General features: G+C 67.8%; 46 protein-coding genes, 3 tRNA genes and 1 pseudogene (2 of these 50 only partly in view). 20 read left to right on the top strand and 30 right to left on the bottom strand.

Translation table 11 applies throughout. The features are described from left to right. The 20 genes from lpxB to ACVOJ1_RS03835 form a co-directional block, all read right to left on the bottom strand. On the bottom strand, positions 1-1,234 hold the 5' portion of the coding sequence (lpxB, locus tag ACVOJ1_RS03930) for a lipid-A-disaccharide synthase (protein WP_053519895.1). The gene continues 26 nt to the left of window position 1, outside the view; the window shows 1,234 of its 1,260 coding nt (coding positions 1-1,234); its start codon is at positions 1,232-1,234; its stop codon lies off the left edge, out of view. Further along, positions 1,231-2,022, bottom strand: a complete 792-nt coding sequence (gene lpxA, locus ACVOJ1_RS03925) for an acyl-ACP--UDP-N-acetylglucosamine O-acyltransferase (RefSeq protein WP_053519894.1) — start codon at positions 2,020-2,022, stop codon at positions 1,231-1,233. The genes lpxB and lpxA overlap by 4 nt, the downstream gene beginning before the upstream one ends. An 18-nt stretch (positions 2,023-2,040) precedes the next feature. Next, on the bottom strand, positions 2,041-2,499 hold the full coding sequence (fabZ, locus tag ACVOJ1_RS03920) for a 3-hydroxyacyl-ACP dehydratase FabZ (RefSeq protein ID WP_053519893.1): 459 nt from the start codon (positions 2,497-2,499) through the stop codon (positions 2,041-2,043). Next, entirely contained in the window at positions 2,496-3,518 is a 1,023-nt protein-coding gene (gene lpxD / locus ACVOJ1_RS03915; RefSeq protein ID WP_053519892.1) for a UDP-3-O-(3-hydroxymyristoyl)glucosamine N-acyltransferase, read from the bottom strand. The genes fabZ and lpxD overlap by 4 nt, the downstream gene beginning before the upstream one ends. 441 nt (positions 3,519-3,959) lie before the next feature. Next, positions 3,960-6,380, bottom strand: coding sequence for an outer membrane protein assembly factor BamA (bamA, locus tag ACVOJ1_RS03910; protein ID WP_065174695.1), 2,421 nt, complete (start codon positions 6,378-6,380; stop codon positions 3,960-3,962). A gap of 74 nt (positions 6,381-6,454) precedes the next feature. Then, entirely contained in the window at positions 6,455-7,813 is a 1,359-nt protein-coding gene (rseP, locus tag ACVOJ1_RS03905; protein WP_053518305.1) for an RIP metalloprotease RseP, read from the bottom strand. Positions 7,814-7,873: 60 nt separating this feature from the next. Next, positions 7,874-9,064, bottom strand: a complete 1,191-nt coding sequence (gene dxr / locus ACVOJ1_RS03900; RefSeq protein ID WP_065174697.1) for a 1-deoxy-D-xylulose-5-phosphate reductoisomerase — start codon at positions 9,062-9,064, stop codon at positions 7,874-7,876. A 2-nt stretch (positions 9,065-9,066) separates the two neighbouring features. Continuing rightward, positions 9,067-9,903 (bottom strand): phosphatidate cytidylyltransferase, encoded by an 837-nt coding sequence (locus ACVOJ1_RS03895; RefSeq protein ID WP_053518308.1) that lies wholly within the window; start codon positions 9,901-9,903, stop codon positions 9,067-9,069. Beyond that, positions 9,900-10,667: a polyprenyl diphosphate synthase gene (gene uppS / locus ACVOJ1_RS03890; protein WP_065174698.1), complete on the bottom strand. Its 768-nt coding sequence runs from the start codon at positions 10,665-10,667 to the stop codon at positions 9,900-9,902. Before uppS ends, ACVOJ1_RS03895 begins: the two co-directional genes overlap by 4 nt. Positions 10,668-10,672: 5 nt before the next feature. Then, on the bottom strand, positions 10,673-11,227 hold the full coding sequence (gene frr / locus ACVOJ1_RS03885) for a ribosome recycling factor (protein WP_053518312.1): 555 nt from the start codon (positions 11,225-11,227) through the stop codon (positions 10,673-10,675). A 97-nt stretch (positions 11,228-11,324) separates the two neighbouring features. Further along, entirely contained in the window at positions 11,325-12,053 is a 729-nt protein-coding gene (gene pyrH, locus ACVOJ1_RS03880; protein ID WP_053518314.1) for a UMP kinase, read from the bottom strand. Positions 12,054-12,173: 120 nt separating this feature from the next. Further along, a complete protein-coding gene (locus ACVOJ1_RS03875; protein WP_111185787.1) occupies positions 12,174-13,709 on the bottom strand; it encodes a sensor domain-containing diguanylate cyclase in 1,536 nt (511 codons plus the stop codon). Positions 13,710-13,912: 203 nt separating this feature from the next. Further along, positions 13,913-14,791, bottom strand: a complete 879-nt coding sequence (gene tsf, locus ACVOJ1_RS03870) for a translation elongation factor Ts (protein WP_053518318.1) — start codon at positions 14,789-14,791, stop codon at positions 13,913-13,915. Positions 14,792-14,916: 125 nt separating this feature from the next. Beyond that, positions 14,917-15,723 carry a 30S ribosomal protein S2 gene (rpsB, locus tag ACVOJ1_RS03865; RefSeq protein ID WP_053518321.1) on the bottom strand — a complete coding sequence of 269 codons (807 nt, stop codon included), beginning with the start codon at positions 15,721-15,723 and terminating at the stop codon, positions 14,917-14,919. A 220-nt stretch (positions 15,724-15,943) separates the two neighbouring features. After that, positions 15,944-16,642, bottom strand: coding sequence for a fimbrial biogenesis chaperone (locus ACVOJ1_RS03860; protein ID WP_346480038.1), 699 nt, complete (start codon positions 16,640-16,642; stop codon positions 15,944-15,946). Between the two features lie 5 nt (positions 16,643-16,647). Next, positions 16,648-16,896, bottom strand: a complete 249-nt coding sequence (locus ACVOJ1_RS03855) for a hypothetical protein (RefSeq protein WP_346480037.1) — start codon at positions 16,894-16,896, stop codon at positions 16,648-16,650. A gap of 84 nt (positions 16,897-16,980) precedes the next feature. Then, positions 16,981-18,027 carry a Csu type fimbrial protein gene (locus ACVOJ1_RS03850; protein ID WP_065174699.1) on the bottom strand — a complete coding sequence of 349 codons (1,047 nt, stop codon included), beginning with the start codon at positions 18,025-18,027 and terminating at the stop codon, positions 16,981-16,983. Continuing rightward, on the bottom strand, positions 18,024-20,378 hold the full coding sequence (locus ACVOJ1_RS03845) for a fimbria/pilus outer membrane usher protein (protein WP_164150838.1): 2,355 nt from the start codon (positions 20,376-20,378) through the stop codon (positions 18,024-18,026). The genes ACVOJ1_RS03850 and ACVOJ1_RS03845 overlap by 4 nt, the downstream gene beginning before the upstream one ends. Before the next feature lie 7 nt (positions 20,379-20,385). Next, positions 20,386-21,138 carry a fimbrial biogenesis chaperone gene (locus ACVOJ1_RS03840; protein ID WP_346480036.1) on the bottom strand — a complete coding sequence of 251 codons (753 nt, stop codon included), beginning with the start codon at positions 21,136-21,138 and terminating at the stop codon, positions 20,386-20,388. Continuing rightward, positions 21,138-21,668: a Csu type fimbrial protein gene (locus ACVOJ1_RS03835; RefSeq protein WP_053518329.1), complete on the bottom strand. Its 531-nt coding sequence runs from the start codon at positions 21,666-21,668 to the stop codon at positions 21,138-21,140. The genes ACVOJ1_RS03840 and ACVOJ1_RS03835 overlap by 1 nt, the downstream gene beginning before the upstream one ends. Positions 21,669-21,908: 240 nt before the next feature. Here ACVOJ1_RS03835 and map point away from each other — a divergent pair, with 240 nt between their 5' ends. The 8 genes from map (at position 21,909) to ACVOJ1_RS03795 (ending at position 32,293) form a co-directional block, all read left to right on the top strand. Then, positions 21,909-22,685, top strand: a complete 777-nt coding sequence (map, locus tag ACVOJ1_RS03830) for a type I methionyl aminopeptidase (RefSeq protein WP_111185881.1) — start codon at positions 21,909-21,911, stop codon at positions 22,683-22,685. 20 nt (positions 22,686-22,705) lie between these two features. Beyond that, entirely contained in the window at positions 22,706-25,318 is a 2,613-nt protein-coding gene (locus ACVOJ1_RS03825; RefSeq protein WP_481558693.1) for a [protein-PII] uridylyltransferase, read from the top strand. Continuing rightward, positions 25,318-26,367: a 2,3,4,5-tetrahydropyridine-2,6-dicarboxylate N-succinyltransferase gene (dapD, locus tag ACVOJ1_RS03820; RefSeq protein WP_346480034.1), complete on the top strand. Its 1,050-nt coding sequence runs from the start codon at positions 25,318-25,320 to the stop codon at positions 26,365-26,367. The genes ACVOJ1_RS03825 and dapD overlap by 1 nt, the downstream gene beginning before the upstream one ends. 2 nt (positions 26,368-26,369) lie before the next feature. Beyond that, positions 26,370-27,236, top strand: coding sequence for a hypothetical protein (locus ACVOJ1_RS03815; protein WP_346480033.1), 867 nt, complete (start codon positions 26,370-26,372; stop codon positions 27,234-27,236). A gap of 31 nt (positions 27,237-27,267) precedes the next feature. Further along, positions 27,268-27,639 (top strand): arsenate reductase, encoded by a 372-nt coding sequence (locus tag ACVOJ1_RS03810; protein ID WP_180875666.1) that lies wholly within the window; start codon positions 27,268-27,270, stop codon positions 27,637-27,639. Beyond that, complete coding sequence (dapE, locus tag ACVOJ1_RS03805) at positions 27,636-28,763, top strand: succinyl-diaminopimelate desuccinylase (RefSeq protein ID WP_346480032.1); 1,128 nt, start codon at positions 27,636-27,638, stop codon at positions 28,761-28,763. The genes ACVOJ1_RS03810 and dapE overlap by 4 nt, the downstream gene beginning before the upstream one ends. 367 nt (positions 28,764-29,130) lie before the next feature. Then, positions 29,131-30,822, top strand: a complete 1,692-nt coding sequence (gene asnB, locus ACVOJ1_RS03800) for an asparagine synthase B (protein ID WP_111185775.1) — start codon at positions 29,131-29,133, stop codon at positions 30,820-30,822. Positions 30,823-30,904: 82 nt separating this feature from the next. Further along, the gene (locus tag ACVOJ1_RS03795) at positions 30,905-32,293 is read left to right on the top strand and encodes a cation:proton antiporter domain-containing protein (RefSeq protein ID WP_053518340.1); all 1,389 of its coding nucleotides are present in this window, start codon (positions 30,905-30,907) and stop codon (positions 32,291-32,293) included. Between the two features lie 82 nt (positions 32,294-32,375). On the opposite strand, the gene ACVOJ1_RS03790 is transcribed toward ACVOJ1_RS03795, so the two are convergent. Beyond that, positions 32,376-34,703, bottom strand: a complete 2,328-nt coding sequence (locus ACVOJ1_RS03790; RefSeq protein WP_111185773.1) for a penicillin acylase family protein — start codon at positions 34,701-34,703, stop codon at positions 32,376-32,378. Between the two features lie 123 nt (positions 34,704-34,826). On the opposite strand from ACVOJ1_RS03790, the gene bfr reads away from it, so the two are divergent. Further along, on the top strand, positions 34,827-35,315 hold the full coding sequence (gene bfr, locus ACVOJ1_RS03785) for a bacterioferritin (RefSeq protein ID WP_053518345.1): 489 nt from the start codon (positions 34,827-34,829) through the stop codon (positions 35,313-35,315). Between the two features lie 210 nt (positions 35,316-35,525). Here bfr and parC read toward each other — a convergent pair whose 3' ends face one another. Together parC and ACVOJ1_RS03775 are read right to left on the bottom strand one after the other, a co-directional pair. Continuing rightward, on the bottom strand, positions 35,526-37,769 hold the full coding sequence (gene parC / locus ACVOJ1_RS03780; RefSeq protein ID WP_053518348.1) for a DNA topoisomerase IV subunit A: 2,244 nt from the start codon (positions 37,767-37,769) through the stop codon (positions 35,526-35,528). 59 nt (positions 37,770-37,828) lie between these two features. Then, positions 37,829-38,737 (bottom strand): helix-turn-helix domain-containing protein, encoded by a 909-nt coding sequence (locus tag ACVOJ1_RS03775; RefSeq protein WP_346480031.1) that lies wholly within the window; start codon positions 38,735-38,737, stop codon positions 37,829-37,831. Between the two features lie 145 nt (positions 38,738-38,882). Between ACVOJ1_RS03775 and emrR the strand changes: the two genes are divergently transcribed. The 4 genes from emrR to emrB are packed head-to-tail and all read left to right on the top strand — an operon-like array spanning position 38,883 to position 43,600. Beyond that, positions 38,883-39,326, top strand: a complete 444-nt coding sequence (gene emrR / locus ACVOJ1_RS03770; protein ID WP_180875662.1) for a multidrug efflux system transcriptional regulator EmrR — start codon at positions 38,883-38,885, stop codon at positions 39,324-39,326. Then, a complete protein-coding gene (gene emrC, locus ACVOJ1_RS03765; protein WP_346480030.1) occupies positions 39,323-40,816 on the top strand; it encodes a multidrug efflux transporter outer membrane subunit EmrC in 1,494 nt (497 codons plus the stop codon). Before emrR ends, emrC begins: the two co-directional genes overlap by 4 nt. Positions 40,817-40,827: 11 nt before the next feature. After that, a complete protein-coding gene (gene emrA / locus ACVOJ1_RS03760) occupies positions 40,828-42,006 on the top strand; it encodes a multidrug efflux MFS transporter periplasmic adaptor subunit EmrA (protein ID WP_053518354.1) in 1,179 nt (392 codons plus the stop codon). 7 nt (positions 42,007-42,013) lie between these two features. Next, positions 42,014-43,600 (top strand): multidrug efflux MFS transporter permease subunit EmrB, encoded by a 1,587-nt coding sequence (gene emrB / locus ACVOJ1_RS03755; RefSeq protein ID WP_053518356.1) that lies wholly within the window; start codon positions 42,014-42,016, stop codon positions 43,598-43,600. A gap of 176 nt (positions 43,601-43,776) precedes the next feature. On the opposite strand, the gene ACVOJ1_RS03750 is transcribed toward emrB, so the two are convergent. Continuing rightward, positions 43,777-43,861: transfer RNA gene (locus ACVOJ1_RS03750), tRNA-Leu, on the bottom strand. A gap of 50 nt (positions 43,862-43,911) precedes the next feature. Beyond that, the gene (locus ACVOJ1_RS03745; RefSeq protein ID WP_053520458.1) at positions 43,912-44,811 is read right to left on the bottom strand and encodes a LysR family transcriptional regulator; all 900 of its coding nucleotides are present in this window, start codon (positions 44,809-44,811) and stop codon (positions 43,912-43,914) included. A 100-nt stretch (positions 44,812-44,911) separates the two neighbouring features. On the opposite strand from ACVOJ1_RS03745, the gene ACVOJ1_RS03740 reads away from it, so the two are divergent. Beyond that, the gene (locus ACVOJ1_RS03740) at positions 44,912-45,658 is read left to right on the top strand and encodes a sulfite exporter TauE/SafE family protein (RefSeq protein WP_346480029.1); all 747 of its coding nucleotides are present in this window, start codon (positions 44,912-44,914) and stop codon (positions 45,656-45,658) included. A 63-nt stretch (positions 45,659-45,721) separates the two neighbouring features. Here the strand turns inward: ACVOJ1_RS03740 and ACVOJ1_RS03735 are convergent. After that, positions 45,722-45,806: transfer RNA gene (locus ACVOJ1_RS03735), tRNA-Leu, on the bottom strand. Between the two features lie 130 nt (positions 45,807-45,936). Further along, positions 45,937-46,021 (bottom strand) — tRNA-Leu (locus ACVOJ1_RS03730). A gap of 359 nt (positions 46,022-46,380) precedes the next feature. Here ACVOJ1_RS03730 and rnr point away from each other — a divergent pair. From rnr to rlmB, 3 genes and pseudogenes are all read left to right on the top strand, one after another. After that, positions 46,381-48,609 (top strand): annotated as a pseudogene (rnr, locus tag ACVOJ1_RS03725) (ribonuclease R); the annotation flags it as partial. 30 nt (positions 48,610-48,639) lie between these two features. Further along, complete coding sequence (locus ACVOJ1_RS03720; RefSeq protein ID WP_164150823.1) at positions 48,640-49,134, top strand: GFA family protein; 495 nt, start codon at positions 48,640-48,642, stop codon at positions 49,132-49,134. Between the two features lie 91 nt (positions 49,135-49,225). Next, positions 49,226-49,969, top strand: a complete 744-nt coding sequence (gene rlmB, locus ACVOJ1_RS03715; protein WP_111185763.1) for a 23S rRNA (guanosine(2251)-2'-O)-methyltransferase RlmB — start codon at positions 49,226-49,228, stop codon at positions 49,967-49,969. Between the two features lie 93 nt (positions 49,970-50,062). Here the strand turns inward: rlmB and ACVOJ1_RS03710 are convergent, their stop codons facing one another. Genes ACVOJ1_RS03710 through ACVOJ1_RS03700 form a run of 3 tightly spaced genes read right to left on the bottom strand, consistent with a single transcriptional unit; the run spans position 50,063 to position 54,698 of the window. Continuing rightward, positions 50,063-51,502, bottom strand: coding sequence for an efflux transporter outer membrane subunit (locus ACVOJ1_RS03710; RefSeq protein ID WP_111185761.1), 1,440 nt, complete (start codon positions 51,500-51,502; stop codon positions 50,063-50,065). Beyond that, positions 51,499-53,457, bottom strand: coding sequence for a MacB family efflux pump subunit (locus ACVOJ1_RS03705; protein ID WP_193395582.1), 1,959 nt, complete (start codon positions 53,455-53,457; stop codon positions 51,499-51,501). Before ACVOJ1_RS03705 ends, ACVOJ1_RS03710 begins: the two co-directional genes overlap by 4 nt. Beyond that, positions 53,454-54,698, bottom strand: a complete 1,245-nt coding sequence (locus ACVOJ1_RS03700) for an efflux RND transporter periplasmic adaptor subunit (RefSeq protein ID WP_193395581.1) — start codon at positions 54,696-54,698, stop codon at positions 53,454-53,456. The genes ACVOJ1_RS03705 and ACVOJ1_RS03700 overlap by 4 nt, the downstream gene beginning before the upstream one ends. Positions 54,699-54,903: 205 nt before the next feature. Between ACVOJ1_RS03700 and ACVOJ1_RS03695 the strand changes: the two genes are divergently transcribed. The 3 genes from ACVOJ1_RS03695 to ACVOJ1_RS03685 all read left to right on the top strand — a co-directional run. Then, entirely contained in the window at positions 54,904-55,632 is a 729-nt protein-coding gene (locus tag ACVOJ1_RS03695; RefSeq protein ID WP_053518224.1) for a response regulator, read from the top strand. A gap of 6 nt (positions 55,633-55,638) precedes the next feature. Then, on the top strand, positions 55,639-57,048 hold the full coding sequence (locus ACVOJ1_RS03690) for an ATP-binding protein (protein WP_053518188.1): 1,410 nt from the start codon (positions 55,639-55,641) through the stop codon (positions 57,046-57,048). A gap of 213 nt (positions 57,049-57,261) precedes the next feature. Next, positions 57,262-57,671, top strand: the beginning of a protein-coding gene (locus ACVOJ1_RS03685) for a PAAR domain-containing protein (protein WP_346480028.1). 1,303 nt of this gene lie beyond the right edge of the window; only the first 410 of its 1,713 coding nucleotides appear in the window; it begins with the start codon at positions 57,262-57,264; the stop codon falls past the right edge of the window.

Genomic DNA, 57,671 nt, shown 5'->3' with positions numbered 1-57,671 from the left:
GCAGCTCGCCGACAGCGTCGGCGGCGCGTGCCGAGGCATTGCGGCGCAGGCGTTCATGCAGGCGCGAATAGGTTCCCTGCAGGTCGGCGGCCCGTTGCGGATGGTCGAACCACTGCTGGATGGCGGCGGCCAGCTTGTCCGGCGTGCAGTCGTGCTGCATCAGCTCCGGTGCCAGGTCCTGGCCGGCCAGGATGTTGGGCAGGGCGAAGCGGTCGACCTTGATCAGGCCCAGCGCCTTGACCAGGCGGTAGGTCAGTTCGTTGACGCGATAGCCGACCACCATCGGCCGCTTCACCAGCATGGCTTCCAGGGTCGCGGTACCGGAGGCGAGCACCACCACGTCGGCGGCGATCATGGCGTCGCGGGCCTGGCCATCAAGCACATGCGAGTAGGCGACCGGCAGCGCCGAACGCGACAGCTGTTCCTCGATCAGGCGACGGCAGGCGGCATTGGCGGCAGGCACCACGACGTGCAGCCCCGGAATCCGCTCGGAAACCTGCCACGCAGCCTCGAAGAACGGCTCGCCCAGGCGCGAGATCTCGCCCAGGCGGCTGCCCGGCAGCACCGCCAGCACCTTCGCCGTGGCCGGCAGGCCCAGCGCGGCACGGGCTTCGTCGCGGTTGCCCTGCAGCGGAATGTCATCGGCCATCGGATGACCGACAAAGCGCGCGTCGATTCCGTGCCGGGCGTAGATGGGGGGTTCCATCGGGAACAGGCACAGCACGAGGTCGGCACTGTTGCCGATCTTCTCGGCGCGCTTCTCGCGCCACGCCCAGACCGAAGGGCTGACGTAATGCACGGTGCGCACGCCACGCTGCTTCAGCCAGCGCTCGATGCCCAGGTTGAAGTCCGGCGCATCGATGCCGATGAACACGTCCGGCTGCCACTCGAGCGCGCGCTGGCGGAAGGCCGAGCGCAGCTTCAACAGGCGCGGCAGGTGGCGCAGGACTTCGGTCAGCCCCATCACCGCCAGTTCGCTGGCGTCGTGCCAGGTCTGGCAACCGGCATTGCGCATGGCATCGCCGCCGATGCCGGCGAACTCGGCGTTCGGGAAGCGGGCCTTCAACTCGCGCACCAGGCCGGCACCGAGCAGGTCGCCGGAGGCCTCACCGGCCACCAGTGCGATCCGCAGCGGCCGCTCGCTGAGCACCCGCTGTGCAGGCACGCTGCCGGCCAGGGAGGCCAGCGGAATGACAGCGGCGCCGGCCGGCGCCTGGCCGGACGTGCTGCTCATCGCAGCAGGGGCCTCTCTGCGTGTTCGATGAACTCCAGCATGGACTTCACGTCCTCGCTGTCGCGCGCCTGTTCCACCAGCTGCTGCTTGGCTTCGGCCAGCGGCAGGCCGGCCACGTACAGGGTCCGGTAGGCACGCTTGATGGCGGAGATGCGTTCGGCATCGAAACCGCGGCGCTTCAGGCCTTCACTGTTGATGCCGCGCGGACGGCCCAGCGAATCGGAGCCCACCATGGTGAACGGCGGAACATCGCCGTTGGTCAGCGCACCCATGCCGAGGAAGGCGTGGGCGCCGATGCGGCAGAACTGATGGGCACCGGCGAAGCCGCTGATGATCACGTAGTCGCCGACAGTAACGTGGCCGGCCAGCGTGGTGTTGTTGGAGAACACGCAGGCGTTGCCGACGTGGCAGTCGTGTGCCACATGCGTATAGGCCAGCATCCAGTTGTCGTCACCGATCGTGGTGATGCCACCGCCGCCGCCGGTACCGCGGTTGACGGTGACGAACTCGCGGAACACGTTGCGGTCGCCGATCACCAGTTCGGTGCGTTCACCGGCGAACTTCTTGTCCTGCGGCTCGCCGCCGATGGCTGCGTGGCCGATGAAGCGGTTGTCGCGGCCGATCCGGGTCGGTCCGAGAATGCTGCAGTGTGGGCCGACGACCGTGCCTGCGCCGATGTCCACATCGGCACCGATCAGGGTGAAGGCACCGACCTGCACATCGTCGGCCAGCCGGGCGGACGGGTCGATGACGGCGGTGGGGTGGATCCGTGGGGCGTTGTCAGTCATTCCTGGCTCCGTTATGGCTCAGCCCTTGGCACCGGCGCACATGACCTCGGCAGAGGCCACCACTTCGCCGTTGACCTTGGCTTCGCCGTAGTACCAGCCCATGTTGCGGATCAGCCGCTTCATCTGCACGTCCAGCAGCAGCACATCGCCCGGCACCACCTGCTTGTTGAAGCGGGCGTTCTCCACCTTGACCATGTAGAACAGCTTGGACTGCGCATCGCGGCCGAGCGAGAGCTGGGTCATCACACCGCCGGCCTGCGCCAGTGCCTCGATGATCAGCACGCCGGGCATGATCGGGCGGCCCGGGAAATGGCCCTGGAAGAACGGCTCGTTGATGCTCACGTTCTTCTGGGCAAGGATGCGCTTGGCGTCCACATCCAGCTCGAGGACCTTGTCCACCAGCAGGAACGGGTAGCGGTGCGGGATCAGCTCCTGGATCTGGAGGACATCGATCGGAAGCTGCAGCGTGTCGTTCATTCTTTCTCCTTGCTCACAGCCAGGATGCGCCGGGCCAGCGTATCGAGCTGCTTGAAGCGCGCGGCGTTCTTGCGCCACGTGCGGTTGTCGGTCAACGGGGTGCCGGACGAATACTCGCCCGGCTCATGGATGGAGTTGCGCACCACCGATTTGCCGGTGATCACGACCTTGTCGCAGATCTCCAGGTGGCCGACCACGCCTACGTGGCCGCCGAGCAGGCAGTAACGTCCGATCTTGGCGCTGCCGGCAATGCCGGTGCAGCCAGCGATGGCCGAGTGCGCGCCGATCTGCACGTTGTGTGCGATCTGCACCAGGTTGTCCAGGCGCACGTCTTCGTCCAGCACGGTGTCTTCCAGCGCGCCGCGGTCCACGCAGGTGTTGGCGCCGATTTCGCAGTCGTCGCCGATGCGCACGCCGCCAAGCTGCGGCACCTTGATCCACCTGCCCGCGTCCATCGCCAGGCCGAAGCCATCGGCGCCGAGCACGGCGCCGGGGTGGACGCGCACACGCTTGCCCAGCCGGACGCGGGTGACCAGGGTGACCCGCGCAATCAGTTCGCAGCCGTTGTCCAGGCTGCAATCCTCGCCGATCACGCTGCCGGTGCCGATGATGCAGTTCTCGCCGACCACGCTGCGGGCGCCGATGGACACGAACGGACCGATATGGGCGCTGGCTGCGACCTGGGCAGTGGGATCGATGACGGCGCTGGGATGGATGCCCGGCGGGCGCGTCGGTGCGATGTCGAACAGCGCGGCGATCTTGGCGAAGGTGGTGTACGGGTCCTTGGCCACGAGCGCGGCGCCGGGAGCCGCCTCGGCATCGTCGGCACGCAGTACCACCAGCGAGGCCTGGCTGTCGGCCAGCTGGGTGCGATAGCGCGGATTGGCGAGGAAGGTCAGCTGGCCTGGGCCGGCATGGGCGAGGGTGGCCACGCCATGGATGGCGGTGGCGGGGTCGCCATGGACCTGCAGGCCGAACTGCTCGGCGAGTTGCTGGGCGGTGTAGGAGGGAGTATTCACGGCGGGAGTTTAACGTGTGACGCCATTGCGGTCATGCGGGGGGCAGTTGTGCAGCCAACGGCGGGGCCCCTCGCGGCCGGCAGAGCCAGGCTCATGGGCTGGGTCGGACGGGTCGGGGCTGCGGGGGACGGCGCAAGTACGTCCCTGTAGCCTTGATCGCCGCATCCATGCGGCTCACACCCCCGCAGCCCCGACCCGCCCGACCTCTGACAGCGTGGCGCGAGTGCCAGCCGCGGAAAACAGAAAAGATCAAAAGCAGATCGTGCGCTTCAGCCATCCGGGTTAAACGAAAACGCCGGGCAGAGCCCGGCGCTTCGTACCCCGTCTGGTGGAGAGCCCCCCTTCTGTTAAGGGGGGCGCGCCAGCGGCGCGGGGGATAGGGGGTAGGTCGGGACCCACTGCTTGCGCAGCAAGCCGCGGCGCACCTTCGGTGGTCAGTTCTTAGAACTGCCCACCGAAGGTGAATTGCAGACGCTCGATCTTGTCGTCGTCTTCCTTCTTCAGCGGGAACGCATAGCTGATCGAGATCGGACCGACCGGGGCACGCCACAGCAGGGCCACACCGGTGGACACGCGCAGCTCGTTGGCCTTGAAGTTCTTGGTGCCGTTGTAGACGTTGCCGAAGTCGACGAAGGCCGACACGCGCGCCGAGGGGCTGTCGAACAGGCGCGGGAAGTAGGCTTCCACCGAGCCGACCGTCTTCACCGAGCCGCCCAGCGGCTGGCCGTCCGGGTACCCCGGGGTGATTTCGCGCGGGCCCAGCGTATTGTCCTCGAAGCCGCGCACCGAGTTGGTACCGCCGGCGTAGAAGTTCTCGTAGAACGGCAGGCCGCTGGCGGTCACCGTCTTCACGTAGTCCGGCGAGTTCGGGTTGCAGTTCACGGTCTGCACCGGGTTCGGGTTGGCCGCGGTCGGCTCGGTGTAGCAGAGATCACGCGAGGTGTCCTTGCCGTAGCTGTCGCCGTAGCCGATTTCCGCGCGCGTGTTGATCACCAGCGACGGCATGATCGGCCAGTACTTGGAGATCTGGTAGTTCAGCTTGTAGTACTCGACGGTCGAACCCGGCAGCGTGGTCTCCAGGCCGATGCGCTGGTAGGTACCGCGGGTCGGCATGAAGTAGTCGTTGCGCGAATCGCGTGCCCAGCCGAGCTCGGTGCGCCAGGCATGGAAGGTGCGGCGGCCGACGGCGTTGATGTAGTCGATGATCGATTGCGGCGTTGCGTTCTGGTACGTCGAGATCTGGTTGCTGTCGATGCCGAACATCAGCGAGACCGAGTCGGTTTCGGTCAGCGGCACGCCGAACACCACCTGCGCGGCACCGTTGGTGCTGTTGTACTGCGCGGTGTTGAAGTCGGAGTAGTCCAGTTCGCGCCAGGACAGGTTGTAGCCCAGCGACACGCCGTCATCGGTGAAGTACGGGTTGGTGTAGCTGAAGCCATAGCGCTGCAGGTAGCTGCTGCGCGAGGCTTCCACCGACACGCGGTTGCCGCCGCCGAGGAAGTTGTTCTGCGACAGCTGCACGGAGGTGGTCATGCCGTAGGACTGCGAGTAGCCCAGGCCGAACACGAAGCTGCCGGAAGTGGTTTCCTTGACGTTGTAGACGACGTCGACCTGGTCGTTGCTGCCGCTGACGGCCGGGGTTTCCACATCCACCGATTCGAAATAGCCCAGGCGCTGCAGGCGGATCTTGGAGCGGTCGATCGCGGCCTGCGAGTACCAGCTGTTCTCGAACTGGCGCATTTCGCGACGCATCACCTCGTCGGAGGTGCGGGTATTGCCGCGGAAGACGATACGACGCACCGACACGCGTGGGCCCGGCACCACCTGCATGTTGATGGCAACGGTCTGGTCAGCACGGTTGGTGGTCGGGATCGGGTTCACCTTGGCGAACGCGTAGCCGATGTTGGACAGCGAGTTGGTGATCGTGTCCGAGCTGAATTCCAGCAGCGCCCGCGAGAAGGTGTCGCCGGACTTCTGGATCACCATGCGCTCCACGTCCTCCTGCGGGAGGATGGTGTCGCCGCTGACCTTGATCTCGGAGATCTTGTACTGCTCACCCTCGGTCACGCCGGCGGTGAGGAACATGTCGCGCTTGTCGGGGCTGATCGACACCTGGGTGGAGTCGATGCTGAAGTCGACGTAGCCCCGGTCGAGGTACCACGAGTTCAGCTTTTCCAGGTCGCCGGACAGCTTTTCCTTGGAGTACTGGTCATCGCGGCGGTACCACGAGGCCCAGTTGTGCTCCTTGGATTCCCAGGTTTCCAGGATGTCCTTGCTGTCGTACTTCTCGGTGCCGACCAGGTTGACATGGCGGATCTTGGCCGCCTTGCCTTCCTTGATCGCGATGGCGATGTCCACACGGTTGCGGTCCAGCGGGCTCACCGTCGGGGTGATCTCGACGTTGTACTTGCCGCGGTCGTTGTACTGGCGGCGCAGTTCCTGGGTCACGCGGTCCAGGCTCAGGCGATCGAACGTCCCACCTTCGGTCAGGCCGATGTCGGACAGGCCCTTGAGCAGCTGGTCGGACTTGATGTCCTTGTTGCCGGTCACGGTCAGCTTGTTGATCGCCGGGCGTTCCTTGACCGTCACCACCAGGATGTTGCCCTGGCGGTCCAGCTGCACGTCCTCAAAGAAGCCGGTCTTGTACAGGGCGCGGATGGTTTCGCCGACCTTGCTGTCGGTGACCGTCTCGCCACGCTCCACCGGCAGGTAGGTGAATACCGTACCCGAGCTGATGCGCTGCAGGCCGTCGACGCGGATGTCGCTGACAGTGAAGGGCTCGGCTGCCTGGGCCAGGGCGGGAGCGCCGGTGACGGCGGCGAGGGCGAGGGCCAGCAGGCGGCGATTGGGGAGTCGCGTCATGTCACGTCCGGTAGGAAGGTCGATTTCATTGGTGCGGGATGCCGACGCTGTAGACGGCAACAACGTGGAAAAGTTCATCGCGGGACCAGGCCGAGGATGTCGTTGTAGAACGCCAACCCCATCAGCCCGGCCAGCAACGCCAGGCCGATGTACTGGCCGGCGGCGATGGCACGCTCGCTCAGCGGGCTGCCCTTGACCAACTCGATAAGGTAATACAGCAGGTGGCCGCCGTCCAAGATCGGGATCGGCAGCAGATTGATGATGCACAGGCTCAGCGACAGCAGCGCGAGGAACTGCAGGAACCAGTCGAGCCCACGTTTGGCCGATACATTGGCCACACGGGCGATGGTGACCGGGCCGGAAACGTTCTGCAGCGAGGCCTTGCCGGTCACGATGCGGGCCATCATGCCCAGCGAGTCGGCGGCCAGCCGGCCGGTTTCACGCACCGCCACGGTGACCGCGTCCAGGGGCCCGTAACGCAGCAGGGTGTCGTAGGCCGGGCTGTAGGTGGTGGGGAAACCGACGCCGATCTGCCAGACCGGCTCGCCCTTGCCGTCCTTGCCCTGGCGCGGAGTCACTTCCAGTGCCAGCCGCTCGCCGCCACGCAGGACTTCGATCATGCCGGGGCCGCCGGTGCGGCCCAGGGCCTGGATTTCGCCGATCACCTGGTCGACGCTGTCAATGCGCTGCCCGTCGATGGCCACGATGAGGTCGCCCGGCTGCAGCTGGCCCGCAACAACGGAATCCGGTGTGAGCCTGTCGACCAGGGCGGGCTGCAGCCATGACTGCCAGTACAGGCCCGCCAGGATCGGCACCCGCCGTTCATCGAAGCCTGCCGGCAGCTGCGACAGCGGCAGGGTACGGGCATGCACCTGATCGCTGCGGTCGATCACGTCCAGCGTGACATCACGACGGTCCATCGCTGCCGCGGTCAGGGCCATGCTGGCCTCGCCCAGGGTGCTGACCGGGCGGTCGTCCACGCGCAGCACGCGGTCACCACTGTTGAGCCCCGCCGTCGCCGCGATGCCGCTGGTGCGGCCGAGGGTGGGCGAATAGTCCTGCTTGCCTATCACGAACATCGCCCACAGCAGCAGGATGCACAGCAGCAGGTTGGCGACCGGCCCGGCAGCAACGATGGCGATGCGCTGCCAGACCGTCTTGTGGTTGAACGCCTGGCCGCGTTCCTGCGGATGCACCTCGACTTCGCGCTCGTCGAGGAATTTCACATAGCCGCCCAGCGGAATCGCAGCAATGGCGAATTCGGTTCCATGCCGGTCGCGCCGCGACCACAGCGGCCGGCCAAAGCCGACAGAGAAGCGCAGCACCTTGACTCCGCACAGGCGGCCGACCCAGTAATGCCCGAGCTCGTGGAAGGTGACCAGCAGCCCCAGGCTGACAATCATCCACCAGACCGATCCGATGAAGTCAGTCATGCAGGCTCACGTTGGCGGGCAGGGGCGGCGTCGTCATGCAGGGCTGGGCAGGCGGGCGGTTCAGGCGGCGTCGATGGCGTTCAGGGTCAGCAGGCGTGCGCGCTGGTCGGCGGACAACAGGACCTCCAGTGTATCGGCTGGCTCGGTCGGCAGTGTTGAAAGAGCGTTAGCAACCAGCGCCGGGATGGTCAGGAAACCGATCCGGCCCTGAAGAAACGCTGAAACGGCCTCTTCGTTGGCGGCGTTCAGCATCGCCGGGGCGGTGCCACCGGCGCGCATCGCCTGCCAGGCCAGCGCCAGGCAGGGGAAGGCCTCGGTATCGGGCGCCTCGAAATCCAGCCGGCCCTGCGCCAGCAGATCCAGCCCGGCCACGCCCGAGGCGATTCGTTGCGGCCAGCCCAGGCCAACGGCCAGGGTGGTGCGCATGTCCGGCAGGCCCATCTGCGCCAGGGTCGAGCCGTCGACGAATTCGACCAGCGAATGGACCAGGCTCTGCGGATGGACCAGCACCTCGATGCGTTCACCCGGCACGGCGAACAGGTGGTGGGCCTCGATCACTTCCAGGCCCTTGTTCATCAGGGTCGCGGAATCGACCGAGATCTTCGGCCCCATCGACCACTTCGGGTGGGCCACGGCCTGGGCCGGGGTGACCTGCGCCAGTTCGGCGCGGCTGCGGCCACGGAACGGGCCACCGGAGGCGGTGAGCAGGATCCGGCGCACCCCGGCGCCTTCGAGGCTGGCGTCGCGCGAGCGCAGGCACTGGAAGATGGCGCTGTGCTCGCTGTCGATCGGGATGATCTCGGCCCCGGCACGTTCGGCGGTACGGGTCAGCAGTTCGCCCGCCAGTACCAGTGATTCCTTGTTCGCCAGCAGGATGCGCTTGCCCGCGGCGGCGGCGGCCAGGGTCGAGGACAGCCCTGCCGCGCCGACGATGGCGGCCACCACGGTGTCGCAGGCGTCACTGGCGGCCAGCTGGTCCAGCGCTGCCTGGCCGGCGTGGGCCTGGGTCGCCAGGCCGGCCTCGCGCAGACCGTCGCGCAGCGCAGGGTACAGGGCCTCGTCGGCGATCACCGCGTGCAGGGGCTGATGCTGGCGGCACAGCGCAAGCAGCGCCTGCACCTGGCGGCCGGCGGCAAGCACGGTGGCCCGGTAGCGCTGCGGATGGCGCGCGATCACATCCAGGGTGGAGGCACCGATCGATCCGGTGGCGCCGAACACGGCGACCCGGCGCAGGTCTGCTGCTGCATGCATGGTCAGAATCCGAAGATTTCCTTGCCCAGCGCGAACACCGGCACGGCTGCCAGGACGCCGTCGACACGGTCGAGCACGCCACCATGGCCCGGGATCAGGTTGCCCGAGTCCTTGGCACCGGCATGGCGCTTGATCAGGCTCTCGAACAGATCGCCCAGCACCGAGGCCAGCACGGCGACCACGGACGTGATCAGCAGGCCCGGCAGGTGGGCCAGGTCGATACCGGCCAGCCAGCCCAGGCCGACGGCCACGGCCACGCCGGCCAGCAGGCCGCCGACCAGGCCTTCCCAGGTCTTGTTCGGGCTGATGCGCGGGGCCAGCTTGTGCCTGCCGAAGCGGCGACCGGCAAAGTAGGCGCCCGAATCGGCGGCCCAGACCAGCGCCAGCGCGGCCAGCAGCCACAGATGCCCCTGCCGGCCGGGCGGGTCGCCGCCGGCGTGGATCAGCACCAGCGCGGCCCAGGCCGGCACGATGGCCAGTGTGCCGGCCAGCAGCTTGAGGATGCGCGCGGGGCTGCCCGGCTGTGCACCGAAGTTGAAGAAGCGCAGCCAGACCAGCGCCGCCAGCCACCAGGCGACGCCGACCAGCGTGGTGATCTGGAACAGCACCAGGGTACTGCCGTCGGCCCACACCAGCAGCACCATCAGCAGCAGGTTCAATACCAGCAGCACGGTGCGCGCCAGGGTGTCTTCAACGTCGGCCAGCTTCAGCCATTCCCACAGGCCGATCAGCAGGACGGCGGCGGCCGCGGCGGCCAGCCATTGCGTCGGCAGCAGCAGGATCGCGGCAATGGCGACCGGCGCCATGATCAGCGCGGCGAGGACTCGGGTCTTGGTCATGGGCTGGACGTCTCAGTGGCCAGGGCGGCGATCTGGGCGCTGGTCAGGCCGAAGCGGCGCTCACGGCCCGCATAGGCATCCAGCGCCTGTTGCAGCATCGCGGCGTCGAAGTCCGGCCACAGTGCCTCGGTGAACCACAGCTCGGTGTAGGCCAGCTGCCACAGCAGGAAATTGCTGATGCGGGTGTCGCCACCGGTGCGGATGAACAGGTCCGGTGCCGGCAGGTCGGCCAGGGCCATCTGCCGGCCCAGCAGCGCCTCGTCGATCTGTTCGGGCAGCAGGCGCCCGGCCGCCACTTCGGCAGCCAGTGCGCGCGCCGCGCGGGCGATGTCCTGGCGGCCGCCATAGCTGGCGGCGATCGACAGGGTCAGCGTGGTGTTGCCGGCGGTGCGCTGTTCGGCCAGCTGCATGCGGCTGACCAGCGAGGCGCCGAAGCGCTCGCGCTCGCCGATGAAGCGCACGCGCACGCCCCGGCGGTGCAGCTCGTCCACTTCGCGGTCGAGCGCACCCAGGAACAGCTTCATCAACGCATCGACTTCGTCCTGCGGCCGGCCCCAGTTCTCGCTGGAGAAGGCGAACAGGGTCAGCGCCGGGATGCCCAGTTCAAGGCAGCGCTCGATGGTGCGGTTGACCGCGCGCGCGCCGGCACGGTGGCCGATCACGCGCGGGCGGCGGCGCTGCTGTGCCCAGCGTCCGTTGCCATCCATGATGATGGCGACGTGGCGGGGCAGGGCGGCCGGCAGGGGAGGCGGGACTGAAGGCATCGACTTCAGACCGACAACAGTTCCTTTTCCTTGTCCGCGACGACTTTGTCGACATCCTTGATGTTGCTGTCGGTCAGCTTCTGGATATCGTCTTCGCCGCGCTTCTTCTCGTCTTCGCTGATCGCCTTGTCCTTGACCAGCTTGGCGATTTCCTTGTTCGCGTCCTGACGGATGTTGCGGATCGCGATCTTGGCGCCTTCGCCTTCCTTCTGCACCTGCTTGACCAGTTCCTTGCGGCGCTCTTCGGTCGGCGGCGGCATGTTGATGCGGATCGCGGTGCCCAGCGTATTCGGGGTGAACTCGGCGTTGTACAGCCCCTTCTCGATCTCCTTGATCATGCTCTTGTCGAACGGCGTGACCAGCAGCGAGTGGGCGTCGGCGTTGGAGATCGAGGCGACCTGGTTCAGCGGGGTGCTGGCATTGCCGTAGGCATTGACGGTGACGCGGTCCAGCAGGGCCGGAGTAGCACGCCCGGTGCGGATCGAGGTGAGGGTGTGCTTCAGAGCGTCGATGCTCTTGGCCATGCGCGTCTGCGCGTTGTTCTTGATGTCGTTGAGCATCGCCCGGGTCCTGGATGTAACTGGAATCGGGCGATTATAGGCGAATACGGGACGCTGCCGGGCCTGGATCGGCCCGGGCGTCGCCTTGCGCTCAGGCTCAGGCCGGGTCGCGGCCCTGGACCAGGGTGCCGATGTTCTCGCCGCTGAGGATCTTCAGCAGCTCGCCCGGCTGGCCCATGTCGAACACCCGCATCGGCAGATCGCTGTCGCGGGCCAGTGCGAAGGCGGCGGTGTCCATCACTTCCAGGCCGCGGCGGATCACCTCGTCGTAGCTCAGGCTGTCGAAGCGGACCGCGTCGCTGTGCTTGTTCGGATCCTTGTCGTACACGCCATCGACCTTGGTGGCCTTGAGCAGCAGGTCCGCACCGATCTCGATGGCACGCAGGGCTGCGCCGGAATCGGTGGTGAAGAAGGGGCTGCCGACGCCGGCGGCGAAGATCACCAGCCGGCCTTTTTCCAGGTGACGGATGGCGCGGCGGCGGATGTAGTCCTCGCACACGTCGTTGATCTTGATCGCGCTCATCACGCGGGCCTTGGCGCCCAGCTTCTCCAGGGCGTCCTGCATGGCCAGCGCGTTGATGACGGTGGCCAGCATGCCCATCTGGTCGCCGGTGACCCGGTCCATGCCGCCGGCAGCGAGGCCGGCGCCGCGGAAGATGTTGCCGCCGCCGATCACCAGTGCCACTTCGGCCCCTGCCTGCTGGGCCTCGATCACTTCACGGGCCAGGCGGTTGATGACCTTCGGGTCGATGCCGTAGTCCTCGTCTCCCATCAGCGCCTCCCCGGAGAGTTTCAGCAGGATGCGGCGATAGGCGAGCTTGGACATGGGGACCTCGGGTGCGTGGAAATCGCGGGCGATTCTACGCGCATGCGGCGCCCGGCCAAAGTGTTTTGTGCACTGCGGCGCAAAATCGGCTGGATCGCCCCGCTCATCGGGGCGTCCCGTTCAGCCCGCTTCGAGGCCGGCAGTGGCGGACAGTTCGTCGTGGCCCAGCGCGCCGGGGGAGCGGGCGATCACCCGGTTGCGGCCCAGGTTCTTGGATCGATACAGCACGTCATCGGCGGCGCGCAGCAGGTCCTGCACGTCGGCGAAGCGTTCGTAGCCCCCCTGCGTGGCCACGCCGGCGGAGAAGGTGACGAACAGCGGCCCTCCCTCGAGTTCGGCCATCGGCGTGGCGACGATGTTCGCCAGTACGCGCCGGATCACCTCCAGCGCTACCGATTCGCTGGTATTGGGCAGCAGCGCCACGAACTCCTCGCCACCGAAGCGGGCGACGGTGTCGCTGTTGCGCAGCTGGCCCTGCAGTTTGCCGGCGAAGGCGCGCAGCACCTCGTCGCCGGTCAGATGACCGTGAGCGTCGTTGATCTTCTTGAAGTCGTCCAGGTCGATGAAGGCCACCGAAAGCGGCCAGCCATGCCGGCCGGCGCGCAGGAATTCCTGCTCCAGCACCGCTTCCAGCTGGCGCCGGTTGAGTACGCCGGTCAGCGCGTCACGGTGGGCCTGGTCGGCCAGCCGCTTGGCGCGCGCCTCGAATTCATCGGCGCGTCGCCGTGCCTGGTCGGCATCCTGCAGTTCGCGCAGGTTGCGCAGGGTGGCCAGCTCCTGTGCGTGATCGATCAGTTCGTGCACCCGCGCCGGAGAATTCAGGCCGGCTTCGAACAGGCTGGCGATATCGGGCAGGGCATCGCTGATGCGGGCCAGGACCTGGTCGAAGCGGGCGCTGTCCAGATCCAGGCGGTCATGCACCTGCTGCAGCGCCCGTTCGCGGGCCGCGTCGGCGTCGCCGTCCAGCCAGATGTCGGCGACCGCGCCGGACAGCTGCACGCACGCCTGGAAGGGCGAATCGGCGGCGTCCTCGTCTTCGCTGTGGCTGATGCTCTCCACCAGGTAGCGCGGCAGGCCCCACTGCTCGGCCACCCAGGCGCCGACATCGGCGTGGCTGCAGCCCAGCACGTTGCGCTCGCGGGCAACCAGGTCGAGGTTGTCGCGTGCTTCACGCAGCAGGGGCAGGTAGCGCTCGGCTTCGGCCTGGGCCAGGCACAGCACGCCCATGTCCTGCAGCAGTCCGGCCAGCATCAGTTCTTCCAGGCGGCGCAGCCCGCGCGCCTGGCCAAGCTGGCTGGCAGCCAGTGCACTGAGGATGCTGCGCTTCCAGGCCCGCTGGCGCAGGTCGTGATCGGCACCGCTTCCGGTCAGTCCCTGGGTGACCGTGAAACCCAGCGCCAGACTGATGGTGGCGTTGAGGCCCAGCATGGTCAGTGCCTGGCCGAGATTCTCGATGCGCCGCCGGCTGGCATACAGCGGCGAGTTGGCGATGCGCAGCATGCGGGCGCTGAGCGCCATGTCGATGGCGATGATGTCGGCGGCGGTGGCGATGTCCGCTTCCGGATCCTGGGCCAGTTCGATGATGCGCAGGGCAATACCGGGTGGCGAGGGAAGGTTGCGGCAGAGCGCCAGGGCAGCTGTCAGCTCGGGAGGCATGGCGGATCGTTCAATTCCATTAGGGCAAGAATACCTAGGAATTCATCACAGTCTGCGACTTTCTATCCTGCTATGTGACTGAGGATTCCCTGCGCCGAGTATCGGCCTGATTCGCGCGCAACGCAAAGTTCACCGACGGCATAAAAAAAGAGCCGCGGTTCCCCGCGGCTCCTTGTGGTCGCTTCACAGCCGGAAGGCTGGACTCAGACCTGCATCGCCTTGGCAACTTCGGCGGCGTAGTCTTCCACCACCTTCTCGATGCCTTCGCCGACGACCAGCAGCTGGAAACCAGCGACGTCGGCACCGGCGGCCTTGACCACCTGCTCGACGGTCTTGTCGCCGTCCAGCACATAGGCCTGGCCGTACAGGGTCACTTCGCTGACGATCTTGTTGATCTTGCCGCTGATGATCTTTTCCAGGATATCAGCCGGCTTCGACTTGTCCTTCTCGGACATCTTGGCCAGTTCGATTTCCTTTTCCTTCTCGACGAAGTCGGCCGGAACGTCGGCGGCCTTGTTGTGCGGCGGCTTCAGCGCAGCCACGTGCATGGCCAGGCCGCGGGCCAGTTCGGCGTCGCCGCCGACCAGGTCCACCAGGACGCCGACCTTGCCATTGGTGTGGACGTAGGCACCCACGGTGTTGTTGCCGTCGACCTTGGCGATGCGGCGGATCTGGATGTTCTCACCCAGCTTCTGCACGGCCAGGGCGCGGGCTTCTTCGACGGTCTCGCCGGAGGCCAGCTTGGCGGTCTTCAGCGCTTCGACGTCGGCAGCGCCCGATGCCAGGGCGGCAGCGGCAACGGCGTCGACGAAGGTCTTGAAGTTGACGTCGTTGGCGACGAAGTCGGTTTCCGAGTTGACTTCGACCAGCACGGCCTTGCCGCCGTCCTGTGCCAGGCCCAGACGGCCTTCGGCGGCCACGCGGTCAGCCTTCTTGTCGGCCTTGGCAGCGCCGGACTTGCGCAGCAGTTCCGCCGCAGCGTCGATGTCGCCGGCGGCTTCGGTCAGCGCCTTCTTGCATTCCATCATGCCGGCGCCGGTGCGCTCGCGCAGTTCCTTGACCAGGGAAGCAGTGATTTCCACGGGATTACCTCACGAAAGAAAGGGGTTGGGCCGGCATGGTGGCCGGCCCGTATGACATGGTCCTGTCACGCGCCGAGGGCGGCATGCAGGAGGGGTGGGCGCTGGGGCCCACCCCGGGGCCTGGATCAGGCCTGGGCTTCGTCGCCCTTCTTGGCGGTCTTCTTGGCCGGAGCGCGACGGGCCGGCTTCTCTTCGCCTTCAGCGGCGGCTTCAGCGAACTCTTCCTCGCGCACCGAGGCGGCGTGCGGAGCAGCGGCCTTGCCTTCCAGCACGGCGTCGGCGGCGGCACGGGCGTACAGCTGCACGGCGCGGATGGCGTCGTCGTTGCCCGGGATGGCGTAATCGACCAGCTCCGGGTTGTAGTTGGTATCAACCACGGCGATCACCGGGATGCCGAGCTTCTTGGCTTCCTTGATGGCGATGTCTTCGTGGCCGATGTCGATGACGAAGATGGCGTCCGGCAGACGGTTCATGTCCTTGATGCCGCCCAGCGAGGCTTCCAGCTTGTCGCGCTCGCGACGCAGGCCCAGCACTTCGTGCTTGACCAGCTTCTCGAAGGTGCCGTCGGTTTCACCGGCTTCCAGTTCCTTCAGGCGGGCAACCGACTGCTTGACGGTACGGAAGTTGGTCAGGGTGCCGCCCAGCCAACGCTGGTTCATGAACGGCATGCCGCAACGCTCGGCTTCTTCCTTGATGGTTTCGCGGGCGCTGCGCTTGGTGCCCAGGAACAGGACGGTGCCGCGCTTCTGGGCAACCGACGAGATGAAGTTCATCGCGTCGTTGAACAGCGGGACGGTCTTTTCCAGGTTGATGATGTGGATCTTGCCGCGGGCGCCGAAGATGTACGGAGCCATCTTCGGGTTCCAGTAACGGGTCTGGTGGCCGAAGTGGACGCCGGCTTCCAGCATCTGACGCATGGTGACCTGGGGCATTGCAGTACTCCTGATATGGAACCAGCGATTCCGCCCGCGGGACAGGTATGCGGGACGCGTGGAAGCGCGATCGGTTCCGGGGTTGGGCTTCCCTGTTGCCTCCGTGGCCGAACTCCTTGCGGAGCACCCCGGCACGGATGGGGGCAGCAGGTGTGGATTCACCGGTGACGTCCGGTGTGGACGGGGTCCCGCGCACGGAGCGTGCAGGACATCCCGGCGATTATAGCCCGGCGGGCGGGTTCACCGCAATTGACGGGTCCCATGTGTCCAGAACGACCTCCCGGCCGTCCTGCAGGCGGGCCCGGAAGCGGCCGCCGAGATAGCCGTCGCGGCGTGCCGGCAACGTCCAGCGCCTTTCCCGTCCTGCCAGCACATAGCCGGCCAGGCCCGGCAGCAGCACGCTGCGATGGCCGCCGGCGGACTCGAATGAAAGCCCGTCCAGGCGCGCATGCAGGCGGCCCGGGTTGTTCAGTCGCAGATGAGTCTGCGACCCGTTGGATTCGACGCGGGCACGCACGGCCGGGCGCACTGACGGCGCAGCCGCACCCTGGAACAGCGGCAGCGAGTAGCGTGGCAGGCTGCTTCTGCCGGGGGCGAGCACGATACGGTAGGCCTGCTCGGCGGCGACCGGGACGGCGCTGCGGGGCAGCAGCCAGACCCGCTGGCGGGCGCCGGGCGCCAGATCCAGTCGGGTCGGACTGGCCAGGATGCGGTTGCTCGGCTGCAGCCGTTCGGCGTCCAGCTGCTGCTCCCACGCCAGGATCTGCACCTCGCCCTGCCAGCGCTCGGGGCCGGGGTTGTGCAGCCAGAGTTCGGTGCGGCCCCCTTCGGCGGGCAGCTGCAGGGTCGTGGGCAGCAGGTCCAGTGCGGCGGCAGGCAGCCCCGGCAGCAGCAGGAACAGGGCAAGGAGTGCGCGCATCGGCATTAGTAGATGAATGTCGGCGCGGTGGAAGCGTCGTCGGTGGGCGCGGCTGGCGCGGGGGCGAGTTCACGCAGCTGTGCCGGCAGCTGCGGGGCATCGCTGCGCTGGTGCGGAACGGCACACGCGCGGCCGCCGGCATCGCCCTGGCAGGCTTCCACTACGACCAGGCGCACCTGCACCGGGGCTGCCGGCTCGGCCCATGCCAGGGGGGCGGCGAGCATCATCGCCAGGATCGGAACTGCGCGAACCACCTGTCATCCACCGTGCCGGGATACCCGCTGGACGCTATCGGCCGGGCGCGCCGGATCTGTAGGGGCAGGTGCTCGCGGCACCGGCTAGTAGGTGATCGTCACCTGCACCACATCGTTGTAGGTACCTGCCGGCGGCTGGCCGGTGACCGGCGGCACCCGGCCGTAGATCGTCAGCTGCTGGGCACTGCCGGTACCGGTTCCGCTGGCGGTATCGACCGTGAGCGTGTTGCCCCAGCGCTGGTTGCGTGCGCTGTCGCGGTACAGTTCATAGGCCAGGTAGTAACTGCTGCCCCCGATGGTGGTGCGCATGCGCCGGGTCGGGGTCGCCGGGGGATTGTTCTGGCCGTTGTCCAGGCCGATCTGGAATGCCGTGTTCTTCAGGCAGGTCAGGGTCAGGGTGGCGGTCCGGTCGATGTTGCTGGTGATGCTGCCGGTGACGTTGCCGAAGTCCAGAGGGGTGGTGAGGTAGCTGCCGCACTGTGGCAGCACGGTCGCGGTCGCGATGAAGCTGAAGGCCGCGCTGGCGCTGTTGGTACCGGTGGCGCCGCCGTTGCAGGTGGCCGGTACGGTGGCGTTGCCGAGCAGCACTTCGTTCCAGGCCCAGGTCAGCACCACGTCGGCGCCGCTGAAGGTGCTGCTGTAGTTGCCCGCGGCCAGCACCTGGTTGGCCGGGATCTGTGCGAACAGCTGGGTGGACTGCGCGCCGCTGCCGCCGACCACCAGCGGCACGTTGTAGGTCATGGTCAGCTCCTGCGCTGGCGGCGTACCGCGGGGAACCAGGCCGGTGACCTGGCTGTAGCCGGCATTGTTGTAGAGCTGGAAGTTCAGGGTGTCGGGAGGGGTGCCGGTACTGGTGCGCAGGGTCCGCCAGGTGCTGCTGCTGCCACCGCCGCTGCCGGCACCGATGCCCACGCACACGCGCACGCCGGTAGTGGCCAGCAGGCTCAGCGCCGCCGTCGTGCAGGTGACGGTGATGTTCAGCGTGGCCGAAGTGGGCCCGGGGGCATTGCTGTTGACGTTGCCGAACGGCAGGGTGGGGTTGGCGGTGGCCGTGCACACCGCCGCCGCGTGCGCCGGTGTGGCGGCCAGCAGGCCGAGCACGAGCAGCAGGCCGAGCAGGGGCACCTTCATGGCGCCACCTCGGGAATGCACGGTACCGGTGCCGGGCGGGGCCGGGCGCCGCTGGCAGCCACTTCCGGTGTGGCCGGCACCTTCACCCGGCACTGGCTGCGGCTGGTGGTGATGTACAGCACGCTGCCCGGCGCCACGTCCTCCAGGTACAGCAGGCCGTCGTAGCCTACGGTGGCCTGGCGACCCTGCGGCAGCTGCACTTCGCTGCCCACCTCCAGCGGTTGTCCGGCCATGTCCTGCAGGACCAGGGTCAGCGACGGCCGCGAGCGCAGATGGAACGTCACGCCGGTGCCGGCGCGCTGGCGGGGTGTTACCCAGTCCTCGACGCGGTCGGCGCGCATGTCCGCCGGCAGGTCGAGAGTGTCGATGGAGACCCGGTTGCGCTGCCACGACAGCAGGGGGCTGACCAGCAGCAGGCCACGGTCGTCGGTGACGCCGATCAGGCGGTTTTCCAGCCGTACCGGCACACCGGCGACGCCGCTGGTGCTGACCACCGCGAAGGCGTCGGAGACCTCGCGGGTAGCAAAGGTGTGCCCGTCCATCCACACCAGGCTGCCGCTGGCGCTGGCATAGGCGTAGTCAATGCCGGCCTGGCGCGATGCGCCGAGCGCGTAGCGCCCCACGTCGTTGAGGATGCCGACCTCGGCCAGGCCGCCTGTGCCCTCGTCGCCCCCGCGCACCTGCGCGCGCCAGCCGATGCCGCCGGCACTGCCATCGCCGGGAACCGGCTGGGTGATGTCGGCCACCCAGGCCTGGCTGTCGCCGTTGCGCTGGCTGGAGAGGCTGGCCTGGCGGTTGTTGCCGAGGCTGGCGCTCACTGACAGGTAGATGTTGCGGTCGTCACTGCTGTCCAGGTTCTGGTTGACCGACAGGTAGGCCGACCAGCGCTGGCTCCAGGTACGCGACCAGAACAGGCTGGCATAGCGGTTGTCGTCGCCATCGGGGTAGCGCAGCCGCAGGTAGCTTGCGCTCAGCGTTCCCAGCCCCAGCAGATCGAGACCGGCAGTGGCCTGTTCGCTGATGCGCGGGGGCAGATTGTCCTGCAGCGCGCCGAGATCACGGTAGTCGCCGTGGGTGCGTACGCTGCGCACATTGAAATTGAAGCGGCGGTTGTTCCAGCTGTAGCCCAGTGCCCATTGGCCGCCCTGCAGGCCCTGCAGGCGGCTGTGCGCGTAGGCGGCATTGAACACGCCGGCCTCGCCCGCCAACCACCAGCCACCGACGCCGGCCTGCAGCAGGCCGCCACCGCCTTCGGCGTGCGCTTCGCCGGTAAAGGTGTCGCTGATGCCACCACGCCAGCTGGCACTGGCCACCGTGCGGCTGTCGTACTCGAAGGAGCGTTCGCCGAACGCTTCGCGCAGTTGTCCGGCACCGACCGACCAGTCCGACAGGCCCTTGGCCAGCAGCTGCTGGGTGCCATAGAAGCTGAAATCCAGCGTCTGCATGCGGCCGAAGGCATCGGTCACCACAACCTGCGCGGTGCCGGTGCCGCTGATGCCCGGCTGTGCCGCCAGCTGGAACGGTCCGACCGGCACCTGGCCGCTGTACTGGCGCAACCCGTCGACGTACAGCTCCACCGTTGACGGCACCACCGCCTCGCCCAGGAAGCCGGGCGTCGGTGTCAGCACGCGGTAGGGCTGCAGCCCGTAGTTGCGTCCGACCTGCACGCCGCCCAGGCGCACCGGCCGGGTCCAGTCGACAAAGCCGCTGTAGAAATCACCGATCTCCAGCGTGGTCGCCGACTCGGGAAAATCCAGTGTCCAGTGCGTATCCAGGCGCACGCTTTCGCTGCGCCAGTGACGGTCGTCCGGCTGCTGGTAGCGACGGGTGACCGCCGTGTTCTCGAAGGTGCCGCTGCCGATGCCGAACAGGCGCAGTTCCGAGCTCAGGGTAAGGTTGCCGAGTGCTTCGATGCGGCTGCCGTACACGTCGTAGTTGAGCAGCAGGCCCGGCGAGGCGCTGCCGGCCGGCGTACGCACCTGCGGGCGGCCGAGCAGGGTGGTGGGCAGGGTCAGCTGGTCCAGCGGCACATCCAGCGCCAGTGTCTGCAGCTGGGCGTCGTAGCGCGCGACCACGCCGCTGATCTGATCCAGAAACACCGGTGCATCGCCGGTGGCGCTGAAGCCGAGCTGGCGCAGCACCTCCGGACTGGCCTGCAGGCGGCCACGTGCTTCAGTGAAGGGCAGCAGGCCGCGCGGCGTGCTGTTCAGTGAGACGTCCAGGTACAGCGTCTGGCTGGCCGTCAGCGGTGTCGGGGGAGGCAGCAGGGCATCGGCGGAGACGCCGGAGATGCCGGACACGTCGGCGGCCGGAGCCGCGGGAACCCACGCGGCAGCGAGCACCGTGCCCACCACCGCCTCAGCGAGCCGGTGGCGGCGATAGCGGTGTCTGCGTCGACTCGCCATTGATCTTGGCCGTGATCTGGTCGTTGTCCCGGTCGACCGCCGTGCGCTCCACGGGCCAGCGCATCACCTGGCCGGGCAGCACATAGCCCAGCAGGCCGGGGTGGACGATACGTGGGCGTTCGACACTGCCCAGCGCCAGGTCGGCGATCTGCGCGTAGCTGTCGCCGGAATTGCCGATCTCGACGCCGCTGCGACCGTCGTCCAGCCGTAGCAGGCGTGCCTGCAGGCGCGGCGCCGGCGTGCCCCCGGCCGGCTGGATGAACACCGGGATCGAATAGCGCAGCACGAACTGCATGCCGCTGGCGCGGGTGGCCAGGTCCGGCACTTCGTCGACGATCAGGCGGTAATGCTGCTGGGAGGCCGGTGCCTCGCTGTCCGTGCGCATCACCCGCACCAGCTGCTGCTGGCCTGCGGCCAGTTCCTGCATCGGTGGGGTGGCCAGCAGTCCATCGGCAGGCAGCAGCTGCTCCCTGCCATCCTGCTGGACCCAGCGGAACAACCGCACCTGCAGGTTCACCGGCGCGGTCCCGCTGTTGGTCAGCCACAGCTCGGCGGCACGCTGGCGGGGCTCCAGCTGCAGGGTGGTGGGCGCGACCTGCAGACTGGTGGCGGCGGAGGTGGCCATGGCGCTGGCCAGCAGGCAGGCGAGCAACGCCACGCCGGCGGCGCGCCACAGGCGGGGTCGGGACATGGAGGCGTGCTCCATCAATAAGTAATCGTGGCGGTGATCGTGTCCAGGTAGTTGCCGGCGGCCGCGTTGTTGGTGCTCAGGTTCAGGATCTGGCCGTAGACGATGTAGGGGACCGCCAGGCCCGTGCCGATGCCGGCCTGGGTATTGGTGCCGGTCGTCGACCCCCAGACCAGGCTGTGTGCCGCGTCGCGGTACAGCTGGTAACCGACGTAGTTGTTGGCGGTCACCGCCGCGTCGGTGTTCTTCATGCGCCGGGTGGTGACGTCGCCGGCCGTACCAGCGTTCGCACCCGCGTTCAGCGCGATCGTATACGGGGTCAGCGCAGAGCACTGGGCGGTCACCGTGCCCTGGCCCAGGGTAGGTATCGCGGTGGTCGATGCGGCGGTACCGAAGTCGACGTTGGTGGCGGCCGCGGCCGTGATCGTGCAGGCCTTGGTAACCACGAGGGTGACGTTGAAGGTGGTGGTATCGGCCGCCAGCGCCGGGCCGGCCAGCAGCAGCGCGGTCATGGCCCCGGCAAGGGAGGAGCGCAGTGGGATTCGCATGGACAACCTCCTTGACCCGAAGGTCCGTTGAACAAGGCGAAGGCGGCACGTTCGGGGCCGCTTCGGCGACGCTGGCGCCAGCTTAGGACCGCCAAGTGTCTGTAATCCGTGATAAACAGGGGCTGCGGAATGTGGGCGCGATCACGCTTTCGCTCGCCTTGCCGGAACTGTGCATGGCCGGGAACGTCCAGTTGGGTGGCGTTCGTTCAGATTGCGGCCGGATCGGCGATAATGGGCGCCATGAGCGTGAATCTGAAAACCCCGCAGGAAATCGAGATGATGCGCATCGCCGGCCGCCTGGCCAGCGAAGTGCTGGACATCGTCACCCCCCACGTCAAGCCCGGTGTCACCACCGAGGAACTGGACCGCATCTGCCATGACCATATCGTCAACGTGCAGGGCGCCATTCCGGCCAACGTCGGCTACCGCGGCTTCCCCAAGACCGTGTGCACCTCGGTCAACAATGTCATCTGCCACGGCATCCCGAGCGAAGGCAAGGTGCTCAAGGACGGCGACATCGTCAACATCGACGTGACCGTCATCAAGGATGGCTGGCACGGCGACACCAGTCGCATGTACTTCGTCGGCACACCGTCGGTGATGGCGCGCCGCCTGGTGGAGACCACCTACGAAGCGATGTGGCGCGGCATCCGCGCGGTACGTCCGGGGGCGACCCTGGGCGACATCGGCCACGCGATCCAGAGCTATGCCGAAGGCGAGCGCTTCAGCGTGGTGCGCGAGTACTGCGGCCACGGCATCGGCAAGGTCTATCACGACGAGCCGCAGGTGGTGCATTACGGTCGCCCGGGGCAGGGCCTGGTGCTGCAGCCGGGCATGACCTTCACCATCGAGCCGATGATCAACGAGGGCACCCGTTACAACAAGGTGCTGCCGGATGGCTGGACCGTGGTGACCAAGGACCGCAAGCTGTCGGCGCAGTGGGAGCACATGATCGCGGTCACCGAGACCGGCGTTGACGTGCTGACCCTGTCGCCGGGCGAATCGCAGGTCTCCTGAGGATGCTGCCGGCGAGTTCGCTGCTGGACACGCCGGCCGCGTCGCTCAACGACCCGGACTGGGCTTCCGCTGCACGGCAGGCCTTGCAGCAGGCCGATACGCGGCTGTACCGCCGTTTCGACCAGGGCGACAACATCGAGCGCCTGCTGGCACTGCGCGCGCGCGCGGCCGATCACCTGATCCGGCTGGCGTGGCAGCGCTGCCTGCCGTCCGACAGCGGGCTGTCCCTGTTCGCAGTGGGCGGCTACGGCCGTGGGGAGCTGTTCCCACGGTCTGACATCGATCTGCTGGTGTTCGGCGCGCCGCCAGCGCAGCTCGCCCACGAAGCGGGCCTGGCGCGGTTGTTCGCCCTGCTGTGGGATTGCGGATTGGCGGTCAGCCATGCCGTGCGCTCGGCGGCGCAGTGCCGCGAGGCGGCCGCCGACCAGACCGTGCTGACCGCGCTGATCGAAGCGCGCCCGATCCTGGCCGACGATGCGGCGCGCCGGGCGCTGCGCGAAGCAACCGACGACGACAGCGGACTGTGGCCGGCGCGCACCTTCTTCCTGGCCAAGCTGGAGGAACTGCGCAACCGCCACCAGCGTTTCGGCGATACCGCCGACAACCTCGAGCCCGATCTGAAGGATGGCCCCGGCGGGCTGCGTGATCTCAATACGCTGGGGTGGATGGCGCTGCGCGCGTTCGGCGTTCGCGACCTTGAGGCGCTGGTCGGGCTGGGCCATCTGGGTGCCGACGAAGCCGCGGCGCTCCAGCGGGAGCGCGCGGTGCTGGCGCGCCTGCGCTTCGGCCTGCACCTGGTGGCACGGCGGCCGGAGGAGCGCCTCCGCTTCGATTACCAGAAGACACTGGCCGCGCGGCTGGGTTTTGAGGACGACGCCGAGAACCTGGGCGTCGAGAAGATGATGCAGGGGTTCTATCGCGCCGCTTCGGTGGTGCGCCGGATCAGCGACCGCCTGCTGCAACGCTTCGAGGAGCAGTTCGACGGCGAAGCGCTGCCGGAACCGCTGACTGTGGGTTTCTCGCTGCGCCGCGGCTATCTGGCGGCGAACGAGGCGGCGTGGCCGCGCGGCGACATCGGCCAGGTGTTCGCCCTGTTCGCCGGCTGGGCCAACAACCCGCAGGTGCGTGGCCTGCATTCGCTGACCGCGCGCGCACTGGCCGAGTCGCTGCCGCTGCTGCCCGCCTATGACCAGGCCGATGCTGATGCGCGTGAGCAGTTCATGGCGCTGCTGCGTGGCCAGCGCCCGGTCGACACGCTCTCGCGGATGGCCCGGCTGGGTGTGCTGGGCCAGTGGATTCCCGCGTTCGCCCAGGTCAGCGGGCGCATGCAGTTCGACCTGTTCCACGTCTACACCGTCGATCAGCACACGCTGATGGTTCTGCGCAATATCGGCCAGTTCGCCAGCAGCCGTGCCGACGAGCGCTTCTCGATCGCGCATGAAGTGTGGCCGCGGCTGCGCAAGCCGGAGCTGCTGCTGCTGGCCGGGCTGTTCCATGACATTGCCAAGGGCCGCGGCGGCGATCATTCCGAGCTGGGAGCGGTGGATGCGCGCGCGTTCTGCCAGGCGCATGCGCTCAGTGCCTCGGATACCGAACTGGTGGCGTGGCTGGTCGAACAGCACCTGCGCATGTCGGTGACAGCGCAGAAGCAGGACATCGCCGATCCGGCCGTGATCCATCGTTTCGCAACCCTGGTCGGCAGCCGCGACCGCCTCGACTACCTGTACCTGCTGACCTGCGCCGACATCGCCGGCACCAGCCCCAAGCTGTGGAACGCCTGGAAGGACCGGCTGCTGGCCGATCTGTACTTCGCCACGCGGCGCGCACTGCGCGAGGGCCTGGAGCATCCGGTGCCGGCCGCCGAGCGCGTTGCCGAGGCGCGTGACAGCGTGCGCGCGCTGGTACGCGAACAGGGCTATGACGACGCCACGATCGACCGCCAGTTCGCCGTCATGCCTGATGAAGGCTTCATCCGCCTGCGTCCGGAGCAGCTGGCCTGGCAGGCCGCTGCGCTGGTGCCGGTGAAGCAGGGCCAGGCGCTGGTGAAGGTGCGCCGCATCAGCGTCGACGACCCCGCGCTGGAAGTGTTCGTGCATTCGCCGGATCGCGACGGCCTGTTTGCTGCCATCGTGATGACGCTGGACCGCAAGGGCTACGGCATCCATCGCGCACGGGTACTGGACGGCCCCGCGGGCACCATCTTCGATACCTTTGAGGTCAGCCCCGCCGATACCTTCGCCGATGGCAGCAGCGCCAACCTGGAAGCTGCGCTGCGCGAGGCGCTGGCCGGTGACCTGGGCCGTCTGCGCCCGTCGCGGCGGGTGGTGCCGCGGCAGCTGCGTCACTTCCGCTTCGTGCCGCGCATCGAGTTCCGCGATGAGCCCGGCGCAACCCGATTCGCCCTGGTCGCCCCCGACCGCCCCGGCCTGCTGGCCGACGTGGCGTTCGTGCTGCGCAACCAGGGCCTGCGCGTGCATGACGCGCGCATTGCCACGTTCGGCGAACGCGCCGAAGACACCTTCGTGATCAGTGACGAACACGACCTCCCCCTGACCGAACCCGCCCGGCAGCAGCTGCATGACGCGATGCTGGCCTGCCTGGACCCTGATCGAAACGCCGGAGACCCCACCTGATGGCCACCAAGCCTGCAAAGAAGACCGCCGCGACCGCCAAGAGCGCGGCGGCCCGAAAGACCACTGCCGCGACGGCCGCAAAGAAGACCGTTGCCACGGTGAAGAAGGTGGCTGCCGCGAAGAAGCCGGCGCCGAAGAAGGCCCCGGCCAAGAGCGCGGAAGCCGCGCGCGCCGAGACCATCGCCCGCAAGTCGCTGCGCAGGCCGGCCGCGCCGGGCGTGGAAGAACTGAAGTTCGGCATCGAAAGCGCCTTCGAGCGCCGCGCGACGCTGACCCTGCATGAACTGGAGGGCTCGACCCGGGTGCTGGTCAACCGCGTGATCGACGGCCTGGAAAGCGGCGAGTTCCGTGTCGCCGAGCCGGACGGGCAGGGGGGCTGGAAAGTCAACGAATGGCTGAAGAAGGCGGTGCTGCTGTACTTCCGTGTCAATGACATGGCAGTGGTCGACGCCCGTCCGGCCCCGTTCTGGGACAAGGTCGAATCGCGCTTTGCCGGGTACGACGAAGCGAAGTTCCGTCGTGCCGGGGTACGCGTGGTGCCGGGCGCGATCGCGCGCCGGGGTACCTACTTCGGCAAGGATGTGGTGCTGATGCCGAGCTTCACCAACATCGGCGCCCATGTCGGCGAGGGCACCATGGTCGATACCTGGGCCACCGTCGGTTCCTGTGCGCAGATCGGCCAGCATTGCCACCTGTCCGGTGGCGCCGGCATCGGCGGCGTGCTCGAACCGCTGCAGGCCAGCCCGACCATCATCGAAGACCATTGCTTCATCGGCGCGCGTTCGGAAGTGGTGGAGGGCGTAGTGGTCGGCCACCACAGCGTGATCGGCATGGGCGTGTTCCTCAGCCAGAGCACCCGCATCTACAACCGCGCCACCGGCGAGATCACCTACGGCTACATCCCGCCGTACAGCGTGGTGGTGTCGGGCTCGCTGCCGAGCAAGGACGGCACGCACTCGCTGTACTGCGCGGTGATCGTCAAGCAGGTCGATGCCCGCACCCGCAGCAAGACCAGCGTCAACGATCTTCTGCGCGGCCTGGCGGACTGACGATGGCTGCGCCGGACGACCTGGCGCAGTCCGCGATCTACCGGCATCCGTTCGACAACGTGTTCGCGCGGATGCTGCCGCGCCTGCTGCACGCACCGCGCTGGACCCGGCTGCGCCGCGCGCTGTCGCGGCGCTGGCCGATGCCGGCGCTGGCCAGCGATGTGCGCGATGTGATCTACGCCAGCTGGTGGGTCGATTTGCGCCATGCGCCGTCACCGCCACCTGGCCATCACTACGTGGTCCATGCCGGTCGTACGCCTTACACCATCCTCAGCTATCGCCACGGTCACTTCGGGCCGGCCCTGGCCGGCCCTCTGCGGGCGCTGATGCCATCGCCGCAGCAGAGCAACTGGCGCTGGTACCTGCGCCGCGACGACGATCCGGACGGCACCCCGGTCGTGCTGTTCGACCGCAACGTGATGGATCAGCTGGCCTTCGTCGCCGGTGCGCGTGCCTTCAGCGATGCCATGCAACCTCACCTCTCCGTGCGCTTCGCGCATGTGCTCGAGGCCGATGGCGGCGGCCATACCCTGATCGAAGGTGGGCACGGCAGCGCGCCGGCGCTTCGACTGCAGTGGCAGGTTGCCGCAGGCTGGGACGATGCCACGTGGTCGGCGGCCTTTGGCGGCCATCACGCCCTGCTGCGTTTCCTGACCTGCCAGGACGAGGCCATCGCCCGTACCTGTGACGGGCACTGGGCCAGCACCCGCATCGACCTGCCGGTGGAGCTGACCCATCTGCGGCCGCTGCACCTGCAGGGTACGCTGCAGTGCCCACGCTTGCAGGCGATGGGCGTTGCGCTGCCCGACGGGCTGGCCTTCCACCTGCCACGCGTGCCGTTCCGGGTCGTGTCCGAGCGTCTGTTGTGAGATTCTGACCCTCTGTTTTCCAGCATTGCCGATGGCCATGAGCACCACTGTCTACGGATTGAAGAACTGCGATACCTGCAAGAAGGCGACCAAGTGGCTGGACCGCTTCGGCGTGCCATACACCTTCGTCGACTACCGCGAGACCAAGCCCGGCCCGGAAACGCTGGTCGAGTGGGCCGCGCAGCTGGGCGGCCTGTCCGCGATGGTCAACCGGTCATCGACCACCTGGCGGCAACTGCCGGACAACCGCAAGGCGGCCGCCTCCGATGCCGAGTGGAAGCTGCTGCTGCGCGAGTACCCGCAGCTGATCAAGCGCCCGCTGGTGGTGACGTCCGACGGCAAGGTCAGCCAGGGATTCAGCGACAACGGGTTCAAGGCGCGCTTCGGCGTGGGTGGCGCGTGAGCGCGGTGCTGGACCTGGCCTGCGAGCTGATCGCACGGCCATCGGTCACGCCGGACGATGCCGGCTGCCAGGCGCTGCTTGCGGCGCGGCTGCAGCGTGCGGGGTTCGACTGCGAGCACCTGCGCCTGGGCGACGTCGACAACCTCTGGGCGACCCATGGCAGCGGTGCGCCGGTGCTGGTCCTGCTGGGCCACACCGACGTGGTGCCACCGGGACCGCGCGAGGCCTGGCAGAGCGATCCGTTCGTCCCGAAGATCCGCGATGGCGTGCTGTACGGCCGTGGCGCGGCCGACATGAAGGGCAGCGTAGCCGCGTTCGTGATCGCGGCCGAGCAGTTCGCCGCAGCCCACCCTCATCATGCGGGAACGCTGGCGGTGCTGCTGACCAGTGACGAGGAGGGCGATGCGATCGACGGCGTGCGCCATGTCGCGCGCCTGTTCGCAGAGCGTGGCCAGCGCATCGACTGGTGCATCACCGGCGAACCCTCGTCGACCGCAACGCTGGGCGATCTGCTCCGCGTCGGCCGCCGCGGCAGCCTGTCGGCGAAGTTGCGCGTGCAGGGTGTGCAGGGCCATGTGGCCTACCCGGAGAAGGCACGCAACCCGATCCACCAGGCGGCGTCGGCGTTGGCCGAACTGAGTGCGCGGCGCTGGGACGAGGGTTACGAGAGCTTTCCGCCGACCAGCCTGCAGATCTCCAACATCCATGCCGGCACCGGTGCCAACAACGTGATTCCGGGCGAGCTGGAAGTGGATTTCAACGTCCGCTACAACCCGCATTGGGATGCGCCGAAACTGGAAGCGGAGATCACCGCGGTGCTGGACCGTCACGGCCTGCAGTACACGCTGAAGTGGCACCGCAGCGGCGAGCCGTTCTACACGCCCGAAGGCACGCTGCGTGCCGCCGCGCGCGCCGTGCTGGCCGATCACATCGGCGGTGCGCCGGAAGAAAGCACCGGTGGCGGAACGTCCGACGCCCGCTTCATCGCGCCCTTGGGCGCGCAGTGCATCGAAGTGGGACCGGTCAACGCCAGCATTCACCAGGTCGATGAGAACGTCCGCGTGGATGAGCTGGAGGCCCTGCCGGGCCTGTACCTGCGGCTGGTCGAGCGCCTGCTGGTGTGAGGGAGGATGCCGGGCATGGCCCGGCGCCGCCCTCGGCCGACGGTAGCGCCGGGCCATGCCCGGCGTATGACGCACCTGGTTGCCAACGCAACTGTTGCGCGGCCCCGGAAACCGGGTTAGGGTCGGGTCATGTCGATCCGCCTGGCCACCGCCGTCAACAACAACCGCAATAATCTGCGCGCGAATAATCGTGCGCGGCCGATGCGGGACTGCGCCCTGGGTAGATAGACAGCAACACACGCCCGGACACCAGAAAACCCGCATCGGCCGATGCGGGTTTTTTTTGTGCCCGGGCGCAGCGCTACCCGGGCCTGGATGGCCGGTCGAACACCTTGCCCCTCGTAGAACCGACAACAGGAGTTCCCCCATGTGTTCGATCTTCGCAATCTTCGGCCTGCAGGCCGGTGATGATCTTCCCGCCCTGCGCCGGCATGCGTTGGAGCTGTCGCAGCGGCAGCGTCATCGTGGCCCGGACTGGAGCGGCGTCTACCTTGATGAAGGTGCACTGCTGGTGCACGAGCGGCTGGCCATCGTCGATCCGGCGGGTGGCTCGCAGCCGCTGTTGTCGGCGGACGGTCAGCTGGCGCTGGCGGTCAACGGCGAAATCTACAACCATCAGCTGCTCAAGGCCGCGCTGGCCCACCCCTACGACTTCCAGACCGGCTCGGACTGCGAGGTGATCAACGCGCTGTACCGGCAGGGAGGCTCGCCGTCCCGCTGGCTGGAGCAGCTCAACGGCATCTTCGCCTTCGCGCTGTGGGACCGCGATGCCGGTCACGTACTGGTGGCGCGCGATCCGGTCGGCGTGGTGCCGCTGTACTGGGGGCACGACGCGCAGGGGCGCCTGCGGGTGGCTTCGGAGATGAAAGCGTTGGTTGATACCTGTGCCGACGTTGCCCAGTTCCCGCCGGGTCATTACTACGACAGTGCCAGTGGCGAACTGGTGCGCTACTACCAGCAGCCCTGGCGCGAGTATGCGGACGTTGAAGGGCGCCAAGCCGATCTGGCCGAGCTGCGACAGGCCTTTGAACATGCGGTGGAACGCCAGCTGATGAGCGACGTGCCGTACGGCGTGCTGCTGTCCGGTGGACTGGATTCGTCGCTGGTGGCCGCCGTCGCCGCCCGCTATGCCCGCCGCCGCATCGAGGATGGCGGCCAGAGCGAAGCCTGGTGGCCGCGCCTGCATTCGTTCGCGATCGGGCTGAAGGGATCGCCCGATCTGGCCGCCGCCGCCGTCGCCGCCGAAGCGCTGGGCACCGTGCACCACGGCTTCGAGTACACCTTCGAGGAAGGCCTCGACGTGCTCCCCGAGGTGATCCGCCATATCGAAACCTACGATGTCACCACCATCCGCGCGTCCACGCCGATGTTCCTGCTGGCCCGGCGGATCAAGGCGATGGGGGTGAAGATGGTGTTGTCCGGCGAAGGCAGCGACGAGATCTTCGGCGGCTACCTGTACTTCCACAAGGCACCGGACGCGCGCGAATTCCACCAGGAGCTGGTGCGCAAGCTCGATGCCCTGCACAACTACGATTGCCTGCGTGCCAACAAGTCGATGATGGCCTGGGGCGTGGAGCCTCGCGTGCCGTTCCTGGACCGCGACTTCCTCGATGTGGCGATGCGCATCGACGCCGCGCACAAGATGGTAGGCAGCGGCTTCGGCGGTCGCCGTATCGAGAAGGCGGTGTTGCGTGAAGCGTTCGATGGCTATCTGCCGGACAGCATCCTGTGGCGCCAGAAGGAGCAGTTCAGCGATGGCGTCGGCTATGGCTGGATCGATGGATTGAAGGCGCACGCCGAGGCGCAGGTCAGCGACCGGGTACTGGCCGCCGCCGACAAGCGCTTCCCGCACAACCCGCCGCAGACCAAGGAGGCGTACTACTATCGCCACCTGTTCGAACAGTTCTTCCCGAGCAGGGCCGCGGCCGAAACGGTCCCGGGTGGAAAATCGATCGCCTGTTCCTCACCGGCCGCGATTGCCTGGGACGCGAGTTTCGCCGCAGCGGCCGATCCGTCCGGCCGGGCGATTGCCGGGGTACACGAGCAGGCCCTGGCGTGACCGGCAGCGCCGGGCTACGCCCGGCGGGCGCTCAGCGTCGGCGCAGGCAAGGACGTATCATCGCCCCCCTGCACATTGGGGAATGTTCATGGACGTACAGAGCGAGGGCCGGGCGCCGCCGATGAAGTGGGGGTGGCGCTACGTGGCCTGGGCCGGACTGCCGTTGCTGGCCGGCCTGCTGCTGGCGCGGTATGCCGGGCCGGCGGCGCCTGAAGCGGTCGCACGCGCCACGGTTGCCGACGAAGGCAGCTGGGCCCGGCATCTGTCATCGCCGCTGGGCCTGTTCCTGCTGCAGCTGCTGGTCCTGCTGCTGGTGGCCAAGGGCGCGGGAGCGCTGCTCAAGCGCTTCGGCCAGCCGGCGGTGATTGGCGAAATGGCGGCAGGCCTGATGATGGGCCCGTTGGTGCTGGGCAGCCTGTTGCCGCAGTTGCATGGCGCGCTGTTCCCGGCGGCGTCGCTGGCGCCGTTGGGCCTGCTCAGCCAGCTGGGTGTGCTGATGTTTCTGCTGGTGGCCGGTGCCGAACTCGACCTGGCCGCACTGCGCGGACGACGGCGGTTCGCGTTCACCGTCAGCCATGCCGGTATCGCCGTGCCATTCATGCTGGGCGTGGCCCTGGCGATCTGGCTGTACCCGCAGCACGGTCCGCAGGGCGTGGGCTTCACGTCCTTCGCGCTGTTCGTCGGGATATCGATGAGCATCACGGCATTCCCGGTGCTGCTGCGGATCCTCGCCGATCGCGGCATCACCCATACGCCGCTGGGACAGACCGCCATTGCCTGCGCGGCACTCGGCGACGCCACGGCCTGGTGCCTGCTGGCGCTGATCGTGGCGGCTGCACAGGCTGGTGGCTGGCTGCCGGCAAGCCTCAACCTGCTGGGCGTGGTGGCCTTCGTGGTGCTGATGCTTGGCCTGGTGAGACCGTGGTTTGCCCGCCAGCAGGTCGTGGCAGGACGCGAAGGACGGTGGTTGCTGGGCATCCTGCTGTTGTCGCTGGCCAGTGCGTTGGTGACCGAGATGCTGGGCATCCATGCGTTGTTCGGTGCATTCGCTGCGGGCGTGGCGGTGTCATCCAATGCGCCGCTGCGCGCACTGCTGATGGCCCGCGTCGAGCCGTTCGCGGTGACCCTGCTGCTGCCCCTGTTCTTCGCCATGACCGGCCTGCGCATGCGCGCCGACGCACTGCACGCCGGCGACATCGTGCTGTGCCTGGTGGTGATCGCGGTGGCCACGGCCGGCAAGCTGCTGGGCACATTCAGTGCCGCCCGCAGCACCGGCCTGCCTGCCCGCGAGGCATGGCGGCTGGGAGCACTGATGAACACGCGCGGCCTGATGGAACTGATCGTGCTCAACCTGGGCTATGAGCTGGGCCTGCTCGGGGATCGCCTGTTCGCGGTGCTGGTGATCATGGCACTGGTGACCACTGCGATGACCGGGCCGTTGTTGAACCTGATCGAGCGCCGCCGCACCTGAGCCGGTAGCGCCGGGCCATGCCCGGCGGCTTTGCTGTCCGTCCACGCTGCGCGCTCGCCGGGCATGGCCCGGCTCCACCCCTCTATCTCGCCGGCACCAGCGTCATCACGTGCTGGGCCTTGCCCGGCAGGAACGGCGAGGGGCGGCCATGCACCCAGTCTTCGTGGCCCGCGCCCCAGTAGGGGGACAGCGGGTGGCCACTCTGGCCACCGGGCATGTGCACGATGCCGTCGGCTTCGTGACCGGGGGAGACCACCATCCGCTGCGAAGCACCGAAATCCGGGGCCTGCACCCGTGGCATGTCGCGGTCGCCGGGCAACGGCTCGGCCGGCATGCACAACGCGCGGCGTGCGAAGGCGGGCAGGGCGCGACTGACCGGGTGGCAGATCGACGCGGTGTTGCGCTCTCCCCAGCGGCGCTGGGCCAGCGGTCCCTGGCTGGCAAGATCTGCTTCCAGCTCACGTGCGGCATTCGCCAGCAACGCATCCCAGCTGTCGATACCGGGTGGCAGCAGATGTGCCGGGCGCTGTTCCAGCATCGGCCAGACCACGCCTTCCAGCTCGGGCAGCCGCGGCGGCAGGTAGTCGGCGCCCAGCTGTGCGCGGGCAGGCGCGAGCAGCGCGCCTTCCACCGCATCGAGCACCTTGCCACGGAAGCCGCGGGTGATGCGATAGCTCACCGAGTCCACCGATGCCCGTCCTTCCCAGTGCGCATTGGCTGCATGCAGGCGCTGCAGTGCAGGGTCGCTGCTGTGTGCGGTGATCTGCTGCAGCAGCGCCCACCAGCGTTGCAGCATTACCGCGCGGTCATCGAGCTGGATCGCCAGCAGGTCGTGCTCATCGAAACGGTCCTGGACCGCCAGCAGGTCGCGGATCTGCCGCGCGCGGGCGCCAAGGTCGTAGCCGCCATTGCCGGCCACTGCCAGTGCGGCGCCGTCCAGCACGCGGCCGTTGGCGGTCCACAGACGGTGGTCGGCGGGATCGATCAGTGCGGGAGCAGCGTCGCTGCGCAGCGACCAGGGTGCGCAGGCGTCATTGCGCGCTGGCGCGTAGCCGGCCGCCGCACATCCGGGGCCACGGTCCGGACGGGCGCCGATCAGACGCCAGGCGATGCGCCCGCTGCGGTCGCCGATCACCAGGTTCTGTGCAGGAATGCCGGCGCGGTCGGCCACGCGCAGGGCCTGGTCCAGGTCGCCCGCGCGGGCCATGTCGGCGAAATCCAGGCGCACCGCGCCGGGCAGATGTGCGACCCAGCGCAGTGCGTCGCCGCTGCCATCGGCGTGGGTGTGCAGGATCGGCCCCCAGGCGGTCTCGCGCACCGGGAACACCACGTCATCCTGGCCGGCCACGGCGATGCGCTCTTCGTGCACCGTCACCGGGGCAGTGGCCGGTTCGTTGCGGAAATCGGCGGTGTCGATGTAGCTGTTGGTGAACCCCCAGGCGACATGCCCGTTGCTGCCGACGATGACGGCTGGCAGACCGGGCAGCGAGAAGCCGCTGATGTCGACCTGGCCACCGGCCGCCTGCGGATCGGGATAGCGCAGGCGCACGCGGAACCAGAGGCCGGGTGCACGCAGGCCCAGGTGCATGTCGTCGGCAACGATCGCACGGCCATCGGCAGTGAGGGCGCCGGCCACGGCGAAGTTGTTGCTGCCCACTGCGCCGGTTTCCACCGGCACGGAGGCGGGCGAGGCGGCCAGCGTGCGCAGATCCAGTTGCCCTGCATCGGGCAGCAGGGCATTGCCGCGCGGCTCGCCGAACAGGGGCGCATCCCATTCGCTGCCCTGGTGCGCGATCAGCGCATGCAGCGCCGGTGGCACCACCGCCTGGATGCGGCTGAGCGCCAGTTCAGTCCGGTTGCCCGGATCCTGCAGATCGGCGTACATGGCCAGCCCGGCCAGCACGCTGTCGCTGGCGGTCCACGGCTGCGGCGCCTGCCGCAGCAGCAGGTAGGCCCACGGGCGCACGGAGAGATCGGCCAGGCCCTGGTTGACCCCATCGACATACGCGTTCACCGCCGCGGCGTTGCTGCCCAGGGCGGCCTCCAGATGGGCTCCGGTCCGCGCGCGCAGGCGATGAACCCGCATGCGCTTGTCCACCTCGATGGCCTTCGGGCCGAACAGCGCAGCCAGTTCGCCGGCCGCGCTGCGCCGCATCAGGTCCATCTCGAAGTAGCGCTCCTGCGCGTGGACACGGCCGAGCGCACGCATGGCGTCGGCCTGGCTGCCCGCGGTGATGGTGACCACGCCCAGCGCGTCGCGCTCGACAGTGACTGCTGCGCTTAGGCCGGGCAGGGCATGTTCACCTTCCAGATCGGCCAGGCTGCCGCGCAGCAGCAGCCACGCTGCCAGGGCCACCACCAGCAGGGTGGCGATCAGCACGCCGAGCAGCCAACGCCATGTACGTCGCATTGCAGGTCCTTTCCGAACGCCGGGGCCGATTGTAGCCGCAGGCGCAACTGCGACTGATTCCGATTAGATCACCGTATCCCGAAATGGGGCACCCTATGCCGCATCGATTCACAGGAGCCCCCCATGAAAGGCAACCCGGACGTCATCGCCTGCCTGAAGGAACTGCTGCGCGGCGAGCTTGCCGCGCGTGACCAGTACTTCATCCACTCCCGCCGTTACGAGGACCAGGGCCTGTTCGCGCTGTATGAGCGCCTGAACCACGAGATGGAGGAAGAGACCCAGCATGCCGACGCGCTGCTGCGCCGCATCCTGTTCCTTGGCGGTGATCCTGACATGCGCCCGCACCTGACCGAGCCGGGTACGACGGTGGAGGAGATGCTGCAGAAGGATCTGGACACCGAGTACGCCGTGCGCAACAACCTCGCCGCCGGCATGAAGCTGTGCGAAGAGAAGGGCGACTACGTGAGCCGCGACATCCTGCTGGCGCAGCTGAAGGACACCGAAGAGGACCACGCCTGGTGGCTGGAGCAGCAGCTGGGCCTGATCAAGCGCATCGGCCTGGAGCTGTACCAGCTGAGCAAGATCGACGGCAGCGGCGCCCCGGCGCACTGAACCGGTACCGTCGCCCGCCAGCACCGGAGCATCGCTCGCCAGCCTTCGCCCGCCAGCCGCTCCACCGCCCGCCAGCCGACAACGAAAAAGCCGGGGAATGCCCCGGCTTTTTCGTGTCTGGTGCTGCGTTTCGGTAGCGCCGGGCCATGCCCGGCGGGCAGAGCTGGGGTCAGAGCCCTTTCCGTTGGAAAGGGATCCGACCCCGCTGCGTCATTCCACTGACAGGCCTTCGACCTTCTGCCAGCCACGCGGCAGCAGGTGGCCGCGGGTCGCCCGCGCGCCGAGGTAGGCATCGAGCTCGTTGAACTTCAGGCCCATCGTGCGCTGGCCGGCGCGCACCTGCAGGGTCTGCCCCGGCCCGATCGCCACGATGGCGACCACGCGTTCCGTGGCCAGCTTGGCCTTGGGGATCTCGATGATCTTGTTGCCCTTGCCCTTGTCCAGTTCGGGCAGATCGCTGGCCGGAATCGCCAGCAGGTTGCCCGAGCTGGTCACCGCCACGATGCGGTCGCTCTCGACATTGGCGACCACCGCCGGTGGCAGCACCGACGAGCCGGCGGACAGGTTCAGCATCGCCTTGCCGGCCTTGTTGCGGCCGATCAAGTTCTCGAAGCGGGTGACGAAGCCGTAGCCATGGCTGGACGCGAGCACGAAGCGTGCGTCCGGCTCGGCGCTGGCCAGGGTGACGAAGCTGGTGCCGGGCGCCGGCGAGAAACGGCCGGTCAGCGGCTCGCCGTTGCCCCGCGCAGAAGGCAGGGTGTGCACCGCCGTTGAATAGGCCCGGCCTTCGCTGTCCAGGAATGCGACCTGCTGGGTGCTGCGCGCGCGCACGGCGCCCTGCAGCGCATCGCCATCGCGATAGGACAGGGCCGACGCGTCCACGTCATGACCCTTGGCGGCGCGGATCCACCCCTTCTGCGACAGCACCACCGTCATCGGCTCGCTCGGCACCAGTTCGGTCTCGTCGATGGCCTGCGCCGCCTGGCGCTGGACCAGCGGCGAGCGGCGCTCGTCGCCGAACTTCTTCGCATCGGCCTGCAGCTCGTCGCGGATCAGCTTCTTCAGCTTGGCCTTGCTGTCGAGGATGCCGATGATCTTCTCGCGTTCCTTGGCCAGCTCGTCCTGCTCGCCGCGGATCTTCATTTCCTCCAGGCGGGCCAGCTGCTTCAGCTTGGTCTCCAGGATGTACTCGGCCTGTTCTTCGGACAGGCCGAAGCGCGCGATCAGTGCGGCCTTCGGTTCGTCCTCGGTACGGATGATATGGATCACCTCGTCCAGGTTGAGGAAGGCCACCAGCAGACCTTCCAGCAGGTGCAGGCGGCGTTCGACCTTCTGCAGGCGATGCTGCAGGCGGCGGGTGACGGTGTTGCTGCGGAACGTCAGCCATTCGCTGAGCAGCATCTTCAGGTTCTTCACCTGCGGACGGCCGTCCAGCCCGATCACGTTGAGGTTGACGCGGTAGCTGCGCTCCAGGTCGGTGGTGGCGAACAGGTGGCCCATCAGCTGCTCGGCATCGACGCGGTTCGAGCGCGGCACCAGCACCACCCGCACCGGATTGGCGTGGTCGGATTCATCGCGGATGTCTTCCAGCCACGGCAGCTTCTTGGCGCGCATCTGCGCGGCGATCTGCTCGATCACCTTCGAGGGCGATACCTGGAACGGCAGTGCGGTGACCACGATGTTGCCGGCTTCACGGCTGAACGTCGCGCGTGCACGCACGCTGCCGTTGCCGGTCTCGTACAGGGTGCGCAGATCGTTGGCGGCCGTGATGATCTCGGCGCTGGAGGGATAGTCCGGGCCTTTCACGTGCTCGCACAGGTCGCGCACGGTGGCATCCGGATCGTCCAGCAGGTGCAGCAGCGCGCTGACGATCTCGTTGAGGTTGTGCGGCGGCACATCGGTGGCCATGCCCACGGCGATGCCGGTGGTGCCGTTGAGCAGCAGGTGCGGCAGGCGGGCCGGCATCCACGTCGGCTCCTGCAGCGTGCCATCGAAGTTGGGCGCCCAGTCGGTGGTGCCCTGGCCCAGCTCGCCCAGCAGCACTTCGGCGATGGGGGTCAGCTTGGATTCGGTGTAGCGCATCGCCGCGAACGACTTCGGGTCGTCGCTGGAGCCGAAGTTGCCCTGGCCCTCGATCAGCGGATAGCGGTAGGAGAACGGCTGGGCCATCAGCACCAGCGCCTCGTAGCACGCGCTGTCGCCGTGCGGGTGGTATTTACCGATGACGTCACCGACGGTGCGTGCGGACTTCTTCGGCTTGGACGCGGCATTCAGCCCCAGCTCGCTCATCGAATAGATGATGCGGCGCTGCACCGGCTTCAGGCCGTCGCCGACGAACGGCAGGGCGCGGTCCAGGACCACGTACATCGAGTAGTCGAGGTAGGCGCGTTCGGCGTACTCGCGCAACGGCAGTTGTTCGAATCCGTGGAACACGGGGCGGGCAAGTTCGGTCATGCGGCGTTGTTACCTATGTCGGGAGGCGGCGACGGCGGTCGCCGCTCGCAATCCTGTGATTATCCGGATGCGGCCGGGGATGCCAAGCCGCGCGCAGGGTCCAGGCCGGTTTCCAGTCCATTCCCGGCCCGCGCCAGGTAGCGCCCGGGCGGCAGGCCGAAATGGCGGCGGAACACGGTGACGAAGGCGCTGGCGCTGCTGAAGCCCAGCGCATGGGCGATATCGGCCACGCTGCGGCCATCGGTCAGCTGCCGCAGCGCTTCGGACAGACGGGCCTGCTGGCGCCACTGCGCGAAGCTCAGCGTGGTCTCGTCGCGGAAGTGGCGGGTCAGGCTTCGCGGCGAAAGCCCGGCCCAATGCGCCCATTCGGCCAGGCTGCGCTCGTCGGAGGGATCGGCCAGCAGCTGCGAGGCGATCTTCAGCAGGCGCCGATCGTGCGGCATCGGCAGGTGCATGCGCTGGCGCGGTGCGGTGCGGATCTCATCCAGCAGAACCTCGATGATGTGCTGGTGCTCGGGCGTGGCGACCTGGTCGAGCGACCAGCTGCAGATCCGGTCCGCCAGTGCCTGCGCCAGCCTGGACAGGCCCAGCACGCAGGGGGCGGCGGGAAGGGCAGTGCAGGCCGGCGCGGCCAGCGCCATGCCCCAGCCACGCAGCGGGCCGTCCAGGGCGACCGTGTGCGGTTCCAGGGGCGGCATCCAGCCGGCAGAACCGGGCGCCAGCGACCACGTGCCATGCGAGGTGCGGGTGGTCAGCAGGCCGCGCTCGACACAGATCAGCTGCGCACGCTGGTGATGGTGCCAGTCGACTTCACGGGCGAGCCCCTGCGGACTGTCGAAGCGGAAACCGACGACCGGCGGGCCATCGTTGCGCTCGAACCAGTCCAGCGCCTCGTTGTGCAGCAGCTGCCGGGCCGGCGCGATGTGCTCCTTGTTCATCCTGTCCGCTGGCTGGAATGTGTCATTCATTGGCTTGATGGTACTACCGGGCCATCCTGGGGCGCCATTAAGGTAGGCGCCTTCACTGATCCAGCCCGCTGCTGCAACACAGCATTCGATGCCAGATCGAATATTTCCATTGAGAAATATTTTTTTTGGAAGAGAATGCACTCCCATGATCTGTCCTGCAACCACTCCCCCCAGCTTCGGCCTGCTGCTGCGCCAGGTGCGCGACGGCCTGGTCCGCGAGCTTGACGCGTCCATGGCCGAAGAAGACCTGGGCATCGGCTTCACCCACTACATCGGGTTGAAGGTGCTCTCGAACATGGCCCCCTGCACCGCCAACGAACTGGCCCAGGCCATCGACCAGGTACCCAGTGCCGTCACCCGCCTGCTGGACAAGCTGGAAGCCCTGGGCTGCGTTCGCCGCGAGGCACATGCGCAGGACCGCCGTGCGCTGCAGATCGTGCTGACCGATGAAGGCCGCGCACTGTGGGCGCGCTTGAAACTGCGCGGCGACGCGGTGATGGATTACGCCCTGCGCGATCTGTCCGCCGATGAGCGCACGCTGCTGTTGTCCCTCCTGACCCGAATCCGCGATTCCCTGACGACCCCATGAACCCGATCCCGCATTCCTCATTCCGCCGGTCCGGGCGCGCGCTGCTGTTGTCGGCGCTGGCGCTGGCGCTGGCCGCCTGTGCCAGCAGCCGCGGCCTCGAACCGCAGGCCCGCCTGCTCGATGTGGACAGCCTGCACAGCGAGCGCACCCTGGCCGACACCGATCTCAGTGCCACCGGCTTCCCCGCACAGGACTGGTGGAAGGCATTGGGCGATGCGCAGCTGGACGCGCTGATCGCCGAAGGCCTGGCCGGTCATCCGAGCTTGGACGCCGCCGACGCACGTCTGCGCCAGGCGCAGGCCAAGGTCGGTACCGCACGCGCTGACCGCCTGCCCAGTCTCTCCGTTTCCGGCGGCTATACCGGGCTTCGCCTGCCCGAGTCGATGGCCGGCGACGAGATCGGTGGCCACTACGCAGGCAGCAGCCAGGTCGCTTTCGACTTCAGCTACGGCATCGACCTGTGGGGCGGCAAGCGCGCCGCCTGGGAAGCGGCCGTGGATGGCGCGCATGCCGCCACCGTGGAGGCCCAGGCCGCACGCCTGAATCTGTCCACCGGCATCGCCCAGGCCTATGCGGACCTTGCTTACGCGTGGCAGCTCGACGATGTCGCCGAGGAAGAACTGACGCGGTCGCAGAAGTCGCTGGAACTGACCCGGCAGCGTCGCCGCGCTGGCATCGACAGCGATCTGCAGGTGCGCCAGGCCGAAGCCCGCGTGCCCGCCGCGCAACAGCAGGTGCAGGCCGCGCAGCAACGCATCGACGCCGCCCGCACCGCATTGGCCGCCCTGGTCGGCAAGGGCCCCGACCGTGGCCTGACGATCGAGCGTCCGCAGCCGTTGAATCCGACGGCCCTGCAGCTGCCAGGCGTGCTGCCCAGCGAGCTGCTTGGCCGTCGTCCTGACATCGTCGCCGCACGCTGGCGCGTGGAAGCGGCCAGCAAGCAGATCAAGGTCGCCAGAACGAAGTTCTACCCGAGCCTCAACCTGACCGCGCTGGCCGGCGTGGTGGCGCCGAATGTCGGCGATCTGCTGCAGAGCAGTTCCACCTTCGCCTACATCGGCCCGGCGCTGAGCCTGCCGATCTTCGAAGGCGGCAAGCTGCGCGCCAACCTGGCCGACACCGATGCGCAGTACGACCTGGCGGTGGCCAATTACAACCAGGCGGTGCTTGACGCACTGCGCGACGTGGCCGACCAGGTCAATGCGGTGCGCTCGCTGGCGCAGCAGGCGCAGTCGCAGCAGCAGGCCGTGGACACGGCGCGTGCAGCGTTCGACCTGGCCGGGCAGCGTTACCGCGCCGGCATCGGCAGCTACCTGGATGTGCTGTCCGCACAGTCCACCCTGCTGCAGTCACAACAGCAGCTGGCCAGCCTGCAGTCGCAGCAGGTGCAGACCTCGGTGCGCCTGAGCAAAGCGCTGGGCGGGGGCTTCCAGCCCAGTGATGCCGATCGCGCGCCGCTTGCCTCCCATTCCGATTCCTCGCATTCCTGAAGATCCCCGCCATGAGCCAGACCCAAGACACTGCGGCCCCGGCCGCCTCCAACCGCCGCAGCAACCTGCTGCGGGGCCTGTTCGTCATCGTCGTGCTGCTGCTTGCCGCACTGGCGCTGTGGTATTTCATGTTCGGCCGTTGGTTCGAAGAAACCGACGATGCCTACGTGCAGGGCAACCTTGTACAGATCACCCCGCTGGTGGCAGGCACCGTGGTCGCCATCAATGCCGATGACGGCATGCGCGTGGAGCGTGGCCAGCTGCTGGTGCAGCTGGACCCGGCCGATACGTCCGTGGCCCTGCAGCAGGCTGAAGCCAACCTGGCCAAGACCGTTCGCCAGACCCGTGGCCTGTATCGCAGCGTGGAAGGCGCGCAGGCAGACCTGAATGCCCGTCAGGTGACCCTGAAGCGCGTGCGCGAGGACTTCGCACGCCGCAGGGACCTGGCCGCCACCGGTGCCATCTCCAACGAAGAACTCGCCCATGCCCGCGATGAGCTGGCCGCGGCGGAAGCCGCGGTGGCCGGTTCGCGCGAGACCGTCGAGCGCAACCGTGCGCTGGTCGACGATACGGTGATCGCCACCCAGCCCGACGTGCAGGCGGCCGCCGCGCAGCTGCGCCAGGCCTACCTCAACAATGCCCGCGCCGGCATCGTCGCGCCGGTCACCGGTTATGTGGCCCGTCGCTCGGTGCAGGTGGGCCAGCGTGTGCAGCCGGGTGCCGCACTGATGGCCGTGGTGCCGACCGAGCAGATGTGGGTCGAGGCCAACTTCAAGGAAACCCAGCTGCGCCACATGCGCCTGGGCCAGGAAGTGGAGCTGAAGTCTGACCTGTACGCCGGCGATGTGAAGTACAAGGGCCGCGTGCAGAGCCTGGGTCTGGGGACCGGCTCGGCGTTCTCGCTGCTGCCGGCGCAGAACGCCAGCGGCAACTGGATCAAGATCGTGCAGCGCGTTCCGGTGCGCATCGCCATCGATGCCAAGCAGCTTGCCGAACATCCGTTGCGTATCGGCCTGTCGATGAAGGCCGAGGTGAGCCTGCGCGACCAGAAGGGCGAGGTGCTGCCGAGCGCCCCGGCCAAGGGCACGGTGTTCGACACCGACGTCTATGCCAAGCAGCTGCATGATGCCGACGAGGTGATCCACTCGATCATCCAGGGCAACGTGCCGCAGCAGTCGAAGGTGGGCTGAGGTCGCCATGTCCGCCCAAGCTCCAGCCGCGCCCGGAAGCCCGGGCGCACCGGCGGCGCCGGGTGCGGCCGCCGGGTTCCTGCCGCCGAGCGTGGCCCTGTGCACCGTGGGCCTGGCGATGGCCTCCTTCATGCAGGTGCTCGACACCACCATCGCCAACGTCTCGCTGCCGACCATCGCCGGCAATCTCGGCGCCAGTTCGCAGCAGGCGACGTGGGTCATCACTTCGTTCGCGGTCAGCACGGCCATCGCACTGCCGCTGACCGGCTGGCTCAGCCGCCGTTTCGGCGAGCGCAAGCTGTTCGTCTGGGCCACGCTGGCCTTCGTCATCACCTCGCTGTTGTGTGGTCTGGCGCAGAGCATGGGCATGCTGGTGGTGTCGCGCGCCCTGCAGGGCTTCGTGGCCGGCCCGATGTATCCGATCACGCAGTCGTTGCTGGTCTCGATCTATCCACGCGAGAAACGCGGGCAGGCGTTGGCGCTGCTGGCGATGATCACCGTGGTCGCGCCGATCTGCGGGCCGATTCTCGGGGGCTGGATCACGGACAACTACAGCTGGGAATGGATCTTCCTGATCAACGTGCCGCTGGGCATCTTCGCCGCGCTGGTGGTGGGCAACCAGCTGAAGGGCCGTCCGGAACACGTGGAGAAGCCGAAGATGGACTACGTCGGCCTGATCACGCTGGTGATCGGCGTCGGCGCACTGCAGCTGGTGCTCGACCTGGGCAACGACGAGGACTGGTTCTCCTCCACCCGGATCGTGGTGCTGGCCTGCGTGGCGGTCGTGGCGCTGACGGTGTTCCTGATCTGGGAACTGACCGACAAGGACCCGATCGTCGACCTGAAACTGTTCCGCCACCGCAACTTCCGCGCCGGCACGCTGGCGATGGTGGTGGCCTATGCCGCATTCTTCAGCGTGGCCCTGCTGATTCCGCAGTGGCTGCAGCGCGACATGGGGTACACGGCGATCTGGGCAGGGCTGGCGACGGCGCCGATCGGCGTGCTGCCGGTGATCATGACGCCGTTCGTGGGCAAGTATGCCTCGCGCTTTGACATGCGCATGCTGGCGACCATCGCCTTCGTGTTCCTGTCGATGACCAGCTTCCTGCGCTCGGGCTTCAATCTGCAGGTGGACTTCCAGCACGTGGCCGGCGTGCAGCTGATCATGGGCATCGGCGTGGCGCTGTTCTTCATGCCAGTTCTACAGATCCTGCTGTCGGATCTGGATGGTCGCGAAATTGCCGCGGGTTCGGGCCTGGCCACGTTCCTGCGCACACTGGGCGGCAGCTTTGCAGCATCGCTGACCACCTGGCTGTGGGCACGTCGCACGCAGGTGCACCACGCCGATCTGACCGAACACATTTCGGCCTATCAGCCGGGCATGCAGGACCAGGTTGCGGCGATGGGGCAGGGTGACCTGCAGCATGGTGCAGCGGTGCTCAACACCATGATCAACCACCAGGCATCGCAGATGGGCTTCAACGACATCTTCTTCCTGCTGGGCTGGATCTTCCTGGCCATCATCACCTTCCTGTGGCTGGCCAAGCCGCCGTTCGGTGCCGGTGCCGGTGCAGCGGCCGGTGGCGGGCACTGAAACTGCCCGCAAACACGGCGCTGTATGTCGACCCCGCCGCAAGGCGGGGTTTTTGTCTGTGGTGAGTTCTGCCAGGCGGCGTTCGCGCAACGCGCGGAAGGCGTCGCCATTGCGTTGACGCTGCGGATTCCGGAAACGAAAAAACCCGCTTTCGCGGGTTTCATCATCATGAGTCGTGGTGCCCAGGAGAGGACTCGAACCTCCACGGTTTTACCCGCTAGTACCTGAAACTAGTGCGTCTACCAATTCCGCCACCTGGGCGACTCAGGAGGGGAATTCTGCGGTACGGCATCGGATGTGTCAACACCATTTCATGCTTTTTTCTCCGCTTCCACGCCGAGGTGCAGCAGCAGGCTGCGCATCGCTGTCGACAGCCGTGTCCAGTCGGCGAAGCAGGCACACAGGCGGCGCTGTGCCCACGCATCCGCGAGGGGCACCGCCAGCGCCTGTGTCGCGCGGCGGTGCTGGCGGGCGATGGTGCGCGGCACGATACCCACGCCGATGCCGTGACCTACCATGATGCACACGCCTTCGAAGGTCTTCATGCGGATGCGCACGTCCAACCGACGGCCGATGTCGCGTGCCTGCGCTTCGATGTAGGTCTGCAGCGCATTGCCATCGGCCAGCGCGACGAAGGTTTCGCTGGCCACATCGGCGAAGGCCAGCGTGCGGCGGGCCGCGAAACGATGGCCTGCGGGCAGCAGCATCACCAGGGGATCCTCGGCAACGACATGGCGTTGCAGGCCGGTTGCCTCGACCGCATCACTGATGATTCCCGCTTCGGCCTGGCCAGCGGTCAGGGCGCGGACCACTTCAGGGCTGGTGCGTTCGTGCAGTTCGACGTGCAGGCGTGGGCGTTCGGCCAGCCAGGGAGCCAACCGGGAGGGCAGGTAGCTGGTCAGTGCGGCGGTGTTGGCATACAGGTGCAGGGTGCCGCGCGCGCCCTTCGCGAAGGCCTGCAGTTCGCCCCGCAGCTGTGCCTGTTGATGCAGGATCTGGCGCGCGTGGTGGGCGAGGGCGGCCCCGGCTTCGGTCAGGCTCACGCCGCGCGGGTGACGCACCAGCAGCGCGGTGCCCGCGTCGTTCTCGATCGCCCGCAGGCGTTCGCTGGCAGAGCCCAGCGCCAGGTTTGCCTGCGCGGCGCCTGCGGTGATGCTGCCGGCGTCGGCCACGGCCAGGAACAGGCGCAGGTCGGCGATGTCCATCCGCATGTCACGGCCCTCGTTGCGTGCCGCCTGCCTTCGGGTCAGCCGAAGGGTGAGGCGCATAAGCCGCATTGTGCGCGGAAGGCGCGCCGGTTCCAATGACGGCATGAGCGAGACGACATTCTTCTATGGTCTGCTGGTTGCCGTGTTCATGCTGGCGGGGGTGGTCAAGGGCGTGACCGGCATGGGCCTGCCGACCGTGGCGATGGGCCTGCTGGGAGGGGCGCTGTCGCCGGTGGCGGCGGCGTCGATGCTGTTCATTCCGACCTTCGTCACCAACGCATGGCAACTGCTGGCCGGGCCATCACTGGGGCCGATCGTGCGACGCCTGTGGCCGATGATGCTGGCCGTGGTGGTGGTGACCCTGGGTGCGGCGACGTTGCTGGTGCGGGTCGACCGCACGTGGTCGCGCGTGGCGCTGGGCGTGGCGCTGGTGGTGTATGCGCTGTACGCCTTGGTTGCGCCGGTATTCCGTGTGCCGCAGCGGCGTGAGCGCTGGCTGGGCCCGCTGGTGGGGGTGATGTCCGGCGTGGTAACCGGGGCGACCGGAGTGTTCGTGATGCCGGCGGTGCCGTACCTGCAGTCGCTGGGGCTGCAACGCGAAGAGCTGGTGCAGGCGCTGGGCCTGGCGTTCACGGTGTCGACCCTCTCGTTGACGGGCGGGCTGGTGCTGCACGGCGCATTCGGTGTGCAGCAGCTGGGACTGAGCGCGCTGGCGGTGTTGCCGGCGCTGGCGGGCATGTGGCTGGGGCAGGTGATCCGGCAGCGGATCAGTGCGCGGGTGTTCCGCGTGTGCTTCCTGGGCTTCCTGCTGCTGCTGGGCCTGGAGCTGGTGCTGCGGCCGTTGTTCTGATCCCGCTGGCTGGCGCCCGGACATGAAAAAACCCGCTTTCGCGGGTTTTTCTCAGTCTCGACGTGGTGCCCAGGAGAGGACTCGAACCTCCACGGTTTTACCCGCTAGTACCTGAAACTAGTGCGTCTACCAATTCCGCCACCTGGGCGTCGAGGAGCGAGATTATGGGGTGCCGTGACGGGGGTGTCAACACCCTTGTGAACGCCCGGCCACGCTGCGGAACGACGGCAGGAAACGCGGGCAAAAAAAATCCCCGCCGAGGCGAGGAGATTTTTCGTTGGTGCCCAGGAGAGGACTCGAACCTCCACGGTTTTACCCGCTAGTACCTGAAACTAGTGCGTCTACCAATTCCGCCACCTGGGCGTTCCAGAGGCGCAATTGTGAAGATGAATCCGCAGGCTGTCAACGACTTCGCGGAGTTTTTTCACGTGGCGCCTGCAAGCGGGTCGCTGACCGGTTCTGCACGCCGTCAGCGGCTACCATGGAGGGCGATGACTACCAAAAAACCAAGCAAGGGCGGGAGCAAGTCCCGCAGCCAGGCCCCGAAGAAGGGCGCCAAGACGGGTGCAGCCCGTACCTCCCAGCCGGGCAAGCCACTGCCGGGCTGGTTCCCGGAACTGGGGGGTGGCGGCGCACCGCCGCGCGGTCGCCCGGGCCGTGGCGGCGACGCCCCGGGACCGGCGCCGGGCCGCAAGCTGCCGCCGGCCGGCAAGGTGATCGAGGATCCCTACGCGTCCCGCGAAGCCGAGAAGTACGAACAGCCCATCGCCAGCCGCGAGGCCATTCTGGCCCTGCTGGAGCGCTGCGAAGGGCCGCAGACTGCCGAGGAGCTGGGTGCCCGCCTGGGCCTGACCGCGCCGGACCGGGCCGAAGCGCTGTCGCGCCGGCTGGGTGCGATGGTCCGTGATGGCCAGCTGGTGCAGAACCGCCGTGGAGGTTTCGCGCCGGTGCAGGCGCTGAGCCTGGTCACCGGTGTGGTGATCGCCAATCCGGAAGGATTCGGGTTCCTGCGCCCGGTCGAGGGCGGTGACGACCTGTTCCTGCCGCCCTTTGAAATGCGCAAGGTGATGCACGGCGACAAGGTGCTGGCGCGTGTCACCGGCATCGATCATCGCGGCCGCCGCGAAGGCAGCATCGCCCGCGTGCTCGAGCGCGGCATGACCCGTCTGATCGGTCGCTTCAGCATCGAGATGGGCATCAATTACGTGGTGCCTGATGACAAGCGCGTGCAGCGCAACGTGCAGGTGCCGCCTGATCAGACCGGAGGTGCGCGTGATGGCCAGCTGGTGGTCTGCGAGCTGACGCAGGCGCCGGACAGCCGCCGTCCGCCGATCGGCCGCATCATCGCGGTACTGGGTGACAAGCTGACCGCCTCGCTGGTGGTGGAGACTGCCATCCACGGCCATGAGCTGCCGTTCGAGTTTCCGCAGGAGGTGCTGGACGAGGCCGCCGCGGTGCCGCTGGTGGTCGAGCCGGCGATGATCGGCGACCGCGTCGACCTGCGTCGCACGCCGCTGGTGACCATCGATGGCGAGGATGCCAAGGACTTCGACGATGCGGTGTATTGCGAGCCGAACGCGGAGGGATTCCGTCTGGTGGTGGCCATCGCCGATGTCTCCAACTATGTGCGTCCGGGCACGCCGCTGGATGAGGAGGCGCAGAAGCGCGCTACCTCGGTGTACTTCCCGGGCTTCGTCGTACCGATGCTGCCGGAGACCCTGTCCAACGGTATCTGCTCGCTGATGCCCAAGGTCGACCGCATGTGCTTCGTCTGCGACATGCAGATCGACCGCGATGGCCAGGTCGTCCACTCGCGCTTCTACGAAGCGGTGATGAATTCGCACGCACGTCTGACCTATACCCAGGTGTGGCAGGCCGTGGGCGAGGACGATGCCGGCGCGAAGGCCGTCATCGGCGATCTGCTGCCCCAGGTGCAGCGCCTGCACCAGCTGTACAAGGTGCTGGCCAAGGCACGTGCAAAGCGCGGGGCCATCGAGTTCGAGAGCAGTGAAGTGCGCTTCGTGCTGGACAATCGTGGCGAAGTCACCCAGGCCGGCATGCTGGTGCGCAACGACGCGCACAAGCTGATCGAGGAATGCATGATCGCCGCCAACGTGGAGGCGGCCAAGTACCTGCTGTCGCGCCATGTGCCAGCGCCGTACCGCGTCCACGAGAAGCCGCCGGAGACCAAGTACGCCGACCTGCTGGAATTCCTCAAGGAGTTCAAGCTGAGCCTGCCGCCGTGGTCGAAGGTGCGCCCCGGTGACTACACCAAGCTGTTGAAGAAGATCCGCGACCGTCCCGATGCCACTCTGCTGGAGTCGGTGCTGCTGCGCAGCCAGAGCCTGGCCGTCTACAGTCCGGACAACCACGGTCACTTCGGGCTCGCGCTGGAGGCGTACGCGCACTTCACTTCGCCGATCCGCCGCTATCCCGATCTGCTGGTGCATCGCGCGATCAAGCATGCGTTGTCGGGCAAGCCGCTGGACAAGTTCACCTACACCGCACGCGAGATGGCAGCGCTGGCGCTGCAGTGCTCCGAGCGCGAGCGCCGCGCTGACGAGGCCGAACGCGAGGTCGACGAGCGTTACCGGGCCGCGTGGATGGAGAAGCATGTCGGCGGCCAGTTCGATGGCGTGATCAGTGGCGTGACCAGCTTCGGTCTGTTCGTGGAACTGGACGATTCCAAGGTGCAGGGCCTGGTCCATGTCACCCAGCTGCCGCAGGACTATTACAAGTTCGATGCGACCCGCAAGACACTGACCGGTGAACGTCGTGGCAGCAGCTACCGGCTGGGTGACCGCGTGCGCATCCTCGTACTGAAGGCCAGCATGGAAGAGCGCAAGATCGACTTCCGGCTGGTCGAACACAAGGGCGAGGAAGAAGAGGCAGGACTGTCGCCGCTGCCCGAACGCGGCAAACCGACCAAGCGCAGGAAAGAGAAGTACTGATCCGTAGAGCCCGTTCCGGAGGAAAGCAGCATGCAGGGCCAACCCGAGTACAGCGGCGGCTGCCAGTGCGGTGCCATCCGCTTCCAGGTGCGCGGTGAGCTGTCCGACAGTTCGATCTGCCACTGCCGGATGTGCCAGAAGGCCTTTGGCGCGTATTACGCGCCTTTGGTCTCGGTGCGCGGCGTGCAGTTCAGCTGGACCCGCGGCCAGCCGCGCTATTTCCAGTCCTCCAATGTGGTCCGGCGCGGTTTCTGCGGCGACTGCGGCACGCCGCTGACCTATGAAGCCCCCGACGGCATGGCCGTGGCGGCGGGGGCGTTTGATCAGCCGGAACGGTTGCCGCCGACGATCCAGTACGGTGTCGAGCGCAAGCTGCCCTTCGTCGATGCCCTGGGCACCCTGCCGGCACGCCGCACGGAGGAGGACGTGGCGGCGCTGGACTTCCTGGCTGCGATCGTTTCCCACCAGCATCCCGACCACGACACGCCACACTGGCCGCCGCGCAGCCGTTCAGCCGACGGGTGAACGGCGGGTAGCGCCGGGCCTGCCCGGCGAGCGCGAAGCGCGGCCGTCGCCGATGCTCTACCATAGCCACCCCCTTTCCGGTCCCGCCCGCATGAGCAAGAACAGCCAGTGGATCGTCGGCGTCAACGCCGTCGCCTCCTCCATCGAGAACGACGCCGAGAACGTCCGCGAAGTGCTGGTCGAGGCCGGTGCGAAGAATCCACGCCTGACCGAAATCGAAGAGAACGCGCGCCGCAAGGGGATCGATGTCCGCCGGGTCACCGCGCAGGCGCTGGACGGCGTTGGCGGTGCGGTCCGCCACCAGGGCGTGGCCGCGCGCTATGCCGCTGCGCGCACCTACAGCGAGAATGAACTGGAAGGCCTGGTCACTGCCGCTGAAGGCCGGGCCCTGCTGCTGGTGCTGGATGAGGTACAGGACCCGCACAACCTGGGCGCCTGCCTGCGTTCGGCCGCGGCGGCCGGTGCCACTGCGGTGATCATTCCCAAGGACAAGTCGGCGACGGTGAATGCCACCGTGCGCAAGACCTCGGCCGGCGCCGCCGACCGTATCCCGGTGGTGGCCGTGACCAACCTGTCGCGCTGCCTGAAGGATCTGCAGAAGCAGGGCGTGTGGATCTACGGCCTGGCCGGTGAAGCGACCGCGTCGCTGTACGATCTGGACCTGAAGGGCAACATCGCCGTGGTGCTGGGCGGTGAAGCCGACGGCCTGCGCCGCCTGACCCGCGAGAACTGCGATGGACTGGTCAAGATCCCGATGCCGGGCGAGATCGAGAGCCTGAACGTATCGGTCGCCGCGGGCGTCAGCCTGTTCGAGGCCGTGCGCCAGCGCGGCTGATCGTCCCGTGGCAGCGCCGGGCCATGCCCGGCGGATCCAGTCCGACCACGCTCATGGCGTGCCGCGCTCCACGCCGCCGGGCATGGCCCGGCGCTACCCCGCGCTGCCGCCCAGCGCCTTGAACAGCGTCACATCGTTGGTCAACTGGCTCTGCCGGACGCGGGCCAGTGACAACTCCGCATCGCGCCGGGTCTGCTGGGCTTCCAGCCAGGTCCGCAGGTCGGTGGCACCGACGCGGTAGCGCACTTCCTGCATGCGTTCCACTTCCACCGCCTCGTCATACGAGGCCTGCGACGCCGCCACCTGGCGCGCCAGCTGCTCGCGTGCCGACAGCGCGTTGTCCACTTCCGACAGCGCGGTGTACAGCGTCTTGCGGAACCCGGTCGCGGCGATCTGGTAGTTGGTACCGGCCACGTCGGTATCCAGCTGTGCGCGCTGCAGGTTGAGGAAGGGCAGGGACAGGCCGGCACCGAGCGTGGCCACCGGATTGCGCAGGACATCGCCCAGCGAGGTCGCGCTGGAACCGAGGCTGCCGGTCAGGCTCAACGCCGGGTAGTACTGGGTGGCGGTGACCTTGATCGTCTTCAGGCTGTTGCGCAGCCGCAGCTCGGCCGCGCGCAGGTCGGGACGGCGAGCGAGCAGGTCCGCCGGCAGGCCTTCAGCGATGGCAGGGCTGCGTGCCTGCAGCAGGTTCTGCGGCTCGTCCTGTTGCGGCCACGGGGTGCCGTCGAGCAGCACGGTCAGCGCATTGCGCACTTCCACGCGCTGCTGTTCCAGCGCACTCTGCGCAGCGCGCTGCGACTGCAGGTTCTGCAGGGCCTGGCGTACTTCCAGGCGCGAAACCGCACCGGCGTCGAAACGGGCCTGGACCAGTTCGCGGGTGCGTTCCAGCCGCTCCAGGTTGGCCTGGCCGGTGCTGATCGACTGGTTGAGATACGCCAACGCCCAGTACTGGCTGATGGCATCGCCGATCACCAGCAGGGCGGTGTTCTGTCGATCTTCCTCGGTGGCTTCAGCCTCCCAGCGTGCGATGTCGCGCTGGGTCCTCAGCCGGCCCCACAGATCGACTTCCCAGGCCAGCGAAACGCCGGTGGAATAGCTGCGGCGCCAGTCGTCGGCCTGGTCGGTGGCACGGCTGCCGCTGCCACTGACGCCCGACGAGGACGGTTGTGGCCAAAGCGCGTTGCTGGCCAGCCCGGCCTGCAGGCGGGAACGCTGCACGGCCAGGCCGGCGGCGGCAAGGTCACTGTTGGCGGCCAGCGCCCGGGCTACCAGCCGGTCCAGACGTTCATCACCGAAACCGCTCCACCAGACATCCTCGCGGATGTCGCGGGCAGGCGTATCCAGGCTGCTCCGTGGAGCGTCCACCGGTGCGTTGAGCGCGGCATCGCCACGCCCATAAGCAGCAGCCACGTCGGGATCGGCAACCGGATAACGGCCGACCGAGGCACAGCCGGACAGGGCAATCAGTACGGCGCCGGCCAGCAGCAGGCGCGAGGGAGCAGGAAAGGGGAGCATGGGCATCGTCTTCATTCGCGGGCCAGGGCCTCCACCGGGTCGAGCTGCGCGGCATTGCGCGCGGGAAGGAAGCCGAAGCCCACGCCGATCAGGGTGGAACAGGCAAATGCGGCGATGATCGAAGCGGTGGAGAACAGCACCTGGAAGTCGCTGGCGAAACGTCCGATCATCGAGCCCAGCAGCAGCGCCAGGCCGACGCCGAGCAGGCCGCCGAGCAGGCAGACCAGCACCGCCTCGATCAGGAACTGCTGGCGGATGTCACTCTGCCGCGCACCCACGGCCATGCGCACACCAATCTCGCGGGTCCGCTCGGTGACCGAGACCAGCATGATGTTCATCACGCCGATGCCTCCGACAAGCAGTGCGATGGCGGCGATCGCGCCGATCAGCAGGGTCATCGTGCGCGTGGTCTGCTCGATGGTCTCGCGGATTTCGGCGCTGTTGCTGAGGAAGAAATCCTCGGTACCATGGCGCATCGTCAGCAGGCGGGTGATCGCCTCCTGCGCGGCGTCCATCGGCGTGGCGTCATCCACGCGCACGGTGATGCTGGAGACGTGACTCTGGCCCAGCATGCGTGACATCACGGTCGTGTACGGCACCCAGACGCTGAGACTGGTGCTGCCACCAAAACCGAAGCTCTGCCGCTTGGCAACACCGACCACCCGCACCGGCACGTTGCCGAGCAGGATGACCTGGCCGACAGGATCGACACCGGGGAAGAACTGGGTCTGGGTGTTCTCGTCGATGATCGCGACCTGGGCCAGCCCTCGCACCGCATCGGCATCGAAGAAGCTGCCACTGAGCAGGGTCACGCCCTTGACCCGGAAGAACTGCTCGCCAACGCCGCTGACCTGGGCGGTAGAGGACTGGTTGCGATAACGCGCGGTGACCGAGGTCGACACGCTGGGCGTGGCGCTGTCCACGTAGCTCTGCCGTGAGAGCGCATCGGCATCGCTGGCCTTGAGCGTCTGCACACGTGCAGAGCGCATGTCGCCAAAACCGCGGCCGGGATACACATCGATGGTGTTGGTTCCCAGCGCGCTGATGTTCTGCAGGATCTGCTGCTGCGAGCCGTTGCCGAGCGCGACCACCGAGACCACCGAAGCAATGCCGATGATGATGCCGAGCATGGTCAGGAACGTGCGCAGGCGATGCGCGTTCATCGCCAGCAGGGCCATGCGGAACGCTTCGGTGAAGCGGTCGCGCGCTGCGCGCCAGCTGCTGCCGTGGGCAACACCGGTGCTGGCCTCGCGTCGCGCACGATAGGACGGCGCATCAGGATTGGCGCGGTCGGCGATGATCTCGCCATCGCGGATCTCGATGATGCGCTGGGCATGCTCGGCCACGCTCATGTCGTGGGTGACGATGATGATGGTATGTCCCTCGGCATGCAGCTCGCCCAGGATCGCCATCACCTCTTCGCCGGATTTCGTATCCAGGGCGCCGGTGGGTTCATCGGCCAGGATCACCTCCCCGCCGTTCATCAGTGCACGCGCGATCGACACGCGCTGCTGCTGGCCACCGGACAGCTGGCCCGGCTTGTGATGCATGCGATCGCCCAGCCCGAGCCGTTGCAGCAGCTGCTCGGCCCGCGCGTTGCGTACCGGGCCGGGGCTGCCCGCGTATACCGCCGGCACTTCCACGTTGCCGCGTGCATCCAGGTCACCGAGCAGGTGGTAGCGCTGGAAGATGAAGCCGAAATGCCCGCGCCGCAGTTCGGCCAGCTCGTCCGGCTGCATCCGGCCGGTTTCTCGGCCGGCCACCTGGTAGCTGCCGCGGGTGGGGCGATCCAGGCAGCCGAGGATGTTCATCAGGGTGGACTTGCCCGAACCGGACTGGCCGACGATGGCGACCATTTCGCCGGCGTGGATGTCCAGGTTGACGTCGCGCAGTACGGCAATGACGTCGTCGCCGGCCGGGAACTCGCGTCGCAGGTCACGCAGGCGCAGCAACGGCGCCGTCGTGCTCATCGGCGCGGGCCCATGCCCGGGCCGCCGACGCGCATCTGCATGCCTCCCCGGTTGCCGCCGCCCGCAGACGCTGCTGCGGCGCTGGCCTCGCCGACCACCACGCGTTCGCCCTCCTGTAGGCCTGAGAGGATTTCAGCCGATGCACCGTTGTTGATGCCGACCTTGACCTTGCGCGGTTGTGGCTGGCCCCGATCATCCACCACCCGTACCACGCGCTCGCCGTCGCGGGTCTTCGGCCCCAGTGCCACCGCCGGTACCATCAGCACGCCCTTGGCCTGCTTGAGCAGGACCGACACCTGCGCGGTCATGTCGATGCGCAGGGTGCCGTCCGGGTTCTCCACGTCGAACAGGGCGTTGTAGTACACCGCGCTGCTGGAGCTGGAACTGGAAGAGCTGCTGGAGCTGGACGAGCTTTCATTGGCGATCGATGCCGGTGCCGGATTGATCTGCCGCAGCGTGGCGTGATACTTCCGGTCCGGGTCGCCCAGCGTGGTGAAGTACACCGGCATGCCGGCCTTGATCTTCACAACGTCCGCCTCGGACACCTCGGCATTGACCGTCACCACGTCCAGGCGCGCCAGCATGACGATGGTCGGCGCGGTCTGGTTGGCGTTCACCGTGCGGCCTTCCTCGGCCACCACGGCGACCACGGTGCCGTCCATCGGCGCGGTGATCCGGGTGTAGGCCAGGTTGGCCCGGGCGGTGCCCAGCTCGGTTTCGCGACCCTTGATCTGTGCCTCGTAGGACTGCAGCTGGGCGCGCGCGGTTTTCAGCTGTGCTTCGGCGGCATCGTACTCCTGGCGGGAGGTGGCCTCGGCGGCCAGCATCTGCTGCTGGCGTGCGAATTCCAGCTCGGCCTGGCGCAGTGTCGCCTGCTGCACCGCCCGCTGCGCGATCACCTGGTCCAGCGAGGCCTGTGCGTTGAGCACCTGGTTCTGCTGGGTGGTGGCGTCGATCTCGGCGATCAGGTCGCCTTCCTTCACCGTATCGCCCAGCTGCACCTTCAGCGATTTGATCTGGCCGGAGGCCTGCGCACCTACGCTGACCAGCTTGTAGGCGTCGATCACGCCGGTCGCCTCGACGGTCTGTTCGATGTCGCCACGGCCTACGGGGGTGGTGGCCAGGGCCGGCGCGGCCGGCCTGCGCAGCAGCCACCAGGCGGCCACGGCAGCGATCAGGACGAGCAGGGCGGCCAGCATCAGGCGGCCCCGGCGGGTTGCGGGCAACAGGCGGCGGATCACGTGGTGGCTTCACTCTCGGTGCCGCGATGGCGGCGATGGTGGGCATTGTGAAGACCGGGCGATCAACCGCTCAATCCTCAGGGTGTGTCTGTGTGTAACACTGTCGGCGAAAGCGCGTATCGACAGGTATCCGGCCCGCGGGTGGATACAGTGGTACGCATTGGCCAGGATGCGGTTCAGCTCCCGACACGGGATGATCCGCGACATGGAGACTGAAAACCCGATGCATCGACTGCTGATCGTCGACGACGACAACGACATCCGCACCCTGCTGGCCGAACAGCTCGGCCGCGCCGGCTACCAGGTCAGCACGGCGGCCGACGGCACCAGCATGCGCCAGCTGCTGGAGCGCGAACACGTGGACCTGATCGTGCTCGACCTCAACCTGCCGCGCGAGGATGGCCTGACCCTGTGCCGTGACCTGCGCGCTCGCTCGAACACGCCGGTGATCATGCTGACCGCCCGCGCGGAACCGATCGATCGCGTGCTGGGCCTGGAAATGGGCGCCGATGACTATCTGGCCAAGCCGTTCGAGCCGCGCGAGCTGCTGGCGCGCATCCGCAACGTGCTGCGCCGTACCGAAGCCCTGCCGGCCAATCTGGAGCCACTGGCGGTGCGCCGTGCACGATTCTCGCGCTGGGTGTTCGATCTGGAGCACCGCCACCTGGTCGATCCGGACGGGCGCGTGGTGGTGCTGTCCGGCGCGGAGTTCCGCCTGCTGCGGGTGTTCATCGCACATGCCAACAAGGTCCTGTCGCGCGAGCAGCTGGTCGCGCTCAGCAGCGGCCGTAACTATGAGGCGCAGGATCGCGCGATCGACCTGCAGGTCAGCCGCCTGCGCAACAAGCTGGGTGACGATGGCGGTCCCGATGGGCTGATCAAGACCGTGCGCAACGAAGGCTATGTCCTCGCCTCGGCCGTCAACCTGGAATAAGCCGCGATGAATCGCCTGCGCCACTTTCTGTCCTCGATGGTCGGGCGGCTGTTCGTGATCCTGCTGCTGGGCATGTCGGTGGCGGCGATCGGCGCGACCATGCTGGCCACCTCCAAGCGGCAGCAGGAGTTCGAGCGGCAGAACCTCAACCGCATCGCCGATCGCCTGCAGGGCTACGTCAATCTGCTCGACGGCAATCCCGAGCTGCGCGAGCGCCTGCTGGAAGTGGGCGGGCCGAGCGTGCGCGCGCTGCAGTCCGGTGCGCGCGTGGGACGTGCCGATGCTGCGCTGATGGAAGTGCTGGAGGACCGCCCGGGCCCGGTCGCGCGGGCGCAGGTGCACTTCACTTCGTTCCGCTCCTGCATTCCCAGGCTGCAGGAACTGCTGCCACCGCCGCCGCCCGGCTACCGCAAGCATCCTCGCGAGCGCGATCCGGCGTTCATCCCGCCCAAATGCCGCGCGGTGGACGTCACCCTCAACGACGGTACGTTGCTGAAGCTGGCACTGGATTCCCCGGCGGTGGCCCACAACGGCATCCTGGCCGTGGACCCGCTGTTCCTGACCCTGCTTGTGCTGGCCATCGCGGTACTGGCCTACATCGTGGCACGCATGGCCAGCGCACCGCTGCAGGAGCTGGCCGCCGCCGCCGAGGATCTTGGCGACGACCTGCAGCGCGATCCGCTGCCGCTGCGCGGCCCGCGTGAAGTACAGCGCGCCGCCGAGGCCTTCAACGCCATGCAGCACCGCCTGCAGCGACACCTGGCCGAGCGTACGCAGATGCTGGCGGCGATCACCCACGATCTGCAGACACCGCTGACCCGCCTGCGCCTGCGGCTGGAGAACGTGACCGATGAGGCGCTGCGCGAGCGCCTGATCGGCGATCTGGCTGCGATGCAGGCACTGGTCCGCGAAGGCCTGGAACTGGCCCGAAGTGCCGAGAGCGCCGAGCAGCGCGCTGCACTGGACCTGGATTCGCTGCTGGAGAGCATCGTCGAGGACACCGCAGAAGGTGGGGCCGATGTCGTCTTCGAGGGCAGGAGCGATGCGGTGCTGATGCTGCGGCCACTGGCGATGCACCGCCTGTTCTCGAACCTGGTGGACAACGCGGTGATGTACGGCCAGCGCGTGCGGGTGCGCATCGAGCGGGGCGGCGGCAGCATCACCGTGGTGGTGGCCGATGATGGCCCCGGCCTGGCCGACGACCAGCTGGAAGCCGTGTTCGACCCGTTCGTACGGGTGGAGACCTCGCGTTCGCGCGAAACCGGCGGGGCGGGGCTGGGCCTGACCATCGCGCGCGCGCTGGCCGAGAAGGACGGCGCGCGGCTGTGGCTGCGCAACCGTGCCGAGGGCGGACTGGAAGCCGTGGTGCAATGGCCGGCCAGTGCACAGGTGGTGGCGCCGGGTCGGGCAGGCTGAGCAGACGCGGTGGGGGCTGCGTTCCGGCAGGCCCCACGCAAAACTGACGCGATAGCCCTGCCTGCAGCACGATAGGGCGAATGCGTCACCCACGGTAATTGCCTGCGCTGCAGGGCGTTTTACAGGCAGTCGAGGCAATTGCGTCAGCGTTGAATTGCCTGCGCTGCGTGCGGCCGGTCACCTGAAGCCATCGAAGTTCCTTGCGGATGGCAGATGGCACGGATGTGGATCGTGGTGGGCGACGCCACCACGGGCGGCGGGCGGGTGCTGACCGGATCGTCGAATACGGATATCGAAGGCAAGGCCGTCGCCTGCGTGGGCGACAAGGCAACGTGCCCGAAGCATGGCGGCGCGTTCGAGATCGTCACCGGTGACCCGATGCTGATCCTCGACGGCAAGCCGATCGCGCGCGAAGGCGATTCGCTGGCCTGTGGCTGCAGGCTGCTCGGAGGCGCTCAGTCGCTGGTGTACGTGGTTGACGGCGGTGGCGGTGGCGGTGCGTCGGTCTCCGCGGCGCCGGCCGCGCCGGCAGCAGTGAACCTGTGGAACGCCACGCCGCCGCCCAGCGGTTTCGTTGCCCGCGATGCGGTCGCTACGCGCGAGGTCGTGCTGCATTGCCACTA

The organism is Stenotrophomonas sp. STEN225 (assembly GCF_056756445.1).
The sequence above is the reverse complement of the archived record's forward strand: the minus strand, read 5'-3'. Positions and strand labels throughout refer to the sequence as shown.

Coding starts and splice junctions, on each gene's coding strand:
- lpxA (WP_053519894.1), bottom strand. CDS start 2,022: ATGACTGACAACGCCCCACGGATCCACCCCACCGCCGTCATCGACCCG.
- fabZ (WP_053519893.1), bottom strand. CDS start 2,499: ATGAACGACACGCTGCAGCTTCCGATCGATGTCCTCCAGATCCAGGAG.
- bamA (WP_065174695.1), bottom strand. CDS start 6,380: ATGACGCGACTCCCCAATCGCCGCCTGCTGGCCCTCGCCCTCGCCGCC.
- rseP (WP_053518305.1), bottom strand. CDS start 7,813: ATGACTGACTTCATCGGATCGGTCTGGTGGATGATTGTCAGCCTGGGG.
- dxr (WP_065174697.1), bottom strand. CDS start 9,064: ATGCATGCAGCAGCAGACCTGCGCCGGGTCGCCGTGTTCGGCGCCACC.
- ACVOJ1_RS03895 (WP_053518308.1), bottom strand. CDS start 9,903: ATGACCAAGACCCGAGTCCTCGCCGCGCTGATCATGGCGCCGGTCGCC.
- uppS (WP_065174698.1), bottom strand. CDS start 10,667: ATGCCTTCAGTCCCGCCTCCCCTGCCGGCCGCCCTGCCCCGCCACGTC.
- frr (WP_053518312.1), bottom strand. CDS start 11,227: ATGCTCAACGACATCAAGAACAACGCGCAGACGCGCATGGCCAAGAGC.
- pyrH (WP_053518314.1), bottom strand. CDS start 12,053: ATGTCCAAGCTCGCCTATCGCCGCATCCTGCTGAAACTCTCCGGGGAG.
- ACVOJ1_RS03875 (WP_111185787.1), bottom strand. CDS start 13,709: ATGCCTCCCGAGCTGACAGCTGCCCTGGCGCTCTGCCGCAACCTTCCC.
- rpsB (WP_053518321.1), bottom strand. CDS start 15,723: ATGCCCCAGGTCACCATGCGTCAGATGCTGGAAGCCGGCGTCCACTTC.
- ACVOJ1_RS03860 (WP_346480038.1), bottom strand. CDS start 16,642: ATGCGCGCACTCCTTGCCCTGTTCCTGCTGCTGCCGGGGCTGCCTGCC.
- ACVOJ1_RS03850 (WP_065174699.1), bottom strand. CDS start 18,027: ATGAAGGTGCCCCTGCTCGGCCTGCTGCTCGTGCTCGGCCTGCTGGCC.
- ACVOJ1_RS03840 (WP_346480036.1), bottom strand. CDS start 21,138: ATGGAGCACGCCTCCATGTCCCGACCCCGCCTGTGGCGCGCCGCCGGC.
- ACVOJ1_RS03835 (WP_053518329.1), bottom strand. CDS start 21,668: ATGCGAATCCCACTGCGCTCCTCCCTTGCCGGGGCCATGACCGCGCTG.
- map (WP_111185881.1), top strand. CDS start 21,909: ATGAGCGTGAATCTGAAAACCCCGCAGGAAATCGAGATGATGCGCATC.
- dapD (WP_346480034.1), top strand. CDS start 25,318: ATGGCCACCAAGCCTGCAAAGAAGACCGCCGCGACCGCCAAGAGCGCG.
- ACVOJ1_RS03815 (WP_346480033.1), top strand. CDS start 26,370: ATGGCTGCGCCGGACGACCTGGCGCAGTCCGCGATCTACCGGCATCCG.
- ACVOJ1_RS03810 (WP_180875666.1), top strand. CDS start 27,268: ATGGCCATGAGCACCACTGTCTACGGATTGAAGAACTGCGATACCTGC.
- asnB (WP_111185775.1), top strand. CDS start 29,131: ATGTGTTCGATCTTCGCAATCTTCGGCCTGCAGGCCGGTGATGATCTT.
- ACVOJ1_RS03795 (WP_053518340.1), top strand. CDS start 30,905: ATGTTCATGGACGTACAGAGCGAGGGCCGGGCGCCGCCGATGAAGTGG.
- ACVOJ1_RS03790 (WP_111185773.1), bottom strand. CDS start 34,703: ATGCGACGTACATGGCGTTGGCTGCTCGGCGTGCTGATCGCCACCCTG.
- bfr (WP_053518345.1), top strand. CDS start 34,827: ATGAAAGGCAACCCGGACGTCATCGCCTGCCTGAAGGAACTGCTGCGC.
- parC (WP_053518348.1), bottom strand. CDS start 37,769: ATGACCGAACTTGCCCGCCCCGTGTTCCACGGATTCGAACAACTGCCG.
- ACVOJ1_RS03775 (WP_346480031.1), bottom strand. CDS start 38,737: ATGAATGACACATTCCAGCCAGCGGACAGGATGAACAAGGAGCACATC.
- emrR (WP_180875662.1), top strand. CDS start 38,883: ATGATCTGTCCTGCAACCACTCCCCCCAGCTTCGGCCTGCTGCTGCGC.
- emrC (WP_346480030.1), top strand. CDS start 39,323: ATGAACCCGATCCCGCATTCCTCATTCCGCCGGTCCGGGCGCGCGCTG.
- emrA (WP_053518354.1), top strand. CDS start 40,828: ATGAGCCAGACCCAAGACACTGCGGCCCCGGCCGCCTCCAACCGCCGC.
- emrB (WP_053518356.1), top strand. CDS start 42,014: ATGTCCGCCCAAGCTCCAGCCGCGCCCGGAAGCCCGGGCGCACCGGCG.
- ACVOJ1_RS03745 (WP_053520458.1), bottom strand. CDS start 44,811: ATGCGGATGGACATCGCCGACCTGCGCCTGTTCCTGGCCGTGGCCGAC.
- ACVOJ1_RS03740 (WP_346480029.1), top strand. CDS start 44,912: ATGAGCGAGACGACATTCTTCTATGGTCTGCTGGTTGCCGTGTTCATG.
- ACVOJ1_RS03720 (WP_164150823.1), top strand. CDS start 48,640: ATGCAGGGCCAACCCGAGTACAGCGGCGGCTGCCAGTGCGGTGCCATC.
- rlmB (WP_111185763.1), top strand. CDS start 49,226: ATGAGCAAGAACAGCCAGTGGATCGTCGGCGTCAACGCCGTCGCCTCC.
- ACVOJ1_RS03710 (WP_111185761.1), bottom strand. CDS start 51,502: ATGAAGACGATGCCCATGCTCCCCTTTCCTGCTCCCTCGCGCCTGCTG.
- ACVOJ1_RS03705 (WP_193395582.1), bottom strand. CDS start 53,457: ATGAGCACGACGGCGCCGTTGCTGCGCCTGCGTGACCTGCGACGCGAG.
- ACVOJ1_RS03695 (WP_053518224.1), top strand. CDS start 54,904: ATGGAGACTGAAAACCCGATGCATCGACTGCTGATCGTCGACGACGAC.
- ACVOJ1_RS03690 (WP_053518188.1), top strand. CDS start 55,639: ATGAATCGCCTGCGCCACTTTCTGTCCTCGATGGTCGGGCGGCTGTTC.